The following is a 55,554-nucleotide window of genomic DNA, read 5'->3' as shown; positions in this document are numbered from 1 at the left end:
ACCGATCACGGTCAGGCACAGGCCGAGGTAGACATGCGCCGAAGTCCAGCCCTTCAGGCTCCAGCGGCCCGGCGTGATCGCGCGCTTGCGCATGCCTAGCATGGTCAGCCACAGGATCAGCAGCGCACCGATCGTGCCGAGCGTGTAGCCCAGCCAGCTCGAACCGAAGTGCGTGCCCGGCAGCGGCACGAAGATGTAAAGCGCGATCAGCGCAATCGCCAGCACGGCCGAAAGCTTGCCCCAGAACAGGTTCCGGTGGGTCAGGAACCCTTCGTGCGTGGAAGTGCGCTGGCGGGTAGCGCCGGTACGCTTGCGTGGTGCAACGGATGCCATCGGCTCAGACCCCCTCGTTCTCGAGCCGCGCGACGGTCAGGAACTCGTCGGGCGATACGCGGATGGCAGCGCCGGTCGGGCAGGCGCGGACGCAGCTCGGGCCGCCTTCGATCCCGGCACACATGTCGCACTTGATCGCCTTCTTGCGGTCGAGCAGCTCGTCGACCGCCGGGTCGCCGGTGTACTTCGTGTTCTTCTTCGACCACTTGTAGGGCGGCTCGCCCGGCCCCGGCCCGGACCCGAAGAACAGCCAAGACAGCAGCGACGGCTTCTTCGGCGGCACCTTGTCCATGCGGATCACGCCATAGGGGCAGTTGCGCTGGCAGTTGCCGCAGCCGATGCAGGTATCGTTGATGAAAACTTCGCCATCGGGGCCGCGATGAATCGCATTGGGCGGGCAATCGGCCATGCAGTGCGGGTGCTCGCAGTGGCGGCACGATGTCGGCACGTGGAGGTGCGCGAAGCTCTTGCCGGCCTCGCGGTCCAGCCGCGAGAGGCCGTCATGGCTGTCAGCGCAGGCCTTCTCGCAGTTGTCGCAGCCGACGCAGAGGCGTTCGTCGATCAGCAGGACGTCCGTCGCCTCGCCCAGGCCCTGAGACACGAGGAACTTGGCCTGCTCCGAATAGAGATCGACCACGCCCGAGAAGCTGTCCTTCTTCGATTCGATGAAGGCATTGGTCTTGCGGCGGACCTCCATGTCCTTGCGCGCGCGATCGAGCAGGGCGGGCTTGGCAGCCAGCACGCGGCCAAATGCCTCGCCATCGATTCTGATGACTTCACTCTTGATCGCGGCGCGGACAGTGGCCGTGCGCCGTCCACCATCGATCAGCGCCATTTCGCCGACGTAAGAACCTGCCGGCAGGTATGAAAGGAACACCGGCTTGCCGCCGACTTCCTTCTCCACCACCATCGAGCCGACGCGGATGACATAGATGTCCTTGTCCTCGTCGCCTTCCTTGATGATCGCATTGCCCGCGCGGACGGCCATGATCTTCGAGGTTTCGACGACTTCGGCAATATCGGCGCTGGTCAGTCCCGAACCGAACATCTGGAGGATCTGGCGTTCGGTCGAGATGCGCTCGATCGCGCGCTTGGCAGTCGGCACCTGGCTCTGCAGCTTGAGCGCCGCGTTGCGGCTGATCTCGACACAGATGGTGTCTTCGGCCGCCACGATCGTGGCACCACGCTTGCGGCCGGAAATCAGGCCCACTTCGCCAAAGATCGTGCCTGCCGGGATCGCCACGACCTTCGATGGGTCATTGGCATCGAGCCGGACGTGGACCGAGCCCGAGGCGATGGCGAAAAGCGAGGACCCGGGGTCGTTCTTCTCGAAGATCGTATCGCCCTTGGCGTAAGCGCGCGCGGCCGAGTCGAGCATGAATTCGCGCAGCTGCAGCGTGGTCATGCCATCAAGGATGGAAACGTTGGTCCGCAGGAATTCCAGCCAGTCGTTTACCGAGCGGTTGCCCGGCAGCCCTGCGAACTTGGCCTCGAGCAGCGGCTCGTCGGCGGGTTTCAGGCCGGTGTTGCCGTTGATGAACTCGACGACATCGTAGCCCTGGTTCATGCAGTGCTTGATCAGGGGGTAGCCTGCCAGCGCGCCGATCACGAAAATGCCGGGCGCAGTCGATTCGAACTGCGGCGACAGCGTCGGAAAGGCGAGCCTGTCGGCGCTGGCGAACTCGATCCCACAGCCTTCGACGAAGGCGCGCGGCGGGGCCGAGCCGATGCGGGCGATGATCCGGTCGCAACGGATGCGCTCCTCGCCATCGCGGGTGGACAGGGTGATCCAGCCGGGCTCGATCGACTTCGTCTCGGTCTCGTAGCGGATCGTCAGCTTGCCGGCCGCATCGTCCTCGACCAGGGCCTTGGCGTTGGGCTCCTTGGCGGTGGCGAAGCTTTCGCGGACGTTTGTCGATTTCGGGCTGCGGTTGAGCACGGTGACGACGTTGCCCTGCGCCGGATCTTCCACCAGACCGCGCGCGTTCTCGATCCCGGCATCGCCGGTGCCGACCACGACGATGTGCTGGTCGAGCACGGCGTAAGGATCGTCGAGCTGGTAGGTCACATGCGGCAGATCGCCACCCGGGCAGCGCATCAGGTTCGGGTTGCCCTGCGTGCCGATGGCAAGGACCACGGTCTCGGCCATGACCGTCTCGCCGTTGGTCAGCTCAATGGCATAGGGCGGTGCGAAGCGCTGGAGTTCGGTCGTCGTGGTCGATCCGTCTCGCGCTCTCGTCACGATCTTCTGGACCGAGCCGGGGATCGGCGCACCGGTTCCCTTGATGGACTTCACCTCGGCATTGTACTTCACGTTCACGCCGAGTTCGGCGGTGCGGCGGTTCCACTTGTCGAGGATGTCTTCCTTCTTGCCCGCATCGAACTCCTGATCCGACCGCAGGATCAGCTGCGACGGCGTGGCCATCACATGCTTGCCCTTCTGGTACTTGTAGATCGTGTCCGAAAGGTGATCGGTCTTTTCAAGCAGCACGTGGCTCATGCCGAGCTGCGCCGCACGGCCGGCAGCACTCATGCCCGCCGGGCCCGAGCCGATGATCGCAACCTTGAAAACCTCGCCCACCGGTATGCGTCCCCCGCATCGCGAACGGACGGCGCTGTTCCCGCACCTGCCTGTTCAAAAAACCGATTTGCGACCCCTGTCGGACGACATTAGCCGATGCGCCGCGCATTGCCACCCGCAATTTGCGCATCGGGCACGAGACGCGGCCTGTGCGCCGGTGACGCTTGCAAGCAACCCTCCCGGCACGATATGCGCCTCATGACTCGGACGCCAAGGATGGTGCCCGACAGGAGTGAGCGATGACCGACCCCCAGCCCGCCAGTGACCCGCGCGAGCCTGCACCGCGTGATCCGGCGCAAGGGACGTCGCGCATGGGCCGCTATGCCCTGATCGCTGCAGGACTGATCGCGCTGGGCGCTGGCGGTGTTGCCATGCTCCGCGGCCCGGATACGCCGCCGCCTCCGGCGGTGCCGCCGCCCGCCGAACCGAGCCAGCAGCCTTCGGTCGAGGACGTGATCGCCAAGCTCGAGGCGAAGCTGGCGGAGAAACCGGACGATGCCGAAGGCTGGCGCATGCTGGGCTGGTCCTATTTCCAGACCGAGCGCTATGCCGAAGCTGCCACCGCGCTGAAGAAGGCGACAAAGCTCGATCCTGATCATGCCGAAACCTGGTCGTTCCTTGGCGAGGCACTTGTGCTTGCCAGCAAGGAAGAGGGTCGGATGCCCCGTGACGCCAAGGCCGCGTTCGACAAGGCGATCAAGCTTGATCCCAAGGACGCCCGTGCCCGCTATTTCCAAGCAGTAGCGATGGACCTGTCCGGTCGGCACCGGCAGGCCATCAACGCCTGGTTTGACCTGCTCGAGGATACGCCTGCCGACGCTCCCTATGCCGAGGACATCCGCGAGGTGATCCGCAATGTCGGCGAGAAGCACAAGATCGATGTCGAGAAGCGCCTGGCCGAAGCAAAGTTTGCCGCACCCGCCAATGGCGTGATTACCGATGGCCCGCACAAGGCCGCTGCGGGCATTCCCGGCCCCACCAGCGAGCAGATGAAAGCCGCCGAGGGCATGCCCAAGGGTCAGCAGGAAGCAATGATTCGCGGCATGGTCGATGGGCTGGAGGCGAAACTTCAGGCCAACCCGGGCGATGTCGACCGCTGGATCATGCTGTTGCGCAGCCGCATGCAACTGGGCGAACCGCGCAAGGCGGCAGAGGCGTTGCAGAAGGGGCTGGCCGCCTTCCGCAACGACAGTGCCAGCTCACGAAAATTGCGCGAAGCTGCGTCAAGCCTTGGTGTAGCCGGCGCCTGATTCGCACCTGCAAACGGTTCGATTCGGTGCGAGCAAGCCAGCAGCATTAACCTTGCAACATCACTTCCCGGACCAGTGATTCATTCCGGGACACCGCGAAATCCGGGCTTTTGCGTGCCAGAACGAGTCAGTCCTGCGCCGAATTGAATCACTTTTCCGCGACTTGGCGGTTAACCCGCGCGAAACCGCTTCGTCGCTTTACAACAAATTAACCTTTCATGTTCATTCCTCCTATGGTTAATGGCGGGCAACCCGAATTGAAGGCGGGTTAATTGCCACAGGGACATGGCAATAGAGGGGCGGTTCAATGCGCGTACTGCTGATCGAGGACGAACCTACAACAGCCAAGGCGATCGAGCTCATGCTCACGACCGAGGGCTTCAACGTCTACTCAACCGATCTCGGGGAAGAAGGTCTCGATCTCGGCAAGCTGTATGATTACGACATCATCCTGCTCGACCTCAACCTGCCGGACATGCACGGCTATGACGTGCTCAAGAAGCTGCGCGTCGCCAAGGTGCAGACACCGGTCCTGATCCTGTCGGGCATTTCGGAGATGGACAGCAAGGTCCGCTCGTTCGGCTTCGGTGCCGACGACTACGTGACCAAGCCCTTCCACCGCGAAGAACTGATCGCCCGCATCCACGCGGTCGTGCGCCGCTCCAAGGGGCATTCGCAATCGGTCATCCGCACCGGCAAGCTATCGGTCAATCTCGATGCCAAGACGGTCGAGGTCGATGGCGCCCGCGTGCACCTGACCGGCAAGGAATACGCGATGCTCGAGCTGCTTTCGCTGCGCAAGGGCACCACGCTGACCAAGGAAATGTTCCTCAACCACCTTTATGGTGGGATGGACGAACCCGAACTCAAGATCATCGACGTGTTCATCTGCAAGCTGCGCAAGAAGCTGGCCCATGCCTGCGGTGGCGAGAACTACATCGAAACCGTCTGGGGCCGCGGCTACGTGCTGCGCGATCCTGACGACATGAGCGCCATCGAAGCAGCCTGACCGCGCGCCTGCCATAGCCATCCCTGAAACGGCCCGCCGGAAACGGCGGGCCGTTTTGCATTCAATGCCTGCACTTGCGGGCAAGCAGCGGAACCGCCGCGCGCCTCACCCGCTCCCTAATGCGAAATGCAAAAAGGACGAGCATGACATGGCGAAGGCACTGAAAGCAGGCGACAAGGTTTCGTGGAAGAGCCACGGCGGCGAAGCCCATGGCAAGGTGGTGCGCAAGCTGGAAAAGCCCACCTCCATCAAAGGCCACAAGGTCGCCGCCTCGAAGGACAATCCGGAGTTTCTGGTCGAAACCAAGGGGGGCAAGCGCGCGGCGCACAAGCCGGGGGCGCTCAGCCGCGACTGAGGCCGAGGGACCGGCCGTCAGCCGACGCGGTTGAAGTACGTCGTTTCCATCTCGGGCATGCTCTTGTCAGCCCAGACAATCGTCTCGGTCATCGACTTGCCATCCTTGGCAATCGTGTAGACCCGTGTGGCGACCTGCCTGCCATTCTTGCCCAGTGTCATGACCAGCGTGTTCGGCGCCGGCTGACGCAGCGTCGCGACATCGTAGATCGGGATGTTGCCAGAGATCGGTACCGCCACGCCATCGAGCTTCGCGGTTGAGCTTGCAGTCATCTGGCTGCCGTCGGGCGAGACGATTTCGACCCGCGTGGTCCATTGCTGATCGGGCGAGACATCAAACGCGATCGTGACGCTGCGGGGCCGCTCGTTGGCGGGAATGCGCGCGGTGTCGAGCGACCACTTGCCGACGAGCGGCGAGGCAGCGGCAGCGGACGAATATGCAGCCGGTGCCTGTGCGGCTTGTTGCGAGCCGGGGGAAGCCAGCATGAGACCGGCGGCAAGGGGTATGAGAGTGAGCATGGCGATCTTTCCTTTCGGCCAGAGACGCACCGCATCTGCGGGCTGTTCATCAGCGTCTTCCGGGACGCCGGATACGGATAGATCAGTTTTTCTGGACCAATTTTCCTGTCCCGCCACCAGCCGCGCCAGTTCGCGACTGCTGCCGATCCCGGTCTTGCGCCGGGCATCGCGCAAGCGTTCGTTGATCGAGGCCTCGCTGCGGTCAAGTGCCGTCGCGATCGACTTTATCGTGTGCCCTGCGGTGAGCAGGCGGAGGACTTCCAACTCCTTGTCGGTCAGTTCGGCGATCGCAGGGCAGCCATGATCGGTGGCGGACATGGCCTTTGCTCACCACAGCAGTCGCGCACCGTCCATCCAATTTTCTTGTACTTGGACGCAGGAAGCCGATGATATTGACCCCTGCGGGCCGCCCTGCCAAACGCCGCCGCCATGACAGCCTACAAACCCGGCGATCCGACGACGATCAACCGCCTCTATGGCCGCGCCAAGGGCAAGCCCTTGCGGCAAGGCCAGCAGGCGCTGGTCGACGAACTGCTGCCGCAGATCGCGATGCCTGCCGAAGGGCCGATCACTGCCGAAGCTTTGTTCGGCGAACCGCGCCCCTTGCACTTCGAAATCGGCTTTGGCGGGGGCGAGCACATGGCGTTCCGCGCCGACATGCTGCCCGACCATGGTTTCATCGGGGCAGAGCCCTTCTTGAACGGCGTGGCACAGGCCCTCACCCACGTGTCTGGCGACAACGGTGCGCATCCGCCCATTCCGAATGTGCGCATTCATCATGGCGATGCCCTGGAAGTGCTTCGCCGCATTCCGGACGGGTCACTCTCGTTCCTTTACCTTCTGCACCCCGATCCCTGGCCGAAGGCGCGCCACGCCAAGCGCCGGATGATGAATGACGGCCCGGTCGACATGTTTGCAACAAAGCTCAAACCCGGCGGCGAATTCCGCTTCGGCACGGACCATGCGGTCTACCTGCGCCATGCCCTGATGGTGATGCGCCGTCACAAGCATCAGTTCGAATGGCTGGCGCGCGAAGCAAAGGACTTTCAGGTCCGCCCCGGCGGCTGGCCAGAAACCCGTTATGAGCACAAGGCGCGGACGGTGTACGGCCATGAGGTGTGGTATTTCCGCTACCGGAAACGCAGCTAACGCTTCGTCGCAAAAAACTCTCCCTTTAAGGTAGAGTATAAATTCTTCTATTTTGGTAGAGATTGATCCGGGCTAGCTGATCCTCCCGGCCGACAACGGCAGGACAGGGGGACCGAATCGCATGGACTTTATCGCAGGCATCGACTTTGCCGCGTTGCTGCCATTCATTGCCGTTGGCTTCGCCGCGCAAATGGTCGACGGCGCGCTAGGCATGGCGTTCGGCGTGATTTCGAACACGCTGATGGTCGGCGTGCTTGGCATTCCCCCCGCCCTGGCTTCTCAGCGCGTGCACATTGTCGAATGCTTCACCACTGCCACCTCGGGCATCAGCCACCTCCTGCACGGAAACGTGGACAAGAAGCTGTTCTTCCGCCTGCTTCTGCCCGGGATGGCCGGTGGCATACTCGGGGCCTATGTCCTGTCATCGATCGATGCATCGCTGGTGAAGCCGTGGGTGCTCCTCTACCTTTCGGCGATCGGCATCTACCTGCTGGTGCGGGGCATTCTCTATCCGCCCAAGATCAAGGAAGCCGGATGGGTTGCACCACTTGGCCTGGTAGGCGGCTTCCTCGATGCTGCAGGCGGTGGCGGATGGGGTCCCGTCGTAACGTCCAACCTGCTGATCCAGGGCGCCGATCCGCGCAAAGTGGTCGGTACGGTCAATACCGTCGAATTCTTCCTGACGCTGACAGTGTCTGCCACGTTCATCTGGCACCTCGGCGTGGCCGATGTTGCTGGCGCGACGCTCGGGTTCCTCATCGGAGGTCTTGCAGCGGCACCGTTCGGCGCCTGGGCGGCCAAGCACATTCCGGCCAAGACGATGCTGATCATGGTTGGCACCGTCCTCACCCTCACCAGCCTCTACGGCGCGTACAAGGCCTTTTCCTGAGGCGTCGCGGGCTTTCTCAATTGATGTGAGGGCCCGCCCCTGCCTGAAGATCACTGCGCATTAACCATGATGTGCAATAAGACTCGGACGGGTCGAGTGCGACTCCGTGGCTGGAGGGCAGGTCTTCATGGCGAACTTGGGCGCAAGTGGCATAACCATTGCCGAGATGAGAGAGTTTGCCAGCTTCACCGCTGCTGAACAGCGCTATATCCGCCGCAGCCTCGACGTCGCGCGCGGTCGTCAGGAAACCGTTCGCCGCTGGGGCCGCACCGCCAACGAGGCCGCTTCGATCCAGGAGCAGGCGGATCTCTATCGCGAGTTGCCGCTGCTGCACCAGATGCTCCCTCATGTCGACGGGATCGATGCGCTCGAGCCTTTCATGGGCCCGCTAGTGCGGTTGACGGCCTTCGACCTGGCGCAAGACAGGATCACCGGCTTCTCGGCCTATCGCTTTCTCTATGAGCGACTGCTTGGCGCCGCTGCCCGTCCCTGGCTGCCGGGGGCGTTCTGCGGAGCGGCAGCCTTGCCGGTCATTCGACCGGACCGCCGTCGCGCTCTGCTGCAATCGATCAGCGAAGCCGCCGCAACGGCGCACGGCTGGTCGCTGCGCGAACCGGTATTCTACCCGGAATTCGTCGAAGCCGAAGCCGCCTAGGGCACCAGCACGGTATCGCGCGCAACGGCGTCCGTCTGGGGATAATCCAGGGTGTAGTGCAGGCCCCGGCTTTCATGCCTTGCCCGGGCCGAGCGGACGATAAGTTCCGCGCTTTGCAACAGGTTGCGCAACTCGATCAGGTCAGTCGTCACGCGGAAGTGGCCGTAGTAGTCGTTGACCTCACCACTCAGCATCTGGATGCGATGGGCCGCGCGTTCGAGCCGCTTGTTGGTCCGCACGATGCCGACATAGTTCCACATGAACCGGCGGATCTCGGTCCAGTTCTGCTTGATCACCACTTCCTCGTCAGAGTCGGTGACCCGGCTTTCATCCCATGCGCGCACTTCGGGAGGCGCGGCAAAGCTGTCCCTCTGGCGCAGGATATCGCGCGCAGCGGCATCGCCGAACACAAAGCATTCGAGCAGCGAGTTCGACGCGAGGCGATTTGCGCCGTGCAGGCCGCTTTCCGTACACTCGCCCGCAGCGTAGAGGCCGGGGAGATCCGTCCGTCCTGCAAGGTCGATGAGAATACCGCCGCAAGTGTAGTGCTGCGCCGGCACGACCGGGATGGGACTGGTGGTCATGTCGATGCCCAAGCCCATCAACTTGTCGTAGATATTGGGAAAGTGTTCGCGGACGAAATCGGCCGGCATGTGGCTGATATCGAGGTGGACATAATCGAGGCCGAATTTCTTGATCTCGGCATCGATCGCGCGGGCCACGACATCGCGGGGCGCAAGCTCGAGCCGTTCGGCGTCATAGAACTCCATGAAGCGCTTGCCGGTACGCGGGTTGATCAGGCGCCCGCCCTCGCCACGCACCGCCTCGGTTATGAGGAAGTTCTTGACCTCAAGGTTGTAGAGGCAAGTGGGATGAAACTGCATCATTTCCATGTTGGAAACGCGTGCCCCCGCGCGCCACGCCATGGCGATGCCATCGCCGGTGGCTCCGCGTGGAGCCGTGCTGAACTGGTAGACGCGGCCCGCTCCGCCAGTGGCCAGGATCGTCGCGCTGGCCGTGTGCGCCTCGACCTTGCCGCTGGCTTCATCAAGCGCATAGACGCCCCAAACCCTGCCGGAGCCTGAATAACGGGCGGCTTCGTGCCGCCCGGTTATCAGGTCGATGCAGGTCCGCCCCGGCAGCAGCGTGATGTTTGCATGCGCCCGCGCGGCATCGAGCAAGGCCTTCTGCACGGCGGCGCCAGTGGCGTCATCCACATGGACGATGCGGCGATGGGAATGTCCTCCCTCGCGGGTCAGGTGCAAGGCGCCTTGTGCCGCGTTGAAAGGCACACCGAGTTCCACAAGGCGCCGGATAGCAGCAGGCGCATTCTCCACGACGAACTCGACCGTCTCGCGACGGTTGAGACCGGCCCCTGCGATCATCGTGTCGCGAATGTGATCCTCGAAGGTATCGCCTTCATCGAGAACCGCTGCGATGCCGCCCTGCGCCCAGTTCGTTGACCCGCCGTCCAGTGGACCTTTCGCCAGCACCAGCACGCGGCAAGTCTCGGCGAGGACCAGGGCGGCCGTCAATCCTGCCGCACCTGAACCGACCACCAGCACATCGTGAATGGTCTGGCCTGGCACACCGTCGTTTGCTGCTGCGTCGCCGCTCAAGCGGATAACTCCCAATCTTGCCTTTGGTCTTGCCGTAACGGTTCATGTCACCATGCGAAAGTGCGCCTAGCGCTGGATCCGGCCAAGTGTAACCAGCTTTTAATACCATTAACCACCTTGGCCACTTGCTTCGCAGGTGCAGCATGATAGGTATTTATGCGTAAAACCCTCACACAGATTGACCGCTCATGCTTGAGACCAGGCTCCTTTGCATGCTCAATCGCCATCGCCCCAAACGCTCTGCCGTGGAATGGAACGGCCGGACGTTCGTCGGCACTTGCCGGAACTGCAATGCACCGATCCGCCGACTGGAGCGCGGTGGTTGGCGCGCCGTCAAGAATGGCGCAGCAACCTAGCCCCGGCGCTTCAGCGCATCAGGCAGTTTCTTTTGGCATGCTGGTCAAGCTGACGAACACGTCCTCCAGATCCGCTTCCCGCGTCGAAACGTCGACGATCGCATACCCCTGCCCCTGCACAAGAGACATGACTTCGCCGGCGGTCGTGCGATCCTTGTCGTAACTGATCTCGACCTGACGCTCGCCAGACAGGTGGCTCTTGAGGAACGCGGGATGTTGCGGCGCAGCATCGAGCTCACGATCCAGCGTAAGCAGGACAATCTTTTCCCGCGCCATGTCAACAAGCTCGCGCGTCGGCTTGTTGGCGATCAGCTTGCCGTGATTGATGATCGCAATGCGATCGCAAAGCTCTTCGGCTTCCTCGAGATAATGGGTTGTCAGCACAACTGTCACGCCATCGCGATTGAGTTCGCCGACCAGTTCCCACAGCTGCCGCCGGAGTTCGACGTCGACGCCTGCTGTAGGCTCATCAAGCACCAGCACCGGCGGCGCGTGCACCATTGCCTTGGCGATCAGCAGGCGACGCTTCATGCCGCCTGACAGCGAGCGGGCATAGGCATCGGCCTTGTCGGCGAGATGCACCGCGCGCAGCAGCTCCATCGTGCGCCGCATCGTCTTCGGCACGCCATAGAGGCCGGCCTGGTTGTCGAGCACTTCGGCCGGCGTGAAGAACGGGTCAAACACGATTTCCTGCGGCACGATCCCGATCGAAGCCTTGGCATTGCGCACATCGTGATCGATGTCATGTCCCCAGATCTCGACGCTGCCCGAGGTCTTCATGACCAGCCCGGCCAGCGTGTTGATCAGTGTCGACTTGCCCGCACCGTTTGGCCCGAGGAGACCGAAAATCTGCCCTTGCGGCACATCGAAGCTGACGCCATCAAGTGCCAGCTTGCCCGGCGCCTTGCCCGTCGGCGCATAGCGCTTGACCAGATCGCGAATTCGGATTGCGGGAGGATTTTCGTTGGTGCTTGCCATGGCCGCTGCCTGCACCAGTGCCAGCGAAAACGCAATTGTCTGAAGCCCGCCGATTTGCTAGCCGCAGCGCATGATTCAGGCACCCGAAACCGTCTACACCGATCATCATCGCGTAAAGTGCGACGGCGCGTCCGACATCCGTGGCGGCGCTGCCCTTGGCCATCCGCGCGTCTGGCTCGAAATTGACGAGAAGGGCTATGTCGAATGCGGATATTGCGACAGGCGCTTCGTGCTGAAGGACGGCCCAGCGGACAACGCTGCGGCCGCTTAAGCCTCTTCGCTCTATGGCCTTTGTGCCTTGAGCGCCTATATCGGTCAACATGACCGATCTCGACACCCGCTCGCTGCTCTATCGCTCTGGCCACCTTTCGCCCGAGGAGGCGCAAAACCTCACCGCCAAAGCGCTGAAATCCTGCGATGATGGCGAACTCTATCTCCAGTTCATCGCCAGCGAGAGCTTTGGTTTCGATGATGGCCGCCTGAAGACGGCGGACTATTCGCGCGATGCCGGCTTCGGTTTGCGCGGCGTCTCCGGCGAGATGACCGGCTTCGCCCACGCCAACGAGATTTCCGCCGCCGCTATCGCCCGCGCAGGCGAAACGCTGAAACTGCTCGATCCGGCCAAGGGCCAGGCTGCCCCGCCACCGCGCAACAACAACCGCCACCTCTATACCGAAGCCTCGCCGCTCGATGCCGTGCCGTTCGAAGCCAAGGTCAAGCTGCTCGAAACCATCGATGCCGCCGCGCGCGCGCGCGATCCCCGCGTCGCGCAGGTTTCAGCGTCACTTTCCGGTTCGTGGTCGGTAGTCGAAATCGTCCGTGCCGACGGCTTTGTCGCCCACGACGTGCGGCCACTCGTCCGCCTCAACGTCTCGATCGTGGCCGAGCAGAACGGGCGACGCGAGACCGGATCCTTCGGCATAGGTGGACGCCGCCTCTACGACGACCTGTTCTCGCCCGATACGTGGAACCGTGCGATCGACGAGGCGCTGAACCAAGCGCTGGTCAATCTCGAATCGGTGGCCGCGCCTGCCGGCGAAATGACCGTGCTGCTCGGCCCAGGCTGGCCGGGCGTGCTGCTGCACGAAGCGGTCGGCCATGGTCTCGAAGGCGATTTCAACCGCAAGGGCACGAGCGCTTTCTCCGGTCGGATCGGTGAGCGCGTGGCCGCGCCCGGCGTCACCGTGATCGACGACGGCACGCTGCTCGGCGTCAATGGCCAGGGCCGTCGCGGTTCGCTTTCGATCGATGACGAGGGCACGCCGACGCAGGAGAACATCCTGATCGAGGACGGCATCCTCAAGGGCTATATCCAGGACCGCCTCAATGCCCGTCTGATGGGCGTGGCCCCCACCGGCAACGGCCGGCGCGAAAGCTTCGCCCATGCGCCGATGCCGCGCATGACCAACACCTTCATGCGCGGCGGCAACGATGATCCCGCCGAACTGCTCTCCCGCGTGAAGAACGGCATCTTCGCCAAGTCCTTCGGTGGCGGGCAGGTCGATATCACCAGCGGCAAGTTCGTGTTCTCCTGCACCGAGGCCTACCGCATCGAGAACGGCAAGCTTGGCGCGCCGATCAAGGGCGCTACGCTGATCGGCGATGGGCCGACCTGCCTCACCAAGGTGACTGGCATCGGCAACGATCTTGCGCTCGATGAAGGCGTCGGCGTCTGCGGCAAGGGCGGGCAGAGCGTTCCGGCAGGCGTCGGGCAGCCGACCTTGCTGGTCGAAGGCCTCACCGTGGGCGGCACGGCCTGATCGAAGGATTGCTGGCGCTGCGGCGTTATGTGGTCAGCGCGGGTTAAGCCGTTTCGCGCTAACGGTCAGGGACCGAATCGAAAGGGAAGTGCCAGATGATCAAGACCGCCAGCAAATTCGCTGCGGCACTGGCCGCCGGATCGCTGCTTCTTGCCGGAGCCGCTGCCGACGCCAAGCCGCGTCTCACCCCGGAACAGGAACTCGCCAAGACGCTTGAAGGGCGCGTGGCGGGCAAGCCGCAGGACTGCCTGTATCTGCCGCGCGTCGTCAATACGCGCATTTATGACAAGACAGCCATCGTCTACGACACTGGCAGCACCATCTGGGTGAACCGTCCCGATTCTGGCGCAAGCTCGCTGTCCGACAACGACATCATGGTCACGACACCGTTCGGAGCGCAGCTGTGCAGTGTCGATATCGTGCGCATGGTCGATCGCAATGTCGGCTTCTGGCGCGGATCGGTCGGTCTCGGCAAGTTCGTGCCCTACACCAAGGTGAAGGCCGAAAAGGCCAGCTGACCGCTTTGAATTGGCAGGGCTGAAGCGCTAAAGGCGGAGCATGACGCTCCGCCTCGCCACCTCTGCCGATGCTCCCGCCCTTGCCGACCTTGGCCGCCGCGCCTTCATCGCCAAGTTCGGCAACCTTTACACCACCGAGAACCTTTCCCGCTTTCTTGAGGAATCCCACTCAGAAGCGACCGTTTTGACGCAACTCGCGGATCCGGAGATGAAGATCGCCGTGATCGAGGAAGAGGGCGTGCTGGCCAGCTTCTGCAAGATCGTGCGGAAAAGTTCGCTCCCCCAAAAGACTCAGGCGAGCTTCCCGATGGAGCTCAAGCAGCTCTACACCGACCCTGACCTGATCGGGCGCGGCCATGGCGCGCGACTGATGGACTGGGCACTGGCCGAAGCGCGGGCGTGGGGCGCCGACGAGATGCAGCTTTCGGTCTATGCCCACAACCCCGATGCGCAGCGTTTCTACCGGCGCTATGGACTCGACAAGGTGGCAGACATCGAATTCTGGGTGGGTGAGCACTGCGATCCCGAATTCATGTTTGCAGGCCCACTTTAGACGCCTTCCGAACCGGCGCCTTAGTCCCTATAGAGGGCGCATGTCCTCGATCCGTCCATGGCGCGATATCGCGCGTCGCAAGAGCCGCCAGATCATGGTCGGCAGCGTCCCCGTTGGCGGTGATGCCCCGATCACCGTTCAGACGATGACCAATACGCTGACGTCCGACGCTGTGGCGACGATCAACCAGATCCGCCGCTGCGAGGATGCGGGTGCCGATATCATCCGCGTTTCCTGCCCCGACGTCGAGAGCACCGCGGCGCTGCGCCAGATCACCAAGGCGGCGCGCATCCCGGTCGTTGCCGACATCCACTTCCATTACAAGCGCGCGCTGGAAGCCGCCGATGCCGGCGCGGCTTGCCTGCGCATCAACCCGGGCAACATCGGCTCGTCCGAGCGCGTGGCCGAAGTGGTCCGCGCGGCCAAGGCCAATGGCTGCGCGATCCGCATCGGCGTCAACGCCGGAAGCCTCGAGAAGGACCTGCTCGAGAAGTATGGCGAGCCTTGTCCCGAGGCCCTCGTCGAAAGCGCGCTCGATCATATCAAGCTGCTGCAGGACCACGACTTCCACGAATACAAGGTGGCGGTAAAGGCCTCCGACGTGTTCCTCGCGGTCGCCGCCTACATGGGCCTTGCCGAAGCGGTCGATTGCCCACTGCACCTTGGCATCACCGAGGCCGGCGGTCTGATCGGCGGCACCGTCAAGTCCTCGATCGGCATCGGCAACCTGCTCTGGGCCGGCATCGGCGATACCTTGCGCGTCTCGCTTTCGGCCGAACCGGAAGAGGAAGTCCGCGTCGGCTTCGAGATTCTCAAGAGCCTCGGCCTGCGCACGCGCGGTGTCCGCGTGGTCTCCTGCCCTTCGTGCGCGCGTCAGGGCTTTGACGTGATCCGCACTGTGGAGGCGCTTGAAAGCCGTCTTTCCCACATCAAGACGCCGATCTCGCTGTCGGTGCTGGGCTGCGTCGTCAATGGCCCGGGCGAGGCACGCGAGACCGACATCGGCCTCACCGGTGGCGGCAACGGCAAGCACATGGTCTACCTCTCGGGCGTGACCGACCACACCGTGCAGTCCGAAGAGATGCTCGACCATATCGTCTCGCTGGTCGAGAAGAAGGCCGCCGAGATCGAAGCGGCGACGACCGACGCCGGCAACGTCACCGAGGCAGCGGAGTAACCTGTCAGCGTCCTGCCGTGGGCTTGTAGATATCGATGTAGTCGGTGAGCCCGTCGCACCAATCAAAGGTGCGCAGGCGCCAGTAGGGGCGATTCTGCGTCACGGCAAAGCGCCAGTCTTCGCGGGTCGCCTCGCACTTTCGGCCAGCATCCGGTGTGTCAGTGATGCGGATCGTGCCTGAAAAGACGAAGTAATCCGCGCCGATCTCGGTCACTTGGCCATCCAGCCAGAGGCGACCGGGACCACTGGATGCAGCCTGACTGGCGGTCAACCGGATCACCCCATTTTCGTCCCGCGCATTGGCCGTGCCGCGCGTATTCCAGTCGATCCACTGCAAGGTCACGCCGGCATTGCGCAGCAACTGATCCGCCGCCGTTCGGTCGAGTATCCGGGTAACAGGTTCGGAAGATGACGGAGCAGAAGTCTCCGGCGTAGGCAGCGAACTCTCCGGCCTCGCGCCATCCGTCGAACAGCCAGCAAGTGCCAGAAGCACGGGGGCAGAGGCAAGCGTGGTGCGGATCATGGCGTTCATGCCTTTCGTAATCCGGCGAAGCTGGCAAGGTTCCTTGCGAAGCGCTAGGCGAAGGCCATGACCATCTCGATCCGCCCCGCCACCCCTGCCGACACACCCCTGATCGCCGCACTCATCCGCGCTCTCGCCGAATACGAAAAGCTGGCGCACGAGGTCCGTTTCGACGAGGCGGTACTGGCAGCCAAGCTCTTCGGACCGCGCCCCTATGCTGAAGTCGTCATCGGCGAACTCGACGGCAAGCCACAGGGGTTTGCCCTGTTCTTTCACAATTTTTCGACTTTCGAGGGCAAGCCGGGGATCTACCTCGAAGACCTGTTCGTGCAGCCCGAAGCCCGCGGCTCCGGCCTCGGCAAGGCGCTGCTGTCACACCTCGCCGCGCTGGCGGTGGAGCGGGACTGCGCGCGCTTGGAATGGTCAGTGCTCGATTGGAACGAGCCTGCGATCGGTTTCTACAAGTCGCTCGGCGCGAAGTTCATGGACGAATGGACGGTCATGCGCGTCGACGGCACGGCCCTGAGCCAGCTTGGAAGCCAGTTTGCGGCGCAGCTTGGCGCAGGTGCTGGAAATCCGGTCGCAAATGCATAGAATGCTCGCCGTTCACGCTTGATAAGGCGAAAGCGTGGTACGGGACCGGACATGACAGACAAAGTCGACAGGCGAACGGTACTGGCAGGCGCTGCGGCAAGCGCCGTCGCTGCCGTGTTCCCGCCGCGCGTGGCGGCAGCAACGTACTACCCCAACCAGCAGCACCGCGAAGTCCTGCGCATTGCCGCCGAGCAAGTGGAAAAGCACCGCGCGTCGCTGTGGCGCACCGACATCGTCGGCATTGCCGACTTCGCGATGCCCTCGTCCTTGCCCCGCTTCCACTTCGCCAATCTCGAACGCGGCGAGGTCAGGTCTTTCCTCGTCGCGCACGGCCGCGGTTCGGACCCTGAACACGATGGCTTCCTGAAGACCTTTTCCAACGAGGTCGGCAGCCTCGCCACCTCGCGCGGCGCTTACGTCACTTGGGAATGGTACAAGGGCAAGTACGGAACCTCGATCCGCCTGGGCGGGCTGGAACCGGACAACTCCAACGTGCTTGACCGCGCGATCGTGTTGCATTCCGCGTGGTACGCCAATCCCTCAATGCTGGAAAAATGGGGTAAGCTCGGTCGCTCTGACGGCTGCTTTGCCATGAGCGAATCGGACTTCAACGAAGCCCTGTGGCACCTTTCCGGCGGACGCCTGCTCTACGCCGACAGGTTGGGTCTCGGCTGAACACCGGTTTGAGGGCGAGGGACGCGCCGTCCCTTCGTCCTGCTCGTCAGGTGCCAGCCAAAACACCTTTCGCACTTGTAAGGATGCAGAACGAGCCCGCTCACCGCCGCCGCCGCATCGGCGTCCTGCTTGGTGCAGAACCGCTGCTTGCGCCGACAGATGCTGAGCCTCGTCCTCACAACAAGAGCATCAAAGAGGATTGTCCAGCTTGATGACTTCCTCGTTGCTCTTGCGCTGCGTGGTGTGCTGCTGGCGCGGCTGGGCGAAGCTCGCCAGCACCGGCGCATCGCGGCTATAGATGTCCGGGAATGAACGCAGCATCCCGGTCACGTCGCGCGCCACCGTGAAATAGGTGAGATAGACCGGGAAGGTCTTGGTCATCGGCACCTTGGTGTAGACCTTCGAGGTATGCGCGGCGACGGCATCGTCAGGCGTCATGCTTGCGCCCAGGATTGCCATCGTCATCGCCAGCTCCGTCGCCCGCTCTACGCGCACGCAACCATGGCTTAGCGCACGAGCGGTGAGATTGAAGAGGTTGCGGTTGGGCGTGTCGTGCAGGAAGATGGCATGCTCGTTCGGCATGTCGAGCTTCATGCGCCCAAGCGAATTGTTGTCGCCCGGCTGCTGGACGACATAGATCGTGCCATCAGCCGCCTTGGTGACCTTGTAACCTTCGCGCTCGGCTTGCTTCGGGTTGCCGACCAGACGTGCGCCCAGCCCTTCGCCGACGACAATCGACTGCGGCACGGTCCACGTCGGGTTGAAGATCACGCCCTCGACCGTCTCGGCCAGCTGCGGGGTCGCGGTCTTGCCGGGCTTGCCGACGATGACCTTGTAGGTGCTGATGATCTTGTTCTTGACGGTCAGCCGCAGCATCTGCTCGGGCACGTTGGTCAAGAGGTACTGCGAGCCGAGATCGCGGGCGAGCCAGCGCCAGCGGTCCATGTTGGCCCGAATCAGCGCGGCCTGCTTCTGGGTCTGCGCCTTGGGCAACGCGGCCTTGAGCGCAGCGTAATCCGGCACGGTCGGCAGTAGCGCCATGAGCGCGCCCTTCACGTCATGCTTCTCGAGGGCTTCGGCGAGGATCAGCGAAGTCGGGTTGGTATCCTGATCGGGGTCCACCGCGAACCACTGCACCCGCGCTGTCATCGGCGTGCGCCCGTCGCGCAAATCCTCTGCCAGCCAGGTGAACAGCTTGGTCGCGGTCTCATCCAGTTCCTGGCCCTCGCCCTTTACGATAGCGGCTGACAGGACTTCCGGCTGATAATCCTTCGGGAACAAGCCTTCGGCACCGACGCCCTTGATGGTTGCCAGCAGCGCCTGCGCATCGGACTGCGTCCAGTGCGGCGCGGCAACCGGTGCAGACGGAGCCACGGGCGCGACCGGAGCCGCCACGGTTGGTGCCACCACCGGGGGCTTGGCTTGCTTGGTAAGGTCGATCGGCCCGGAAGTCGGGGCTGTCTGCGCAACGAGCGGCTGGGCCGCGAACGTCAGCGCCACCAGAGCCACGCCAAACTTGCCCGAGGTACCGATTCCGAATTTCGCAAGCTTCACGTTCCGCACTTCCCTGTTCAATTACGTCGTCCCGGGCGGCCGCACCATTGCCAGTGTCCTGCCCCAAGCCCACCAGACTATCAAGCACGGCGCTATCGAAGATTGCGCCTGACTGGAGCCTGAATCGCGCCGGTTGGCCAGAACATCGTTTCAAACCGCAACCAGTTTGCCTATGGCCTGCCGATGAACGATCATCGCCCGCTCTTGCTCCCGGTTCTTGCCTCGATGCTTGGGCTCGCGTTGTTCTCGGTGATGGACGGCGTGATGAAGGCCGCGTCGCTGGCGATCGGTGCCTACGCTGCGATGTGCTGGCGCGGCCTTGCCGGATCAGCACTGATGTTCCCTTTGTGGCTTTGGCGCGGGCAGGGATGGCCCGCCTGGCCGGCCCTCAAGGTGCACCTCCTGCGCGGTTCGGTCGCCTCGGTGATGGCGACGCTGTTCTTCTATGGGATCGTCAGGCTTCCGCTTGCCGAGGGCATTGCCCTGTCCTTCATTGCGCCACTGATCGCGCTCTATCTCGCAGCGATAATGCTCGGAGAAACGGTCAGACCGGCAGCCATCGGCGGCTCGGTGCTGGCGCTTGCAGGCGTTGTCGTCATTGCTGGCGGCAAGTTCGATGGTCCCGCCGATGCCGAAGCGGTCAAGGGCCTCGTCGCCACGCTGGTCTCGGCAGTGCTCTACGCTTGGAACCTTGTCCTGCAGCGTCAGCAGGCGCTCCTCGCCAAGCCCGAGGAGGTGGCCTTCTTCCAGGCCCTCGTCCAGTTCGGATTTCTCGGCATTGGCGCATGGTGGTTTGCGCCATTCCCGACCGGCGCGGTCTGGTGGCTGCTTGTTGTGTCGGCGATCCTGTCTGCTGCATCGATCATGCTGTTGAGCTGGGCTTATGGCCGTGCGGAAGCGCAGGTGCTGGTGCCGTTGGAATATACCGCGTTCATCTGGGCAGCGATCGTCGGATGGATCGCCTTCGCCGAGCCGGTGACGGTACCCATGCTGGCCGGAGTGACGCTGATCGTCGCAGGTTGCCTCTATGCCACCAGAAAGGCCTCGCCGGACGTGATCGCTCAGAAGTGAACCCCTCGCAATGAGGATCGTTTTTGCAATTGCAAATCAATAAGCGTTCTACCACGACGAATCGCTCTGCACCTGCACAAATTGCGCCCCTCCCGCCCTTGACGCGCCCGCGCTTTGCGCGCATCGCCCTCTCGCTTTCAGGCCGTAACTTGCCGCGCCGCCACGGGCCTTTGGTCCAAGAGCGATTCCCCGCGTGGCACCGTACAGCAACGGCCGCGACAGGAGGGAAGACGCAAAGCCATGACCCAGGTCGGACAGGATACGCTCGGCACCCGCAGCACGATGAACGTGGGCGGCAAGGACTACGCCTATTACTCGCTCAAGAAGGCTTCCGAGAAGTTCGGCGACATCTCACGCCTGCCCTTCTCGATGAAGGTCCTTCTCGAAAACCTCCTGCGCTTCGAGGACGGCGGCTTCACCGTCTCGTCTGACGACGTCAAGGCGATCGTCGACTGGCAGAAGAGCCCCACCGAATCCAACAACGAGATCCAGTACCGCCCCGCGCGCGTGCTGCTGCAGGACTTCACCGGCGTGCCCTGCGTGGTCGACCTCGCCGCGATGCGCGACGCCATCGCCACGCTCGGCGGCGACACCAGCAAGATCAACCCGCTGGTCCCGGTGAACCTCGTGATCGATCACTCGGTCATGGTTGACGAGTTTGGCCACCCCAAGGCCTTCGAAGAGAACATGGAGATCGAATACCAGCGCAACATGGAGCGCTACGATTTCCTCAAGTGGGGTTCGAAGAGCCTCAACAACTTCTACGCCGTGCCCCCCGGCACCGGCATCTGCCACCAGGTCAACCTCGAGAACATCGCCCAGGCCGTGTGGACCTCGACCGACCAGAACGGCGTCACGGTTGCCTACCCCGACACGTGCGTCGGCACCGACAGCCACACCACTATGGTCAACGGCCTTGGTGTGCTGGGCTGGGGCGTTGGCGGCATCGAAGCCGAAGCGGCAATGCTCGGCCAGCCGGTCTCGATGCTCATCCCCGAAGTCGTCGGCTTCAAGTTCACGGGCGAGCTCAAGGAAGGCGTCACCGCCACCGACCTCGTGCTGACCTGCACCAACATGCTGCGCAAGCATGGCGTGGTCGGCCGCTTCGTCGAATACTACGGCCCCGGTCTTGCCGCGCTCAGCCTCGCTGACCGTGCAACGCTCGCCAACATGGCTCCGGAATATGGTGCCACCTGCGGCTTCTTCGGCATCGACGAGAAGACCCTCGACTACATGCGCCTGACCGGCCGTGAAGAAGCACAGATCGCGCTCGTCGAGGCCTATGCCAAGGAGCAGGGCTTCTGGATCGACCCGGCGGTCGAGCCGATCTTCTCCTCGACGCTGGAGCTTGACCTCGGCACCGTCGTGCCCTCGCTCGCCGGCCCGAAGCGCCCGCAGGACCGCGTCTCGCTTCCCGAAGTCGATGACGTGTTCAATGCGGACATGGCGAACACCTACAAGAAGACCCCGGCCCGCGTGCCCGTCGAAGGCAAGGACTTCGACATCGGCGACGGTGACGTGACCATTGCCGCGATCACCTCGTGCACCAACACCTCGAACCCGGGCGTGCTGGTGGCCGCTGGCCTCGTCGCCAAGAAGGCCAACGAACTCGGCCTCAAGCCCAAGCCCTGGGTCAAGACCTCGCTCGCCCCGGGTTCGCAGGTCGTCACCGACTACCTCAACAAGGCTGGCCTGCAGGAGCACCTCGATGCGGTTGGCTTCAACCTCGTCGGCTATGGCTGCACCACCTGCATCGGCAACTCGGGTCCGCTCGCCGAACCGATCAGCAAGGCGATCAACGACAACGGCCTCGTCGCCGCCGCCGTGATCTCGGGCAACCGCAACTTCGAAGGCCGCGTCTCGCCTGACGTGCGCGCCAACTTCCTCGCCTCGCCGCCGCTGGTCGTCGCCTATGCGCTCAAGGGCACCGTGGTCGAAGACTTCACCACCACCCCGATCGGCAAGGGCAAGAACGGCCAGGACGTCTACCTCAAGGACATCTGGCCCTCGAACAGCGAAGTTGCCACCACCATGGCCGGCTGCATGGACCGCGCCATGTTCCAGGCCCGCTATGCCGACGTCTACAAGGGCGACGCGCACTGGCAGGCGATCAACGTCACCGGTTCGGAAACCTACTCGTGGCACGCCGGGTCGACCTATGTCGCCAACCCGCCGTACTTCGAAGGCATGTCGATGACGCCGGCTCCGGTCAGCGACATCATCGAAGCCAAGCCGCTGCTGATCCTCGGCGATTCGATCACCACCGACCACATCTCGCCGGCCGGTTCGATCAAGGCTGACAGCCCCGCCGGCCAGTGGCTGATGGAGCACCAGGTCTCGAAGGCGGACTTCAACTCCTACGGCGCGCGCCGTGGCCACCACGAAGTGATGATGCGCGGCACCTTCGCCAACATCCGCATCAAGAACGAGATGGTCCCCGGCGTCGAAGGCGGCTTCTCGCGCTACGGCGACGAGGTCGGCTCGGTCTACGACGTGGCCATGAAGCACAAGGCCGATGGCGTGCCGACCGTGGTCATCGCCGGCAAGGAATACGGCACTGGCTCCAGCCGCGACTGGGCGGCCAAGGGCACCAACCTCCTCGGCGTTCGCGCCGTGATCGTCGAAAGCTTCGAGCGCATCCACCGCTCGAACCTCGTCGGCATGGGCGTGCTGCCGCTGCAGTTCAAGGAAGGCCAGAACCGCACCTCGCTGGCGCTGTCTGGCGACGACACCTTCACGATCAAGGGTGTTGCCAACCTGCAGCCGCGTCAGGACGTGGAAGTCGAAGTCACGCGCAAGGACGGCACCAAGCTGACCTTCACCGCGCTGTGCCGCATCGATACCGCCAACGAAGTCGAATACTTCATGAACGGTGGCATCCTGCACTACGTGCTGCGCAAGCTCGCTTCGTAAGAGGCGGCTTCAGGCCAGACAGAAAGGGCGCGAGGACTTCGGTCCCCGCGCCCTTTTCTTTTGCGAGGTCACTGCGGACCAATGCCCACCCCCGACCCCTCCCGCCTGCGGGAGGGGAGTAGCAGTACGGTTTACGCTCGCTGGTCCCCCTCCCGCAGGCGGGAGGGGTTAGGGGTGGGCCCCAGCGCTACCTGAGAGGCGAGAACTACACCCCCGGCACTCCGGGTCCCGCGCAATGCGCATCGTGCGCAGGGACGGCTTGAGGCCGTCCAGAACGTGCAACTGACCCCACTGCGGATCCCCCAGCGTCGAAACGCCTTCCAGCAGCACCCGCATCGCTGCCATTGCGCCAAAGGCACCGACCATCCCGACCATCGCCCCGAGCACGCCAAGGTCCGCGCACGTGTCGCAATCCTCGGCATCGAAAGCATCGCCCACGAAGCAGCGATAACACGCATGATCTTCACGGTGCCCGGCAAAGTTCGCCACCTGCCCCTGGAACCGCCCCAGCGCCGCACTGGTCAGAGGCACGCCCGCCTTGACACAGGCATCCGAGACGGCAAGCCGCGTGGCGAAGTTGTCGCAGCCATCGAGCACGACATCCGCCCCGGCGATCAGGCTCGCAGCGTTGTCGCGTTTGATGCGCAGGACGTGCGCCGAAACTTCCAGCGCAGGATCGAAAGCCTGCACCCACGCTGCGGCAGCCTCGGCCTTGGCCTTGCCGATGTCGGCTTGGGCATAGACAGTCTGCCGCTGCAGGTTGCTTGCCTCGACGACATCGTCATCGACGAGCGTCAGCCGACCGATTCCGGCCCCGGCGAGGTACTGCAAGGCAGGCGAGCCGATGCCGCCCATGCCGATCAGCACGACGTGGCTCTGCGCCAGTTTAGCCTGCCCCATCGCGCCGACTTCGGGCAGGACGATGTGGCGGGCGAAACGGTCTAGGCGGTCTGGCGTCATGCGACGCAGTTAGGGGCTGCGGGGCGGAAGAGAAAGAGAGTTCACGCAGAGACGCAGAGAAGAAGTGGAGGCGCAGAGTGGTTAGGCGGGGCCGACAGGCCCCTTTTGTCCATCGAATATCACGTCAGAGGCCGGGGGAGAGATTCTCGCGCGGCTTTGCCGCAAAGACAAAGTCTCTCCGCGTCTCGATTTCTTCTCCGCGCCTCTGCGTGAACCCGGTCAGTCCTCCAGCTGCCGCAGCAGCGTGCGCACGTCGCCGTCCATGTCGGCATCGCGAGTGCGCAGTTCCTCGATCAGGCGCACGGCGTGGATCACGGTCGAGTGATCGCGCCCGCCGAACTTGCGGCCGATTTCGGGGTAGGAGCGCGGCGTCAGCACCTTGGCAAGATACATCGCAACCTGGCGCGGACGCACCACGGCGCGGGCGCGGCGCTTCGACGCCATTTCGGTGCGGTCGACGCGGTAGAACTGGCAGACGGTGCGCTGGATCTCGTCGATGGTGATGCGACGGCGGTTGGCCGACAGAATGTCGGTCAGTTGCTCTTCGGCCAGCTGCAACGACACCGGCTGCCCGGTCAGCTGGGCATAGGCGATCAGCTTGTTGAGGCCGCCGACAAGCTCGCGCACGTTGCGGTTGATCGTGCGGGCAAGGAACTCGATCACATCGGCCGGCACTTGCGTGTTGCCGAAGCGGCCGAGGCGATGCTCGAGAATCTTGCGGCGCAACTCGATGTCTGCCGGCTGGATGTCGGCGACAAGGCCCATCGATAGGCGCGACAGCAGGCGCTGCTCGACGCCGTCCAGCGCCTGCGGAGCGCGGTCTGCGGCGACGACAAGGCGCTTGCCCGCGCTCATCAGCGCGTCGATCGTGTGGAGGAATTCCTCCTGCGTGCTGGCCTTGCCGATGATGAACTGGATGTCGTCCACCAGCAGCATGTCAAAGCCGCGCAGGCGGGCCTTGAACTCGATCATCTCGTTCGAGCGCATTGCCTGGACGAATTCGATCATGAACCGCTCTGCCGAGCAGTAGAAGATGCGCGCGCCCGGCTTGTTGGCGGCAAAGGCGTGGCCGATCGCGTGGAGCAGGTGGGTCTTGCCCTGCCCCGTCGAGCCCTTGAGGTAGAGCGGCGAGAACTGCGGGGTTTCCAATGCGGCCATGCGCTGCGCGGCGTTGACTGCCAGCACATTGGCCGAACCCGAAACGAACTCGGCGAAAGTCAGCGAAGGATCGAGGCCGGACAGCGCCGAATCGAGCATCGCCGGTGCGGCGTGAACCGGAGCGCGCGGGGCGATTGGCGCTTCGCCACCGACGCGCAGCTCGGGCATCGAGCGGCGGCGCGGGTGGACGGTGATGCGCACCTGGCGCACTTCCGACCGCGCGATCTTCCAGGCAAGGCTGAGGCGATCGGCGAACCGATCGGCCACCCAGTTCGCCGAGAATTCGGTCGGCAGGAACAGATCGAGCGTGCCGGTTTCCTTGCAGAATGAGCCGAGCTGGATCGGCTTGATCCACTGGGCATGGAGTTGCGGCCCAAGGTCCTTCTTCAGACCCTGGCTGATGTCGGCCCAGTCTGCTGCCAGATCCAGCGCTTCCTGGTCCTCGATCATTGTGCTGTCACGTCCCTTCTTGCCCGTCATGCTACGCTCGCCTTCGCCCTTGGCAGTGGTCGCCATGGCGCTGACCGCGCTTCCCCCTGCGAAATCGTCTACTTTCACGCTTCGCTGCCTCGACTGAATTGGCCCGCGCGCATCCCCGGCACGCAGGCACAAAATGCCCCTGCTCTGCCGCACAAGGCGCAGCAGACCCTGTTCGATAAAATTTCAAGTGACACCAAGTGGCAGTGATTCCCGCCCCCGGTCCGCATTGTCTATTGGGGTTCGCCCCCTTCGCGCAAGCGGGCACAGAGCAAAAAAACTGAAATAAATGCCCTTGACTCGCCCTAACCCGCAGAGATGCATCAAATGCCTGAAAACTAAGGCTTTTTACTTATGCAGTCGCACGTGGTCATGCGAATCGCGTAGATTCCGTGACTTGTTGCGACTGCACAATGTAACAATGCGGAAGACTGCAGATCAGTAGGCAATACAAATGAAAATGGCCGGCGAAATCATCGCCGACCATGTTCTTTATTTGTGCCGTTCTGGAAGAATACCCGCCGCTTCGAGCAGCGAATCATCCCACCAAAGTCAGAGCGCGGCGACGCGCTTCGACAGGCGCGACATCTTGCGCGCAACGGTGTTCTTGTGGAGCACGCCACGGGCAACGCCACGTGCCAGCTCGGGCTGGGCTTCCTTCAGCGCCGCCGCAGCAGCCGTCTTGTCGCCGCCGGCCAGTGCGGTCTCGACCTTCTTCACGAAGGTGCGGATGCGCGAAAGGCGGTTGCCGTTGATTTCGGCGCGACGTTCATTGCGACGGATACGCTTGCGGGCTTGCGGCGTGTTGGCCATGGTCTTCCTGTTTCTCGTGCCTTGGCGGGCGCCAGGAGCGACCGCGTGAATCTCATACAGTGGCGGGAAGTCCCGCCGGAAAGCGCGCCCCTTAACTGTGGACGCCCGAATCGTCAACAGATTCGGCGCAGCTCCACCCTCAGGCCATCACGCGGCTTCGGGATCGGCCAGGCCTGCCATTGCGGCGCGGCACCGGCAGACATCCGCACCTCGAATCGGGTGAGGATGTGATTGGCCAGAAGCTTGATCTGCATATAGGCGAAATGCAGCCCAAGGCACATGTGCGCACCGCCGCCGAACGGCACCCAGGCATACTTGTGCCGCGCTGCCACCTTGTCCGCGGTGAAGCGCATCGGATCGAAGATCTCGGGCTGCTCCCAGTGCGCCGGATCGGCATGCACCGCCGCCGGACTGATTCCGATCGGCGTGCCGGCCGGAATGTCATAGCCACCAAATCGGAAGTCCCGCAGCGCGCGGCGCGGCATGTTCGGCACCGGTGGCATGAAGCGCAGCGCTTCCTTGAATGCCATCTCCGTAAGCTCCATCCGCCCGAGGTCTTCATAGGCAAGCGGCAGACCGTCCCCGCCGGTCAGCGCGCGCGCCTCGGCCCGCAGGCGGTCCTGCCAGCCGGGGTTCTTGGCGAGCTGCCAGAACAGCACCGTTGCCGAAGAAGTAATCGTGTCGTGCGCCGCCATCATCAGGAAGATCATGTGATCGACCACCACGTCCTCGGGCAGCAACGAGCCATCGTCTCGAGTCGCGAGCGCGAACTGGCTGAACATGTCCTGCCCCGGATTGGCCCGCCGCTCACGCACCAGACGCCCGAAGTATTCGACCATCAGCCGCCGTCCGGCCACGCCCTTGCCCATCTTGGTGAACGGCAGCGGCTTGCGCACCACGCCGACCGAGGCCTGCACCATGTCGACGAAGGCCTTGTTCAGCCGGTCCGCCTCCGGCCCCAGCGGCAGGCCCAGGAAGCTTGACGCTGCCGTATCCAGCGTCAGCGCCTTGATCGCGTCGTAAAAGCGCATCGAACCGCCCCACTGCTCCAGCGCAGAGGCAATTCCGGCATTCAGCACCCCGCAATAGGCCCGCATCGGCTCGGGCTTGAACGCGATCGACAGGGCCCGGCGGTCCAACCGGTGCGCCTCGAAGTCCATCAGCATCAGCCCGCGCGGGAACAGCAGGTTCAGCACCGGCCCCCAGCCCTGCTCGTTCGAAAACAGCTTGTCGCGATCGAACAGCACCAGTTCGTTGGCATCTGCACCGATCAGGTTGACCCCGCGTCGGCCGAAGCTGCGCGTGCGGAACACCGGGCCGTAAGTATCGACCATGCGCTTCTGGAAGCCCAGCGGATCGGCCAGCTGCATCAGCGTGGTGCCCAAGACCGGCCAGCCGTCTTCGCCGGGAATATGGTCAAGCTTGTGATCGCCGCCCAGCCGCACCCAGTGCGGATTGGCGCGTTCGGTATGCAGGTTAGCAGCAGCCTCGGGTGCGATGCTGGCCATGGTGTCTCCCGGCGTTCTGGTTTAACCGGTCAATTAACACGCCTGTCAGCAGCGGCCAAGAGCCTTATTCGATCCAGCCCGCCAGTTCGCGCCGAGTCATGGTCTCCAGCAGGTCCATGCCCGTTTGCCCGGCGTTGAGACATTCGAGTGCAGCGAAGTGGGTGCCGCCTGCCGCCTCGAAATCCTCCTTGCCGCGGATCGCCAGCTCCTCGAGAGTCTCCAGGCAGTCCGCCGAAAAGCCCGGCGCTGCGATCACCACGCGTTTCGTGCCCTTCTCGGCCTCGACGGCAAGAACTGCATCGGTTGCAGGCTCGAGCCACTTGGCCCGGCCGAAGCGCGATTGGAACGTCGTCACCAACCGCAGGCTGGGATGGCTCTGGGCAAAGCGTTCGGCCAGCAGGCGCGAGGTCTTCTGGCAGTGGCAGTGGTAGGGATCGCCCAAGTAAAGCGTCCGCTCCGGCATGCCGTGATAGCTCAGCAGCAGCAGTTCAGGCACAAAATCCAGCGTGGCCATCTGCCGCGTCATGTCGGCGTGAAGCGCACCGATATAGGCCGGATCGTCGTGATAGGGCGGCAGCGTGCGCAGCGCTGGCAGGCGGCGACGCGCCTTGATCCAGTCCGCAACGGCATCAAGCGCCGAAGCCGTCGTTGCGCCCGAATAGTGCGGATAGAGCGGGGCCACCAGAATGCGCTCGCACCCCGCCGCCATCAGCGCATCGAGTTCCTTGGCCATCGAGGGCGACTGGTAGCGCATCGCATGGCGCACGATCGCCGCGTCGCCCAGCCGCTCCTGCAAGGCGCGGGCCTGCGCCTTGGTGATCGCCGCCAACGGCGATCCATCCTCGCTCCACACCTGCGAATAGGCGTGGGCCGACTTCTTCGGCCGGGTGTTGAGGATGATGCCGCGCAGGATCGGCTGCCAGATCAGCCTGGGGATTTCCACCACGCGCGGATCGGACAGGAACTCCTTGAGGTAGCGCTTGACCGAATCGACATCGGGCGCGTCGGGCGTGCCGAGGTTGACGACAAGCACGCCGACCTTGCCGGTAAGCACATTGGGGTGATCGGCAGGACGTTCCATTGCAATCCTTGGGAAGAGGCTCACAGGCCTTCGGAAATCAGCGGCAGGCGGCGGAAGCGCACGCCCGTGGCGGAGAACAGGGCATTGGCGATGGCAGGGGCCACCGCGACCATGCCCAGCTCGCCGGGGTCGAACGGGTCTTCGTTGCTGTCGGCAAAGGCAATATCAACCTTGGGGCAATCGGCAAGCAGGGGTAGCCCCAATTGCGAGAGTCTGCCTGCCGAAGGCCGCCCCTTGGCATAGCCGCTCGCCCCGCCCACCGCGTGGGCCAGGCCGAACATCAGCCCGCCCTCGATCTGCTGGCGGGCAAGGCTCATGTTGACGATGCGTCCGATGTCGACATATGCGCTCAGGCGATCCACCCGCACCACGCCCGCCTCGCTGCGCGCCGTGGCGACGACTGCGATCAGGCCTTTGCGCACCACGCCGCCACCCGTCGCCAGTTCCATCTGATGGCAGGCGATGCCTTGCCCCGAAGCCTCTATCCCCCCGCCCCACTGCGCCAGCCGTCCAGCGCCCTGCAGGCAGGCGACAAGGCGCGGCTCGCCCTCAAGCATCCCGACACGGAACGACAGCGGCTCCTTGCCCGCCGCATGGGCCAGCTCGTCAACGAAGCTCTCAGTGAAGAACGCGGTGTAACCATGCGCCTGCCCGCGGAAGCGGGCCGTCGGCTGCCGCAGCGCGAGCGGCACATGCTCCACGGCCTTTTCCGGAATCCGATAGAGCGGCATCGCCCCTTCGCACGCCATCGGATCGACCCGATCCTGCAGCTCGAGCGCTTGGCTCACCCCCCAGCCATCGAGCAACCTTGCCCCCGATTCGATAGCTGTGGCTGGCACCGCCAGCCGCGTCCGCCAGCCCAGCACTCGCGTCTTGTCCGGACTCAACGCTCCGTCCAGCTGCGCCGAAACCGGCGTGCGCGCAATGCCCGCCAATGCTTCCTGCCAGCGCGAGTACGTCAGTTGCACCGGTTTGCCGATGACCTTGCAGATCGCCGCCACTTCCGCCGCGATGCGCACGTCGAGCCGCGCATCGAAACTGCCGCCAGCGTGCATCGGATAGACGATCACGTCCCGGCGCGAGAGCCCCGCCGCGCGCGCCGCCGCGCGCCGTGCCCGTTCCGGGGCCTGCGTCGCGATCCACAGCTCAAGCAATCCGTGCCGCATCCGCGCCGTGGCGCTGGCGGTCTCCAGCGGCGCGTGGAACGCCGGTTCGACATCGTAGCGCGCGGTCAATGAAGGCTTGGCCAGCAACGCGTCCGGATCACCTTCTGCAAGGAGCCGCTGCGGCTCTCCCTTGGTCAGCGCCTTGTCGAGCGCAACCAGCACCTTCTCGGCATCGGCCACCGGCCCATCGGCCTTGAAGCGCGGCTCCATGGCCCGCACCGCCTTGTCGGCGCTGAACCAGTCGGTCGCAACCGCTGCCAGCCAGCGCTTGGCGTGGACCACGCTCACCAGACCCCGCACCGTCGCCGCCGCCTGCTTGTCATAGCTCGACAGCACGCTCGCCCCTTGCGGCCCATGCGCGATCGCGGCGTAGACCATGCCGGGCAAGCGAACGTCGCCGGCAAAGGTGAAGCTGCCATCGACCTTGGCGGGCAGATCGAGCCGGGGATGGCTGGGCGGCGATCCTTCCGGAAACTGTCCGGGCTTCTCGCGCGGTGGCTCGGCACGCAGCACCGGCACCGCGGGCGGATCATAGTCCACCGCTGCATCGAGCAGTTCGGCAAACGACAGGCGCTGCTTGCCGTGGGTGACGAAGCTGTCCTTCGTCTCGCACTCCTCCCAGCCCACGCCCCACATGTCCGCCGCCGCCTGCGCCATCATCGCCCGCAGCGCCGCCCCCGCCTCACGCAAGGGCGTCTCGAAGGCCGCCAGCGCCGTACCATCCGCCGTCACCATGAGCGGGCCGCGTTCGGCATGAAGCCGCGCCAGCATCCCATCGGCGTCCTCTCCCACCGAGGCAAAGGCCGGCATCCACAGCGGCGCCCACTTGGCTGAAAGGACCGGATCGGCATAGGCCGGGCTGATTGGCGCGGCTTCCACCGCCACCTTGCGCCAGTCCGCGCCCGCTTCGTCAGCGACGATCTGCGCAACCAGCGTGGTGATGCCCTGCCCCATCTCGCAGAACGGGACGGCAACCGTCAGGATGCAGTCCTTCCCACCCTTGACGCGGCCCACCTTGAGGAAAGCATCGACGACATGCTCGCCCTTGCCCGCCGCGAGCGGCACCGGATGGCGCCGCGGGATCAGCGGGAAAGCAATGAGCAGCGCGCCGCCCACCCCCGCTCCCACCAGCATCCCTCGCCGCGTCAGGCGCATCCGCGTCAGCGCTTCCCGTCAAGCCAGGCGAGCACGCCCCGCGCGATCGAAAGGAACGCCTCGGCCTGCGGGCTGTCGCCTGCTGCAGGCGGGTTGCCCGCATCGCTCTCGCGCCGGATCACCATGTCCAATGGCACGCGGCCAAGGAACGGCAGACCCATCGTCTTCGCGGCCGCTTCTGCCCCGCCAACGCCGAACGGATCGCTCTCCTCGCCGCAATGCGGGCAGATATAGCCCGCCATGTTTTCGACCATGCCGATCACCGGCACCTTGCCCTGTTCGAACAGGCCGATGGCGCGGGTCGCATCCATCAACGCCAGGTCCTGCGGCGTGGAGACGATCACCGCGCCCGCCGGCTTGTGCTTCGACAGCATGGTCAGTTGCACGTCGCCGGTCCCCGGCGGCAGGTCGACGACGATGATCTCCGTATCGCCCCAATGCGCATCGATCAGCTGGCCCAGCGCATTGCCGGCCATGGGGCCCCGCCACGCAATCGCCTGCCCCGGCTGCACTAGATGCCCCATCGACAGCATCGGCACCCCATAAGGCGATTGGATCGGATGGATCTTGCTGTCCTCGGCCTCCGGCTTGCGACCTTCCGTGAGCAGCAGGCGCGGCTGCGACGGGCCATAGATGTCGGCATCGACCAGACCGACCTTGCGTCCCAGCCGGTGCATGGCGACCGCCAGATTGGCCGACAGCGTCGATTTGCCGACGCCGCCCTTGCCCGATCCCACCGCGATGATCACGCGCGACTTGCGCTCGGCGGTCATGCCGAGGCGCAGATCCGCCACTCCGGCCTTCCGCGCCGCATCGCGCACGGCCATCTCCAGCTTGTCGCGATCGAGCCGCTCCAGCCCGCCGACTTCAAGCATGACGGTTGCCGTCTCGCCCGCCACTTTCACCGTCTGCAGGCGGTCCCCTGCCACTTCCCCAAGCGCATTGCGCAGTGCCTGTTCGTCGATGCTCACGCCATTTCCCGTGTTCCGCTCCATCCCGGAGCTGTCCGTTCGGCCCTAGCAGATGAATTTTCGGGAATGGACACTGTTTTTCGCATCAAGGGTTCCTATAACCAAGGGATGACAGACTTGGGCGGAATGATCGCACGCTTTGGCCGGGAGACGGGCCTTTTCATGACAGGCAAGAAAAGCCCCTGGGGTTCGGGCGGCGGCAACGACGCGCCGACATCCTCCGGTGACGCTCCTGAAACGACACCACCGCCAGCAGCGCCAGGTGCCGAAGGCCCTCGAAACCCGTGGCTCCCGCCGCAATCAGGCGATGGCCCCAAGGATAGCGGACGGCGTGGCCCGAACATCGAGGACATCTTCCGCAACCGCAAGGGCGGCGGCAATGGCGGCGGTGGTGGCCGTGGTCCCAACATTCCGCGCCTGCCCCAGCGCCCCGATGGCAAGTCATGGGCGCCGGTCGTGATCGGCCTCGTCGTCCTGGCATGGCTCGGCACCTCGATGGTCCACCTCATCGCCCCGCAGGAAAAGGGCGTGGTCACCACCTTCGGCTCCTATTCGCGCACCTTGGACAGCGGCACCGCTGTCACGCTCCCCTGGCCGATCCAGACGGTCAAGGTCGAGGACGTGACCTCGATCCGCCGCGAATCGATCCCCGAGGGCGATGGCGAGAAGCTGATGCTCACCGCCGACCAGAACCTGGTCGACCTCACCTACCTCGTCCGCTGGAACATCAAGGACCTCAAGCTCTACATGTTCCAGCTCGCCGACCCTGATCAGACCGTGCGCGAAGTGGCCGAAGCCGCGATGCGCCAGTCCATCGCCGAGGTAAACCTCAACGACGTGATGGGCTCGGGCCGCGCCCAGATCGAACAGAACGTGCGCGAACGCATGCAGCGCGTACTCGATGCCTATCGCTCGGGCGTCGTCATCCAGGGCGTCGACATCAAGAAGACCGATCCGCCGGCCAAGGTCGTCGATGCCTTCAAGGAAGTGCTCGCCGCCCAGCAGGATGCGCAGAGCGAAATCAACCGGGCGCAGGCCTGGGCGCAGCAGCTCACCGCCCGCGCCGGTGGTGAAGCCACCGCGTTCGACAAGGTCTACGAGCAGTACAAGCTCGCCCCGGAAGTCACTCGCCGCCGCATGTACTACGAAACCATGGAGCGTGTGCTCAGCCAAACCGACAAGGTGATCCTCGAATCGCCCAACACCCAGGCCTACCTGCCGCTGCCTGAAATGAAGCGCAGTCAGAAGCCACAGGAAGGGGGCCAGTAAGATGAACGCGATCCAGACCTTCTGGGCCGAACGCAAGGCCGTGGTCATTGCCGCGGGCGTTGCCCTGCTTGCCGCGGCCAGCTGCCTCACCGTGGTCGATGAAAAGACCCAGGCAGTGATCATCCGCCTCGGCCAGCCCAACCGTGTCGTCAACCGGTTCGAACCCAAGACCGATTTCGGCCAGACCGGTGCGGGCATCGTCCTGCGCATTCCGTTCATGGAAAAGGTTGTCAACGTCGACAAGCGGATCCTCGATCTCGACATGGAGCGCCAGCAGGTTCTTTCGGCCGACCAGCGCCGCCTTGAGGTTGACGCCTTCGCGCGTTTCCGGATCATCGATCCGGTGCGCATGGTGCAGACGGCCGGGACGACCGAGCGGGTCGCCGAACAGCTCCAGCCGATCCTCAACTCGGCGCTGCGTCAGGAACTCGGCAAGCGCACGTTCGGCTCGCTGCTGACGGCAGACCGTGGCCGCGCAATGGAACAGATCCGTGAGGGGCTCGACCGCGAGGCGCGTGAATATGGCGCGCAGGTAATCGACGTGCGGATCAAGCGGGCAGACCTTCCTGAAGGCACGCCACTCGAATCGGCCTTCACCCGCATGGCCACCGCGCGCCAGCAGGAAGCCGCCACGATCCGCGCGCAGGGCCAGAAGCAGGCGCAGATCATCCGCGCTACCGCCGAGGCAACCGCTGCCAAGACCTATGCCGAAGCCTTCAACAAGGACCCGGCATTCTACGATTTCTACCGTGCAATGCAGAGCTACGATGCAACCTTTGCGCAGAAGGGATCGAGCACCTCGATCGTGCTTTCGCCCGACAACGAGTACCTAAAGCAGTTCAAGGGCAAGTAACCCCTAAGCTGAACGGTACGGAACATCGTCATTCAAAGTCCGTTCATCGCAAGGCGCGTGAATCGGCTTTGGCACAAGTCAGCCGCGCCGCCCCCGGCGCATGATAGACAAAGAGGACCAGGCCACGTGCGATACGCTTATGGTGTGACTTCGGCGCTGCTGCTTGCAGGCAGCGCACTGACCCTGGTGACAGGCTTCCCGGCAGGCGCGCAGGTTGCGCAGAATGACCAGTCGGAAATGCGCAGCGTCGTCCCCCGCGCCGGCGCGCCCTCCAGCTTCGCCGACCTTACGCAGCAACTCCAGCCGGCAGTGGTGAACATCTCCACCCGCCAGCGCGTGAAGGTGCAGAACAACAATCCCTTCGCCGGAACGCCGTTTGGCGATCTGTTCGGCGGCGGCCAGGGCAATGGACCGCAAACGCGCGAGGCGCAGTCGCTGGGCTCGGGCTTCATCATCTCGGCCGATGGCTATGTCGTCACCAACAACCACGTGATCACCGCCGACGGGCAGGGCGAGGTCGAATCGATCACCGTCACCACGCCCGATGGCACCGAATACCCGGCCAAGCTGGTCGGCAAGGATGCGGCATCGGACCTTGCCGTGCTCAAGATCAGCCGTCCGACGCCCTTCCCCTTCGTGAAGTTCGGCGATTCGCGCAAGGCGCGCGTGGGTGACTGGGTCATCGCCATCGGCAACCCCTTCGGCCTCGGCGGCACGGTCACGCAGGGCATCATCTCGGCGGTCTATCGCAACACCGGTTCGGGCTCGGCCTATGACCGCTACCTGCAGACCGACGCCTCGATCAACCGGGGCAACTCGGGCGGCCCGATGTTCGACATGGCCGGCAACGTGATCGGCATCAACAACGCGATCTTCTCGCCCACCGGCGGTTCGGTCGGCATCGGCTTTGCCATTCCGGCAGAGATTGCCGCCCCCATTGTCGACAAGCTGCGCGCCGGCCAGGCGATCGATCGCGGCTACCTCGGCGTGCGCATCCAGCCGCTCTCGGAAGACCTCGCCGCTTCGCTCGGGCTCCCGAAGAACCGTGGCGAATTCATTCAGGCCGTCGAACCCGGACAGGCCGCGGCCAAGGCGGGCATGCAGGCCGGTGACGTGGTGGTGAAGGTCGATGGCAAGGACGTCACGCCTGACCAGACCCTGTCGTTCATCGTTGCCAACACCACGCCGGGCAAGCGCATCCCGATCGAACTGCTCCGCAACGGCCAGCGCCTGACGATCCAGACCGTGGTCGGCAAGCGCCCGACCGAGGAAGAGCTCGCCCAGCAGAGCTTCGACCCCGACGCGCAGGAAGATGGCGGCTTCGGCGGCAAGCAGCAGCAGCAGAGTGGAAGCGTCCTGCAATCCTCGCTCGGAATTGCAGCCATTCCGCTCACCCCGCAGATCGCGCGTCAGCTCGGCGCGGGTGAAGATGCCAAGGGCGTGGTGATCACCGCTGTCGATGCTTCGTCCGATGCCGGCGCCAAGGGCCTGCAGCGGGGCGACATCGTGCTCTCGGCAAACTACGTCAACGTAGCCTCGATTGCGGATCTCGAACGCATCGTTCGCCAGGCTAAGACCGAAGGCCGCGAAGCCGTGCTTCTGCGCATCCAGCGCCGCGGCGCACCAGCACAATACGTGCCCATTCGCGTCCGCTGATCGGAGTCTCGACCCATGAGCAAAGAGCCGCTCCAGCGATGGGGCGGCTCTTTCTGTAACTCCATCGCTCAGGCCCTGCCGGTCTGCGCGACAAGATGCGAAGGATCGATGCCCTCGCGCTTCCATGCCTGTTGCCAGCGCCGCCCGGTCGGCGTTTCGAACAGGATCTCCGGGCGCCCCTGCGCCGCGTACCAGCCATGATGCCGCATCTCGCCCTCCAGCTGCCCGGCCCCCCAACCAGCGTAACCCAAGGCCACCAGATAGCGGCTCGGCCCGCGCCCTTCGGCAATTGCACGCAGCACGTCCATCGATGCGGACAGGTCGCACAGCGAATTGACCGTCACGCTGCCCTCGCCGCCCCAGTCATTAGAATGCAGCACGAAACCGCGCGCCGTTTCTACCGGCCCGCCGTTGAGGATGGGCACGTCCGGCGCGACACCGGGATCGATGCCGACGTCTTCCAGCAGCCCATGCAACGTGATCCCGTCGCGCACATGGCCGATGCCGATGCCCAGCGCGCCGTGCTCGTCGTGCACGCACATCGCCACCACGGCATGATCGAATCGGGCATCGCCCATGCCCGGCATGGCCAGCAGCAGGCGCCCGGAAAGATATTCGGCTTCACTCATCCCTGAGGACATAGGGACGGGACCTGGCGATTGCGAGTGCGGTCATCGCCTCAGATCCTCACGCCGCCGCCTTGACCTTCCGGTCCTCCGCCGCTTCGAGCAGGCGCTTCTCGACGGTCTTCATCCGGCTCTCGCTGTCGATCTTCTCGCCCAGCACGTCGGTCACGTAGAACGTGTCCACAGCCCGCTCGCCATAGGTGGCGATGTGCGCCGAATGGACCACCAGCCGCGCCTCGAACAGCGCACGCGCCAACTGGTTGAGCAGCGCCGGACGATCGCGCGCGCCCACCTCGATCACGGTGAAGCGGTTCGAGGCCTTGTTGTCGAAGATGACGATCGGGCGCACGTCGAATGCATCGGCACGCGGGCGCGCCAGCGGGCGAGCCGCCAGCTGCGGCACCAGCTTCACCCGGTTGGCCAAGGCATCGGCAATCGCGTTCTTGAGGCGCGCGATCTGGCTTGCCTCGTTGAGCGGACGGCCGAGCGGGTCCTGCACCAGGAAGTTGTCGACCGCTGTGCCATTGCGGGCGGTGTGGATGCGCGCGTCGATGATGTTGCCGCCGGCAAGATGGATGCCCCCAGCGATGCGATAGAACAGGCCGGGGTGGTCCGCCGCCAGCACGGTGACCAGCGTCGCCCCACGTGCCGGATACCAGTGCGCCTCGACCGAAAGGGGCTCGCCCAGCGCGGTGTCCATCTGCTGGAGATTGAGCGCGATGATGTCCTCGGGCTCGGCAATCCAGTAGGCATCGCCCAATTGCTTGCCGACCGTGCCGATCAGCGCGTCGCGCTCGCGCAGGATCGTGGCGACGGCCTTCTTCTTGGCGGCAATGCGTTCGGCGCGGCCATGGGTCTTGTGGCCAAGGCGCAGCATTTCCTCGGCCGAGACGAACAGATCGCCCAGCAGCTGCCGCTTCCACGAATTCCACACGCCCGGCCCCACTGCGCGAATGTCGACCACGGTCAGGATCAGCAGCAGGCGCAAGCGCTCCTGGCTCTGCACCGTGTTCACGAAATCGGCGATGGTCTTGTAGTCGGCAAGGTCGCGCTTGAAGGCGGTGGCGCTCATCAACAGGTGCCAGCGCACCAGCCACGCCACGGCCTCGGTCTCGGCAGCGGACAGGCCCAGACGCGGGCACAGCTTCATCGCCACTTCCGCGCCGAGTACCGAATGGTCACCCTGCCGGCCCTTGGCGATATCGTGCAGCAGCGTCGCGACATAGAGCACGCGGCGCGAGGCAACCTTGCTGACCACTTCGCTGGCCAGCGGGTGATCGTCCTTGACCTCGCCCTTCTCGATGCGCGCCAGCAGGCCGATCGCGCGGATGGTATGTTCGTCCACCGTGTAGTGGTGATACATGTCGAACTGCATCTGCGCGACGACGCGGCCGAAATCGGGCACGAAACGGCCGAACACGCCGGCCTCGTTCATCCAGCGCAGCACCGTCTCGGGATCGTTGCGGCTGGTCAGCGTGTCCATGAACAGCGCATTGGCACGAGGGTCCTTGCGCAGGGCAGCGTCGATCAGGCCTGAATCGCGCCGCGCGATGCGCATCGTCTCGGGGTGGATCTCGACCTGTTCGGCCGCCGCGCACGAGAACAGTTCGAGCAGGCGGACAGGGTCGTCCTGAAAGGTGGTGTCCGATGGCGCGGCGAGCTTGCCCGCATCGATCACGAACGGCCCGACCTTCTTTTTCCGCCGCCCGCGCAAGGCCGCGAGGAAGCCGCGCTTCTCCTTGGCGAACTGGCCGTCAAGCTGCGCGAGGAACACCCCGGTCAGCGAGCCGACCTGCTTGGCCTGCAAAAAGAAGTACTGCATGAACCGCTCGACCGCGCTCTTGCCGGGGCGGTCGGCAAAATTCATGCGGGTGGCGACTTCGCGCTGCAGGTCGAAGGTCAGCCGGTCTTCGGCGCGCCTGGTGATGGTGTGCAAATGGCAGCGCACCGCCCAGAAAAAGTTCTCGGCGCGGCGGAAGGCGCGGTATTCCTCCGCGGTCAGCAGGCCGACATCGACCAGTTCGGAAGGGTCGCGCACCTTGTGGATGTACTTGCCGATCCAGTAGAGCGTGTGCAGATCGCGCAGGCCGCCCTTGCCCTCCTTCACATTGGGTTCGACGACATAGCGGCTGTCGCCCAGCCGCTTGTGCCGGTCGTTACGCTCCTGCAGCTTCTCGGCGACGAACTGCTTTTCGGTGCCGTTGACGACTTCCGCCCAGAACCGGGCCGAAGCGCTGTCGAACAGGTCGCGATCGCCCCAGACATAGCGCCCTTCGAGCAGGGCGGTGCGGATGGTCAGGTCGCTCTTGGCCATGCGCACGACCTCGTCGAGCGAGCGGCTGGAATGGCCGACCTTGAGGCCAAGGTCCCACAGGAAATAGAGCAGCGCCTCGATCACCTGCTCGCACCACGATGTCGGCTTGATCGGGGTAACGAAGGCGATGTCGACGTCGGAATGCGGCGCCATTTCGCCGCGACCGTAGCCGCCCACCGCGATCACCGCGATACGCTCGCCCATCGAGCGATTGCTCGCGCGATAGATGCGCCCGACGACATGGTCGTAGATGATGCGGACCAGCTGATCGACAAGGAATGCCTGCGCCTGCGCGCTCTCGGTGCCAGACGAAGGCTTGGTTTCCAGCCGGCGCGCAATCTCGGCGCGGCCGTCTTCAAGCGCGGTGCGCAACAGGTCCACCACCACCTGCCGCGATTTCTCGCCCTTTTCGGCGAACGCCGCCGCGATGGCATCGGCAAGCTGGCGACGGTCGATGATGGCGCGCTGGTTGGCAATCCGGGGAAGCATCATGCCCCACCCTTATCGCGGGCGTGCCAGATGCGTAAGCGGTTAATGGGGCATTTGCGGGAAGGGTGGCGGTGGCCGCCTCAGATCACCATGACCGGATACTGGCGGATGCACTGATCTGCAGAGACGAGCGTCATGCCTGACACCAGCGCATGGGCGACCAGCAAGCGATCAAGCGGATCGCGGTGCAGGTCGGGCAGGTCCTTGACCTTCGTCCAGGCAGACGCGGGCAGGTCTGCAAGTTCGAAGCCCACCAGCTCCTGCAATTGGTCGATCGGCTCTTCCAGAGGAATGCGCCGCAGATGCTGCAGGTGCGCCAGTTCGTAGGCGTTGACCGCGCTCAGGACGATGTCGTTGTCCGGGTTTGCCAGCGCATTGTGCTGCTCTGCAGTCAGGCGCTGGTCCCCCAGCACCATCCACACAAGGATGTGCGTGTCTATCAGCAGCTTCACGCGTCGGCTCAGCCGAACTTGCGCTTGGTGCGTTCGTCAAACTCCGCGCCTGTCATCGGCGGCGGAATGTCGAAGGCAGACGCGGGCTGGTCCTTGTACTTGTCGGCGAGGCAGCCAAAGGCCGAAAGCCGTTTCGCCGCACGAGCCTCGCGCGCAAGTTGGAGCGCTTCGGGCGTGGGCACCAAGGTAGCAAAGGGCACGCCCGCCTTGTTCACCACAACTTCTTCGCCCCGTGCCGCAGCGGCAAGAAGCTCTGACAAGCGGGTCTTGGCTTCACCGATGTTGACGTGGATGGCCATAGGCAGAGGATGCCTTGGCCAAGGGGGTTGGTCAAGGTGGGCTAGAAGCGCTTGCCCATGGTTACGACGTCCTGCAATTCATAGCCGAGCGAATTGTAGAACCCGCGTGCCGAAGCGTTGTCACCGCGTACCATCAACTGGATCTTGGGACTGCCAAGCGCCTTGAGCCAGTTTTCGGCCGCAGTCATGAGTGCGTGCCCGATGCCTTGCCCGCGGCAGCCCGGCGCGGTGGCGAGGTAATAGACCCAGCCGCGATGGCCGTCGAAGCCGACCATCACGCTGCCTTCCAATGCTGCCGCAATTTCAGCCAGCAGGATCGTCGACGTCGGTGTGGCCAGGGCAAGGTCGAAATCGCCGCGCGGATCGTTCCAGGGGCGTGTCAGTCCGGCAGCCTCCCACAGCGCGACCGTGGCTTCACGGTCCGCCACCGTGGCTGCGCGGATGCTTACTCCCACTCGATCGTGCCCGGCGGCTTGCTGGTATAGTCGTAGACGACCCGGTTGATGCCCTTGACCTCGTTGACGATGCGGGTCGCCACGCGGGACAGGAAACCGGCGTCGAACGGGTAGATGTCGGCGGTCATGCCGTCGGTGCTTGTCACCGCGCGCAGGGCGCAGACGCTGTCGTAGGTGCGGTGATCGCCCATCACGCCCACGGTCTTGACCGGGAGCAGCACGGCAAACGCCTGCCAGATCGCGTCATAGAGCCCGGCGTTGCGGATTTCCTCGAGGTAAATCGCGTCAGCCTTGCGGAGGATGTCGCAGCGCTCACGCGTCACTTCGCCGGGGATGCGGATGGCAAGGCCGGGGCCGGGGAAGGGGTGACGGCCCACGAAGATCTCGGGCAGGCCAAGTTCACGGCCCAATGCGCGGACCTCGTCCTTGAACAGCTCGCGAAGCGGCTCGACCAGCTTCATGTTCATGCGCTCGGGCAGGCCGCCGACGTTGTGGTGGCTCTTGATCGTCACCGAAGGTCCGCCGGTGAAGCTGACCGATTCGATCACGTCCGGGTAGAGCGTGCCCTGGGCGAGGAAGTCGGCGCCGCCGACCTGCTTGGCCTCTGCCTCGAACACGTCGATGAAGGTCTTGCCGATGAACTTGCGCTTGGCTTCAGGGTCGGTCACGCCGGCAAGGCCGCCGAGGAACAGGGCCGAGACGTCCTTGTGAACCAGCGGGATGTTGTAGTGATTGCGGAACAGGCTGACGACCTGCTCGGCCTCGCCCATGCGCATCAGGCCGTGGTCGACGAACACGCAAGTCAGCTGGTCGCCGATGGCCTCATGGATCAGCACCGCGGCGACCGCGGAATCGACGCCGCCGGAAAGCCCGCAGATCACGCGGCTGCTACCCACCTGCTCGCGGATTTCGGCGATCTTGGTCTTGCGGAACTCGGCCATGGTCCAGTCGCCGGTGCAGCCGCAGACGTGGCGCACGAAGTTGGCGATCAGCTTGCCACCGTCGGGCGTGTGGACCACCTCGGGGTGGAACTGGGTGCCGTAGTACTTCTTCTCGTCATTGGCGATGACGGCAAACGGTGCGCCGTCCGACACGGCAACGATGCGGAAGCCCGGGGCGAACTGGGTGACCTTGTCGCCATGGCTCATCCACACCTGGTGGCGTTCGCCTTCCTTCCACAGGCCGTCGAACAGCACGCAGGGTTCGGTCACGGTCAGGAACGCGCGGCCGAACTCCCCCGAATCGCCCGGTTCCACCTTGCCGCCCAGCTGGTGGCTCATGACTTGCTGGCCATAGCAGATGCCAAGGATCGGCAGGCCGGAGTCGAACAGCACTTGCGGCGCGCGCGGAGAGCCATCGGCGGGCACGCTGGCGGGCGATCCCGACAGGATAATGCCTTTGGGCTTCAGACGGTGGAACGCGGCCTCGGCCTGCGTGAACGGCGCGATCTCGGAATAGACCCCGGCCTCGCGCACGCGACGGGCGATAAGCTGCGTTACCTGGCTGCCGAAGTCGACGATCAGGATCGATTCTGAAGGCTGGATGCTCATGCGTGGCCGATAGTGTGAAGGGCCTTTTCTGTCCAGATGCGCGGCAAAATGTGACAGTTGCGTTACATGCAACTGCAAGTGCCCTGTTCGCACTTGCAGCATACGCATATCGGCGTATTTGCACCCTCAGTTCCGATGCTTCCAGCCCACCCTGCCGGATGAACACGAACTGGGAGGATGTCCTGCAAGGTGATCTCAACAGGAGGAACACCATGCGCGCCATTACGGCTTTTGCATTCCCGATCATCCTCGCTGCTGGCCTCAGCAGCCTGATGTGGACTGCCACGCTCGCTTGAGCAGGCAAGGAAATGCGATAAACGACAAAAGCGGCTGCCCCGGCGGGGCAGCCGTTTTGTTTATCTGGCGCACCTTGTGCCACTCTTCCGACAGATCGATCGCCGCGCTAGGCTCCGGGGATGACAATCACCCGCTTTGCCCCCAGTCCCAACGGACCGCTCCATCTAGGGCATGCGTTTTCCGCAATCGTCGCCCACGACCGGGCCATGCGCGACGGGGGTGAGTTCCTTTTGCGCATCGAAGACATCGACGGTGCCCGCTCACGCCCGGAACTTGCCGCCGAGTTCCGCCAGGACCTCGACTGGTTGCGGCTGAGTTACCGGGAAGTTGCCCCCCAGTCCTCGAGAGTTGGAGATTATCGCACCGCTGCCAACGAGCTGCGCGCGATGGGCATTCTTTACCCGTGTACCTGCACCCGCGCCGAAGTTGCCGCCGCCGCCGTGGCCCATGGGCCCGATGGTCCGCTCTATCCCGGCACCTGCCTGCGCCGGGGGCCCACGCCTGGCCCGCAAGTAGCTTGGCGGCTGGACATGGAGCAGGCGACACTGCTGGCGGGTGAACTCGAATGGACCGACGAGCGTCACGGCACGCAGATCGCCACGCCCGAGATGTTCGGCGACGTGATCCTGTGGCGCAAGGATGCGCCGGCCAGCTACCACCTTGCCGCAACGCTTGATGATGCCACCGATGGCGTGACGCATGTGACACGCGGCATGGACCTGTTTCGCGCCACGCACATCCACCGCCTGCTCCAGCATCTGCTCGGGCTGCCGGTGCCGGTGTGGCATCATCATCCCGTGCTGGTGGAGGCCGACGGGCGCAAGCTGGCCAAGCGCCGCGATGCACCCGCGCTGTCCGACCGCAGGCGAGCGGGCGAAGACGGGCGCGCAGTCGCCGCAGAGGTGCGCGCTACCCTATTTGACACTGGTATTTCGCTGTCCGACGCCATAGATCAGTGCCCATGAACTACGTTTTGATCCCGCTGATCATAATCTTCGTCGCGCTGACGGTCGTCTCGCTCGTGCGCGGGATCATCGCTTTCCTGAACAGCACAAAGGAAGACCTGAACCGCGATCCCGTTTCCGGCGCGACAGCGAACCAGTTGTTGCAGAACAAGATGATGTTCAACCGCATCAAGTTCCAGGGCCTTGCCGTGCTGGCCGTTGCGATCCTGCTCGCGTTCTCGCGCTGAGGCGCGGTTCTTTCCAGCATGGTCAAGCTCAACAAAATCTACACGCGCACCGGCGATGACGGCACGACGGGCCTCGTCGACGGTTCGCGCCGGGCCAAGCACGATGCCCGCATGCAGGCCATTGGCGAGGTGGACGAGGCCAACAGCCTGATCGGCCTCGCGGCGGTGGTCGCTTCGGACACAACGATGCGCAACCTCCAGCGCATCCAGAACGACCTGTTCGATCTGGGCGCGGATCTCGCCACACCGGGCGAGGATTTCACGCCTTCGGAGATGGTCCTGCGCGTGATGGCTACCCAGGTCGCGTGGCTTGAAGCCGCCATCGATGCCCTGAATGAAGACCTGCCCCCGCTGACCAGCTTCATTCTGCCCGGCGGCTCCGAAGCTGCCGCGCGCATCCACGTGGCCCGCGCCACGGTGCGCCGGGCAGAGCGCAGCGCAGTGGCGCTGGCCGATGCCGAGCCGGTGAACCCGCAGGCACTGGCCTATCTCAACCGGCTTTCGGATTACCTGTTCGTGCTGGCCCGCGCGACCAACGCGGGCAGCGATCCGCTTTGGGTGCCCGGCGCCTCGCGCTGAACCGAAACGCGCCTCGCGCTAGGAGCAGGTGGACTCAGGGGTTTGCGCTCGCTAACCGCCATCCCGCATCTTTTCGGAGCGGGACATCCACATGATCAAGACGGTTGCAGTGATCGGTGCGGGCCAGATGGGTTCAGGCATCGCCCAGGTTTCGGCGCAGGCGGGGCTGAAGGTCCTGCTCGGCGACGTGTCGATCGATCTGGCGGACAAGGCCAGGGACAAGATCGCCAAGGGCCTTTCCAAGCTGGTCGAGAAGGGCAAGGTTGATGCCGCGCTTGCCGCCGCTACGGTTGCCAACCTGCACACCTTCTCTGATCACGCTGCCCTTGCCGAAGCCGATCTGGTGATCGAAGCGGCGACCGAGCGCGAGGACATCAAGCACAAGATCTTCGAATCCGCCGGCAAGCATCTTGCCCCCCATGCGATTATGGCATCGAATACCTCGTCGATCCCGATCACGCGCATGGCCGTGTCGTCGCCCGATCCGGAACGCTTCATCGGCATCCACTTCTTCAATCCGGTGCCGCTGATGAAGCTGGTCGAGGTCATTCCCGGCCTTGCCACTTCGGTTTCGACGATTGAAGCCGTGCGCGATTACGTGGCGAACATCGGCAAGGAAATCGTGCTCTCGCAGGATGAGCCCGGCTTCATCGTCAACCGCATTTTCGTGCCCTTCATCAACGAGGCCGCTTTCGTGCTCGGCAGCGGCACGGGTTCGATCGTCGACATCGACAAGGGCGTGAAGCTCGGCCTCAACCACCCGATGGGCCCGCTCGAACTGGCCGATTTCATCGGGCTCGACACGCTGCTCGAGATCATGAAGATCTACCTCGCCTCCACCGGTGACCCGAAGTACCGCCCGGCCCCGCTGCTGCAGAAGTACGTCGAGGCCGGCTGGCTCGGCCGCAAGAGCGGGCGCGGGTTCTACGACTATTCCGGCGAAGTGCCGGTCCCGACCCGCTGACACGCAGGAACGGCTGCACGATCAGGGCGTAGTCTCCGGCAAAGGAGCTACGCCCATGATCGACGACAAGACACCCGCGCCCGAAGCCGTGAACACCGAGCAGGAAGACGGCGATACGCAGGCGCAGACCGTTGCCGACGAGGCACTGGCCCGCGCCACCAGCGTGCTGGGCGAACAGGACCTGGGCGACAAGGTCGGCGGGTCCGGTCTCGACGATGCCGACATGCCCGACCTCGTCGATCACATGAAGCAGATGGTCAGCTCGGGCCAGATCGACATGAGTGCCTATCGCGGCGAGCGCAACGACGATGATGAAGCCGGAATCTACGGCGATGGCGTCCCCGAAGACGACGACACTCCACGCGGAGCCTGATGGCCCGGTCAGGGCACGAGTTGGTCCTGCCCTGCCTCCATTGCGTCGGCAGGCGCGTCCGGGTTGACCTGGTCGGCCTTCATCTGGTCAACCGAGACACCTTCGGGAAGCTGGCGAAGTTCGACCATCTTTCCGTCCCGTTCGATCTCGCCGATCAGCCGCCCTTTTCCGTCGGAGGCATCGCCTTCCGCGGCCCACTTTTCGAATGCGGACTGTTCGGGGAGCGCTGCGGCAGCTTCGGCTGCAGCGCCCTCGGGCTCCAACGGAACGGCCGACCTGTTGTTCATGCCACTGGCAATCAGGGCACCGACAACCAGCACGCTACCGCTCAGCAGCAGCACGGCGAAGCGATATGTCGATCTGGCATCGGACATCGGCTAACTCCGGCGAATGACCTGGCGTGATTACGCAGTGAAGCGTTAAGATTCGCACAACTTTCGCACACCGGGCCGATCGCCACCCTCTCCATGGAAACGCCCAGACCCATGACCACGATTGCCCTGCTCGTCCTGTCCAATCTGTTCATGACCATCGCCTGGTACTGGCACATTCAGGGCGGCCCGGCAGCCGTGGCGCAGCGCCCGCTGTTGCTGGTGATCCTGATCAGCTGGGGCATTGCCTTGCTGGAATACTGCCTCGCCGTGCCGGCCAATCGCATCGGCGCGCTCAACGGGTGGAGCGCCGGTCAGCTCAAGATCACGCAAGAGGCGATTGCGCTGATCGTCTTCGGCGTGTTCATGGTGGTCTTTCTGAAAGAGCCGCTGCACTGGCGGCACTTCGCCGCATTTGTCTGCATCATGGCCGCGGTGGCGTTCCTCTTCACCGGCAAATAGCGGCTATTCCGGGTCCTTGGCCCAGGGATCGACGTGCGCCGACTTCGCCGGCTCGTGCGGCTCGCGCTCGCTGGGCGCGGGCACCAGTGACCACGTCAGCAACAGGATCGAAGCCGCCCACCACAGCGCCCTCCAGCGGCTGGCAAAAATGGTCGTGAGGCGCGGTCCGAACATGGAACGAGCTTGGCACAGGCCGGTTATCCAGTGGTTACCACTGAGAGAAAATCCTGAGCCAAAGACCTGAGAGCCGACGCTGAGTCCCTTTCCTGATCGGAAAGATACGGAGACGCGCACGCTTGGCGGTTGGGCCAGATCCGGACAATGTCCCACGCCTCCCTGCTTCTCGCCGCTGCCTTCGCCTCACTGGCGCTCGCCGCTTCATCGCCCTCTCCTGCCGCGCCCGCCGATGCCCGGCTGCACCGGTTCGAGATCTGCTCGCCCGGTCCGCGCGTCACTTGCGTTGTCGACGGGGATACCTTCTGGCTGGAGGGCACCAAGATCCGCATCGCCGATATCAACACGCCGGAAACCTCGCAGCCGTCATGCGCTGCGGAAGCCAGGCTTGGCCTGCAGGCGACACGCCGGCTGGTCGAACTGCTGAATGCCGGGCCGTTCAACCTTGAAGTGCAAGGGCGCGATACCGACCGCTATGGCCGCGCGCTGCGGGTCGTCACGCGCAACGGGCGCAGCCTTGGCGCGATTCTGGAAGCCGAAGGCCTGGCCGAACACTGGAAGGGCCGGCGCAGCAGTTGGTGCAGGGCCTGAACCAAGCTACAGCATGGCCCCTGCAACGACTGGGGGAGCATGCAATGGTGTTCAGAACCTATCTCATCGTGGCGTGGCTGGCGCTGGCGATCTTCACCGCAGTCGTCATGGCAAACCACGGCTCGGGGCTGTTTCCGATCTTCTTTGCCGACATTGCCGCCGCGGGATGGCCTGGCCAGTTCAATGCCGATTTCGCCACGATGCTGGCCCTGTCGGCACTGTGGTGCAGCTGGCGCGGCAACTGGTCAGTCATGGCAATCGCCCACGCCCTGCTCGCCTTCGTGGGAGGCGGCATCGTGCTGATGGCAACATTGCTGATCCTGCATGTGCGGCACAATGGCGATATGCGGCAGGTCCTTCTGGGTGACCGGGCGCGCTGATCGGCCGCGCATGACCGAAGGCTTCAGGCGGCGCGGAGGCCTGTCAGCGCCTTTGCACCGCGATCCTGGGCCGAAAGCCCGTCGAACACGGCATCGACGATGCGCGCCAGCTTGTCCTCGTTCAGGCGTTCCATGAACGTCGTCATGGTGTTCAGCGCGCAATAGGGCGAGCACATCTGGTTGACGAGGCTGATCGTCTCATCGACTTCCAGCCCGGCAAAGTGCCCGTCGCTCATCGCCTCGCCGATGATTTCGCCGAGGTAATGATCGGCAAGGTCGATGTAGCTGCGGATCTGTTCGAAGTTCTCGTTGCCGACCTCGATGTAGGTCTGCAGCTTGGCCGGGTCGGCCTCCCATTTCTTGCGCATCACGATGAAGCGGCGGGCGAAGAATTCGTACATCTTCCGGCGTGGGGGCAGGTCGCTTGCCAGCACGTCTTCCATGATGTCGACCATCGGCTTGAACCAGTGGTCGGCAATCGCCTCCATCAGGTCATCGCGACCCTCGAAGTAGCGTGAAAGATTGGCCTGGCTGATACCGGCGCGGGCGGCCAGCTCCGACAGGTTCAGCCCGGCCCCGCCGCGCTCCTCGACCATGGCTTGCGCCAATTCGACAAGCCGGGCGCGCATGGCGTCTTGCTCTGCTGCGGATTGAGCCATGTTTCCCTGTGCGTCCTGAGTCTTGGGCCTCTTGCGCATTGTAGGGAGGCGCAGCGGCCTAGACAATGGGCGCGCATACGAAGGCTCTTTTGCCGGCCTCCGCATAAACGGCCTTCAAAGCGCAACACCGATGGGCTAGGTCGCCCTCAACCGGTTGCACCCGTTACGATAAGGTCGCTTTCCCGATGCATCAGCCCGTGCGTTTTTTCCTGCCCTTGGCCCTGTCCGGACTTCTCGGCGCCTGTGCCGCGCCGATGGCCGGTGGCGGAGCCTCGGGGCCGGTCGAGGTCGGCATCGTCGGGATCAACGACTTTCACGGCAGTCTCGAACCGCCGCGCCAGGCAGTGAATGTCAGCGATGGCAATGGCGGCGTCACGCCGGTGCCGGCCGGCGGCGCGGCGTGGCTGGCGTCTGCGGTCGATTCGATCCGCGCGAAGCACCCACAGTCGATGACGGTTTCGGCCGGGGACATGATCTCTGCCTCGCAGCTGGCGTCGTCGCTCTATCTCGATGAACCGGCCATCGGCGTGATGAACCGCATCGGCGTGGACTTCAACGCGGTTGGAAATCACGAGTTCGACAACGGCCAGCAGGAGTTGTTGCGCAAGCAGAACGGTGGGTGCGAGAAGTTCACCGCGAAGGAGCCTTGCGCGCTTGAGAAGTTCACCGGGGCGACGTTCAAGTACCTCGCGGCAAGCACGAAGCGCGCCGATGGCTCGACGCTGTTCCCGGCGACGGGCCTCAAGACCTTCGGCTCAGGCAAGCGTGCGGTGACCGTTGGTGTGATCGGGCTGACGCTGAAAGGCACGCCCAATCTGGTAAACCCCACTGGCATCCAGGGGCTGACCTTCGAGGACGAGGCCGACACCATCAACGCCGCTGTCCCTGCGCTGAAGGCGCAAGGGGCGGACGCCATCGTCGTGCTGATCCACGAGGGCGGGCGGACAAAGGGCGATCCCGATCCGCAGGGGTGTAACGACTTTGCCGGAGACATCCGCCCGATCCTCGACCGGCTGGACACGCGCGTGGACGTGGTCGTTTCGGGCCACACGCATTGGTCCTATGTCTGCGACTACGGCCAGCTCAACCCGGCCAAGCCGTTCCTGCTGACCAGCGCGGGCGTCTATGGCGAACTGGTGACCGACATCACGCTGCAGATCGATCCGGTGGCGGGGCGGGTAGTCTCGAAGCGGGCCGAGAACGTGATTGTGCAGTCGGTGCCCTATACCTCCACACGCGGGCCGCTCGGCAACACGCCCCTGTTCCCGCAGTTCCAGCCGCGCGCCGATATCGCCGCCTATGTAGCGAAGTACGTCGAGGCATCGAAGGAATATACCCAGCGCCCGATCGGCAAGATCGACCGCGCAGCACCCAAGAACGAAGGCGCGGAAGGTGGCGCGGGCGGCCCCTTGGGCAACCTCATCGCCGATGCGCAACTCGGCGCGACGCGCGACAAGGGCGCGCAGATCGCCTTCATGAACCCCTTCGGCATCCGCGCTCCGCTGGTCCCGGCGGCGGACGGCACGCTGACCTTCGGCGACATCTACTTGTGCCAGCCCTTCGGCAACAACGTGGTGACCGAGAGCATGACCGGCGCTGAGATCAAGGCGGTGCTGGAAGAGGGGCTGGACGACACCGGCCCCAAGCAGACCCTCGCCCCCTCAGCAGGGTTCGTATTCCGCTACGACCCGGCGCGGCCCTCGGGGAACCGCATCGTGACGATCACGCTCGACGGCAAGCCGCTGGACATGGCGAAGACCTACCGCGTGACGGTGAACGGCTTCCTCGGCCTCGGCGGCGATGGCTTTTCAGGCTTTGTCGGCAAGCCCGATACGGTCACGGGCCCGACCGACATCGACGCGCTGGAAAGCTGGATCAAGGCCGTGCCGGTGCGCGCCGTGCCGCAGGAGGTGCGGGCTGGGGTGGTGAAGTAGCGCCGCCCCCAACCCACCCAGTCACCCCGGCGCAGGCCGGGGCCCACGACCTGTCAACGTTGCGAAACCTCGCGGTCAGCAAGGCCGGACCTAACCGCAATGGACCCCGGCCTGCGCCGGGGTGACGGTTGGGGAGTGGCGAAAGAGAGATGCAGTCGAATAACCTGTTCCTCATTGACGCTCGACGTCTGTCTTCCGTCATCCTGAACTTGTTTCAGGATCCAGTTTGCCGATTGCACCGCCGCTCGAGCCCAAAGATGGACTCGGAAACAAGTTCAGGGTGACGGAAGACGGCTGCTTCTGGATGACCAAATGATGTTATCGTCGCGAACGGAAGAGTCGGCGCTGCGCTTCGCTGATTGCGCTTTCATCCCAATCGATCTCGCGCCGAGAAGGTGGCAGGTAATCACGGCGCGCAGGATCATCGTATATCAGGGTCGCGTGAATGCCTTGTGCCTCACTTTTCAAAATTGGACGTTCCCATACACGGGCCAGAATAACATCAGCGACTTCCTCACTCGTTCGCAGGATGACATCTTCAATCACGTCAATCTCCTCGCCGTTAGGAAACAGCGTTGCAAACTCCTCGTCCGTAGCTTGGAAGACGCTAAATGTGGCATTCATCGCACCATCGATGATCAAGATATTTTTCACAGGTCAGGTCAGGCCACGCCATTGCAATGCACGTTCTCGACAGTGTCAGATTTGGGATTGTAGCGCACGTTGATTACCCCGCAGCCGCCGTCAAAGACCTGAGGCAAATCTGAGATAGATTTTACCCAGCTGCGGCTCCCGCTTTTCCCGAAGACCAGCGTGCCCACCACTATTTTTCCGTCCCGAGTATAAAACCGGTCATACTTTGAGATTGGTTCGGCCCCCTGGGGCAGGACCAATTGTTCTTCAATCCTGTTCATCAACTTGTCGTGCGGATCAGCATCGCGGTCCGTGCATGCCGAGAGTATGAAGGAAATGAAGAGGAGAATGGTCAACTTCATCGGCACTTCTACCCCCGCTTCGGCCACCAAGGCACAAACCCCGAAGTCCGCTCGACGTATTCCCGATACCCCGGCCGGCGTTCTTCCATGCCCTTTTCGAGCAGCGGTTTGCCCGACCACTTGGTCAGCGTGAACGTCAGGAACACCGGGCCGATCACGCTCGCCAGCGCCACCCACAGACCTGCTTCGGCGGTGGCGAGCCAGATGCCCCACCAGACGCAGGCGTCGCCGAAATAGTTGGGGTGGCGGGTGTAGCGCCACAGGCCGGTCTGGAGCACCTTGCCATTGTTGGCGGGATCGGCGCGGAAGGCTTTCAGCTGCGCGTCGCCCACCGCCTCGAACGTGATGCCGACCAGCCACAGCGCGGCTCCGGCCATGGCCAGTGGGCCGATCGGCGCGGGCGCTCCGCTGGCGAGCACGCCGAGCTGGGCGGGCAGGCAGGTGATGAACAGCAGCAGCGCCTGGGGCAGGAAAACGAACTTCAGCGCTGCCGAGGCAAAGCGCCCCTGCGCCTTGGCCTTGCCCAGCATCTTCGCATAGCGCGGGTCTTCGCCGTGACCCTGCCAGCGGGTGTAGAGATGCCACGCCAGCCGCGCCGCCCAGATCACCGCCATGGCCGCAATCAGGCTCGCCCGCGCGCCGGGGCCTCCCTTGATATGCAGCCACGAAGCCAGCGCCAGCACGCCCATGCCGCCACCCCACACCGCGTCGATGAAGCTGACATCGCCGATCCGTACTGCCACCCGCCACAGCAGGCCCATGCCGATCACGAGGATCGCGGCATTGATCAGCAGGGCGGGGACGAGCGTATCAGGCATCGAGGTTCTCCGGCGGTTCGGTCAGCCCGCGGCCGGGGTGCTTCGGCGTGACCTTGCGGTAGACTTCGAAGATCTTGCGCATGTCGGCTTCATAATCGCCAGATGGCCAGATGGCCGGGCCGAGGCCACCGGTCTTCGTCCCGTAGTCCATCATGCCGACGACCATCGGCACCTTGGCCTTCAGCGCGATATGGTAGAACCCGCTGCGCCATTGGCCGACCGCGCTGCGTGTGCCTTCGGGCGCGATGGTCAGCATGAAGCGGTCCCGCCGCGCGAATTCGGCAACCATCGCATCGACCACGTTCTTGCGCGCCGACCGGTCGATCGAAACGCCGCCCATGTCGCGCATGAAACCGCCCAGCGGCCAGCGGAACAGGCTGTCCTTGGCCATGAAGTGCGGCTTCAGGCCAAGATCTTCGGTCAGGCCGATGAAATAGAGAAAATCCCAGTTCGACGTGTGCGGCGCAGCGATGATCACGCAACGGCCATCCGCAGGCGGGGTGCCGTGCGCCTTCCAGCCGCGCATGCGATAGAACGTGACCAGTGCCTTGCGCACGATCCGCGATAGCAGGCTGGGCCTGCGGTCCTCGATTGCCCCGTCCATCCACTTCTCCCCGCTGCAAGATTAGCGCGGGAGCCGTGCCCTGTCTAACGTTCCCCGGCATCAGGCCAAGCGACCATCCGCGGCGTCGAGCGACGCAGGAACAGGCTGGGCAGTTTCACCAGCATCAGCGATTTGTGAATCCAGTAATCGGCCCAGCGCTCCTGCCATTTCGCCTTTTCCCGCCCCTGCGCATCGAGCCAGGCGGCATAGGGCATCCAGTGATCAGGCTCGTCCTTTTCGACCACCTCGAAGATGCGCTTCAATGCCTTGTCCGAGCGCACGTGGCTGTTGTGGAGCAGGATCTCGACCTGCCGCATGCCGCGCTGTTCGGTCAGCATGATGACCCGGCACAGCTTCTCGAACGCCTCGGGACTGGCGATCACGCCCTGCGTGTCCAGTTCGTCGATCGAGCAACCGAACACCTTGTGGATGAAGCGATCGATGTGGCCGCAGGTGGAATCGACGGCGAGCGGCATCGTCCCGCGCAGTTCGAACCAGCGCCGAAACATCACATAGTGCTTGCGCTCGTCCGCGCGATGCTTCTCGATTGCGGCGATGAAGCCGGCATCATCCGGACATCGCGCCCGCACCGCATCCAGCACACGGTCAAGCGAAGTATATCCGCGATGTTCGTTGTAGATGTAGATCGACGCGAGGACGTCAAGAAAACGGGCGCGAAACAGGGATAGGGCGCGCATCATTGCAACATCATGACATGCATTCGCAGCAGGGCAAGTCTTTCCCGCACAACGGCAAATCGCACTTGCAGTATGCAAGCGACCTGACCACTCCTCGGCAATCACGATTTGTTACAGGTGGGGCATGGGGTATTTGAGCGGCGTTACTGCTTCGGGTCTGGCGCTGGCAGCGGCGCTTTGTGTTTCCTCGCCAGCCGCAGCCGAGCGGCCGATTGCTGATTTTGCCCGACTGCCTGCAATTGCCGGGCCGGAGCTTTCTCCCAACGGCAAGCAGATCATTGCGCGGGCCGCGCAGAATGGCGCGCAGAAGATCGTCATCTTCAACACCGATCGTTCAGGCGAAAGCACGGTCATCGATGCCGACAAGGGCGATCTCAACTGGTATCGCTGGGTCAACAACGACTGGCTTATCGCCAACGTCGGCAATGTTGCGCTGGACACCGGGTTCTATGTTACCCGGATCGTGGCGTTCCGGGCCGATGGATCGAAGATGCACTATGTCCAGCAGAAGGAAGTCGGCCAGCACGCCGGCGACGTGATCTGGCAGGCCAACGACGGTTCCACGCGCATCCTTCTGGCATCGCAGAAGTCCGTCTATGCAAGCGACCCCGATTTCTGGCCGGAAGTCTCGCTGGTCGACGTGGCGACGAACAAGTTCGACAAGGTCGTCTGGCCGAAGGAAGGCGTGATGTCCTGGTATGCCGATGGCAGCGGCGCTGTCCGCGTCGGCATAGGCGATGAAAATGGTGGCCGCGATCACCGCCTGCTCTATCGCGATCGTGCGCAGGACGGCTTCCGGGTGGTGGCAAGGACCGGCGAAGGCAAGAACGACCTGCCCGTGCCGGTGCTGTTCCTTGCCGAACCGGGCAAGGCCGCGGCCTTCAGCGACAAGAACGGGCGCACGGCGCTCTACATGCTCGACCTGGCCACGATGCAGACCGGTGCCATGCTCTACGAAGCGCCCGAGCATGATCTGGATTCGCTGATCGCCGATCCGACGGAAACGCAAATTCGCGGCGTCCGCTATACCGACACGCGCCGCCGCACAGTGTGGTTCGATCCCAAGATGCAGCAGGTCCAGGCGGGGCTTGAACAGGCCTTTGCGGGCAAGCAGGTGCAGATCGTTTCGCAAAGTGCCGACGAGCAGACATTCGTCATCCGCGAGAGCAGTCCTTCGGCGCCGGGGAGCTATTACACCCTGTCGCTCGGCACAGGAAAGCTGGCCATGCTGGGGATGGAGAACCCTGCCATCGGCAACAAGCCCCTCGCCGCGGTCAAGACCATCAGCTACACCGCGCGCGACGGGATGAAGCTCAACGCAGTTCTTACCCTTCCTTCGGGCGGAACCTCGAAGAACCTGCCGCTGATCGTCCTGCCGCACGGTGGCCCGCGCGCCCGCGATTATGAACACTGGGACTTCTGGACCCAGTTCCTCGCCGACCGCGGCTATGCCGTCCTCCAGCCGAACTATCGCGGCTCGACCGGTTTCGGCGCTGCCTATACTGCCGCTGGCGACGGCGAATGGGGCCTCAAGATGCAGGACGACGTCGACGATGCCCGCGCCTGGGCGGTGACGACAGGTCTGGCCGATGGCAAGCGCGTCTGCATCGCAGGCGGCTCCTATGGCGGCTATGTTGCCATGCGCGCGGCAGAACGAAATCCCGACCTCTATCGTTGCGCCATCAGCTTTGCCGGCGTCTCCGACCTGCCTGCGATCCTCAAGTTCGACAGCCAGTTCGTCGGCGGCCTGGGCAACCTCGACTATTGGAAAAGCCGCGCACCCGATCTTCGCGCCGTGTCGCCCATCAACAATGCCGAGCGGACCGGCATCCCGATCCTCGTGATCCACGGCAAGAAGGACCTGAGGGTGCCGCTCGCGCAGTCGAAGGACTATGTCGAAAAGCTCAAGAAGGCAGGCAAGCCGGTCGAATTCTACATCCAGCCCGAAGGCGACCACCACTTCAGCCGCGAGGAGGACCGATTGAGCTTCCTTGGCCAGATGGAAGCCTTCCTCGACAAGCACAACCCGGCAAACTGATAGCAAGGTTGTGCTTTGCGCTTGCGCCGGGGGCCTAGGCGGCGTGGACAAATTCCACAGCGCCACGGCTGGAGGCAAAAACCGCCAGTTCAAGGAGGCGAGGAAGCGCAATATCGGGAATATTGTGCGACGAGCCGACGCCG

General features: G+C 64.0%; 57 protein-coding genes (1 of these 57 only partly in view). 29 read left to right on the top strand and 28 right to left on the bottom strand.

The features are described 5' to 3' along the window. Both HGI46_RS17505 and HGI46_RS17500 read right to left on the bottom strand, forming a co-directional pair. A protein-coding gene (locus HGI46_RS17505) for a hypothetical protein (protein ID WP_118072963.1) crosses the window boundary here: on the bottom strand, window positions 1–333 show its 5' portion. Its footprint begins 564 nt before the window's first position; 333 of the gene's 897 nt are visible here — the first part of the coding sequence; it begins with the start codon at window positions 331–333; the stop codon falls past the left edge of the window. A 4-nt stretch (window positions 334–337) separates the two neighbouring features. Further along, entirely contained in the window at window positions 338–2,914 is a 2,577-nt protein-coding gene (locus HGI46_RS17500) for a cyclic nucleotide-binding domain-containing protein (RefSeq protein WP_168905280.1), read from the bottom strand. Window positions 2,915–3,153: 239 nt separating this feature from the next. Here HGI46_RS17500 and HGI46_RS17495 point away from each other — a divergent pair, with 239 nt between their 5' ends. From HGI46_RS17495 to HGI46_RS17485, 3 genes are all read left to right on the top strand, one after another. After that, window positions 3,154–4,164 carry a tetratricopeptide repeat protein gene (locus HGI46_RS17495; protein ID WP_168905279.1) on the top strand — a complete coding sequence of 337 codons (1,011 nt, stop codon included), beginning with the start codon at window positions 3,154–3,156 and terminating at the stop codon, window positions 4,162–4,164. A gap of 307 nt (window positions 4,165–4,471) precedes the next feature. Beyond that, a complete protein-coding gene (locus HGI46_RS17490) occupies window positions 4,472–5,173 on the top strand; it encodes a response regulator transcription factor (protein ID WP_011443965.1) in 702 nt (233 codons plus the stop codon). A gap of 148 nt (window positions 5,174–5,321) precedes the next feature. Next, a complete protein-coding gene (locus HGI46_RS17485; RefSeq protein ID WP_118074628.1) occupies window positions 5,322–5,528 on the top strand; it encodes a DUF2945 domain-containing protein in 207 nt (68 codons plus the stop codon). A gap of 17 nt (window positions 5,529–5,545) precedes the next feature. Here HGI46_RS17485 and HGI46_RS17480 read toward each other — a convergent pair whose 3' ends face one another. Next, complete coding sequence (locus HGI46_RS17480; protein ID WP_118072960.1) at window positions 5,546–6,364, bottom strand: helix-turn-helix transcriptional regulator; 819 nt, start codon at window positions 6,362–6,364, stop codon at window positions 5,546–5,548. 111 nt (window positions 6,365–6,475) lie between these two features. Between HGI46_RS17480 and HGI46_RS17475 the strand changes: the two genes are divergently transcribed. The 3 genes from HGI46_RS17475 (at window position 6,476) to HGI46_RS17465 (ending at window position 8,739) form a co-directional block, all read left to right on the top strand. Beyond that, window positions 6,476–7,195, top strand: coding sequence for a tRNA (guanine(46)-N(7))-methyltransferase TrmB (locus tag HGI46_RS17475; protein WP_118072959.1), 720 nt, complete (start codon window positions 6,476–6,478; stop codon window positions 7,193–7,195). A gap of 121 nt (window positions 7,196–7,316) precedes the next feature. After that, window positions 7,317–8,084, top strand: a complete 768-nt coding sequence (locus HGI46_RS17470; RefSeq protein ID WP_168905278.1) for a sulfite exporter TauE/SafE family protein — start codon at window positions 7,317–7,319, stop codon at window positions 8,082–8,084. 127 nt (window positions 8,085–8,211) lie between these two features. Next, the gene (locus HGI46_RS17465) at window positions 8,212–8,739 is read left to right on the top strand and encodes a hypothetical protein (protein ID WP_118072958.1); all 528 of its coding nucleotides are present in this window, start codon (window positions 8,212–8,214) and stop codon (window positions 8,737–8,739) included. Here HGI46_RS17465 and nadB read toward each other — a convergent pair. Then, entirely contained in the window at window positions 8,736–10,328 is a 1,593-nt protein-coding gene (nadB, locus tag HGI46_RS17460; RefSeq protein WP_168905348.1) for an L-aspartate oxidase, read from the bottom strand. The two genes, HGI46_RS17465 and nadB, sit on opposite strands and share 4 nt — an antisense overlap. A 242-nt stretch (window positions 10,329–10,570) precedes the next feature. Between nadB and HGI46_RS21935 the strand changes: the two genes are divergently transcribed. Beyond that, on the top strand, window positions 10,571–10,714 hold the full coding sequence (locus HGI46_RS21935) for a hypothetical protein (protein ID WP_162895939.1): 144 nt from the start codon (window positions 10,571–10,573) through the stop codon (window positions 10,712–10,714). An 18-nt stretch (window positions 10,715–10,732) separates the two neighbouring features. Here the strand turns inward: HGI46_RS21935 and HGI46_RS17455 are convergent, their stop codons facing one another. Continuing rightward, on the bottom strand, window positions 10,733–11,692 hold the full coding sequence (locus HGI46_RS17455) for an ABC transporter ATP-binding protein (RefSeq protein ID WP_168905277.1): 960 nt from the start codon (window positions 11,690–11,692) through the stop codon (window positions 10,733–10,735). A 70-nt stretch (window positions 11,693–11,762) separates the two neighbouring features. Between HGI46_RS17455 and HGI46_RS17450 the strand changes: the two genes are divergently transcribed. From HGI46_RS17450 to ispG, 5 genes are all read left to right on the top strand, one after another. Beyond that, a complete protein-coding gene (locus tag HGI46_RS17450) occupies window positions 11,763–11,963 on the top strand; it encodes a zinc-finger domain-containing protein (protein WP_118072956.1) in 201 nt (66 codons plus the stop codon). 49 nt (window positions 11,964–12,012) lie between these two features. Continuing rightward, the gene (tldD, locus tag HGI46_RS17445; protein ID WP_168905276.1) at window positions 12,013–13,452 is read left to right on the top strand and encodes a metalloprotease TldD; all 1,440 of its coding nucleotides are present in this window, start codon (window positions 12,013–12,015) and stop codon (window positions 13,450–13,452) included. Window positions 13,453–13,547: 95 nt separating this feature from the next. Next, the gene (locus tag HGI46_RS17440; RefSeq protein ID WP_118072954.1) at window positions 13,548–13,970 is read left to right on the top strand and encodes a hypothetical protein; all 423 of its coding nucleotides are present in this window, start codon (window positions 13,548–13,550) and stop codon (window positions 13,968–13,970) included. A gap of 40 nt (window positions 13,971–14,010) precedes the next feature. Further along, window positions 14,011–14,523 carry a GNAT family N-acetyltransferase gene (locus HGI46_RS17435; protein ID WP_168905275.1) on the top strand — a complete coding sequence of 171 codons (513 nt, stop codon included), beginning with the start codon at window positions 14,011–14,013 and terminating at the stop codon, window positions 14,521–14,523. A 40-nt stretch (window positions 14,524–14,563) separates the two neighbouring features. Continuing rightward, window positions 14,564–15,700: a flavodoxin-dependent (E)-4-hydroxy-3-methylbut-2-enyl-diphosphate synthase gene (ispG, locus tag HGI46_RS17430; protein WP_168905274.1), complete on the top strand. Its 1,137-nt coding sequence runs from the start codon at window positions 14,564–14,566 to the stop codon at window positions 15,698–15,700. 4 nt (window positions 15,701–15,704) lie between these two features. Here ispG and HGI46_RS17425 read toward each other — a convergent pair whose 3' ends face one another. Beyond that, window positions 15,705–16,232, bottom strand: a complete 528-nt coding sequence (locus tag HGI46_RS17425) for a hypothetical protein (RefSeq protein WP_240946858.1) — start codon at window positions 16,230–16,232, stop codon at window positions 15,705–15,707. A 57-nt stretch (window positions 16,233–16,289) separates the two neighbouring features. Here HGI46_RS17425 and HGI46_RS17420 point away from each other — a divergent pair, with 57 nt between their 5' ends. Continuing rightward, the gene (locus HGI46_RS17420) at window positions 16,290–16,817 is read left to right on the top strand and encodes a GNAT family N-acetyltransferase (RefSeq protein WP_168905273.1); all 528 of its coding nucleotides are present in this window, start codon (window positions 16,290–16,292) and stop codon (window positions 16,815–16,817) included. Between the two features lie 51 nt (window positions 16,818–16,868). After that, a complete protein-coding gene (locus HGI46_RS17415; RefSeq protein ID WP_168905272.1) occupies window positions 16,869–17,492 on the top strand; it encodes a murein L,D-transpeptidase catalytic domain-containing protein in 624 nt (207 codons plus the stop codon). Window positions 17,493–17,681: 189 nt separating this feature from the next. Here HGI46_RS17415 and HGI46_RS17410 read toward each other — a convergent pair whose 3' ends face one another. After that, window positions 17,682–19,046, bottom strand: a complete 1,365-nt coding sequence (locus HGI46_RS17410; protein WP_346766766.1) for a L,D-transpeptidase family protein — start codon at window positions 19,044–19,046, stop codon at window positions 17,682–17,684. A gap of 183 nt (window positions 19,047–19,229) precedes the next feature. Here HGI46_RS17410 and HGI46_RS17405 point away from each other — a divergent pair, with 183 nt between their 5' ends. Together HGI46_RS17405 and acnA are read left to right on the top strand one after the other, a co-directional pair. Continuing rightward, the gene (locus HGI46_RS17405) at window positions 19,230–20,117 is read left to right on the top strand and encodes a DMT family transporter (protein WP_118072948.1); all 888 of its coding nucleotides are present in this window, start codon (window positions 19,230–19,232) and stop codon (window positions 20,115–20,117) included. A 240-nt stretch (window positions 20,118–20,357) separates the two neighbouring features. Then, window positions 20,358–23,030 carry an aconitate hydratase AcnA gene (gene acnA / locus HGI46_RS17400; protein ID WP_168905270.1) on the top strand — a complete coding sequence of 891 codons (2,673 nt, stop codon included), beginning with the start codon at window positions 20,358–20,360 and terminating at the stop codon, window positions 23,028–23,030. A gap of 168 nt (window positions 23,031–23,198) precedes the next feature. Here acnA and HGI46_RS17395 read toward each other — a convergent pair whose 3' ends face one another. The 7 genes from HGI46_RS17395 to HGI46_RS17365 all read right to left on the bottom strand — a co-directional run bounded on the left by HGI46_RS17395 (window position 23,199) and on the right by HGI46_RS17365 (window position 32,319). Further along, the gene (locus HGI46_RS17395; protein WP_168905269.1) at window positions 23,199–23,990 is read right to left on the bottom strand and encodes a HesA/MoeB/ThiF family protein; all 792 of its coding nucleotides are present in this window, start codon (window positions 23,988–23,990) and stop codon (window positions 23,199–23,201) included. Window positions 23,991–24,209: 219 nt separating this feature from the next. Next, the gene (dnaA, locus tag HGI46_RS17390) at window positions 24,210–25,598 is read right to left on the bottom strand and encodes a chromosomal replication initiator protein DnaA (protein WP_168905346.1); all 1,389 of its coding nucleotides are present in this window, start codon (window positions 25,596–25,598) and stop codon (window positions 24,210–24,212) included. A 579-nt stretch (window positions 25,599–26,177) separates the two neighbouring features. Beyond that, window positions 26,178–26,438, bottom strand: coding sequence for a 30S ribosomal protein S20 (gene rpsT, locus HGI46_RS17385; RefSeq protein ID WP_039333732.1), 261 nt, complete (start codon window positions 26,436–26,438; stop codon window positions 26,178–26,180). A gap of 113 nt (window positions 26,439–26,551) precedes the next feature. Further along, window positions 26,552–27,946, bottom strand: a complete 1,395-nt coding sequence (locus HGI46_RS17380; RefSeq protein ID WP_168905268.1) for a cytochrome P450 — start codon at window positions 27,944–27,946, stop codon at window positions 26,552–26,554. 64 nt (window positions 27,947–28,010) lie between these two features. Further along, a complete protein-coding gene (gene hemH / locus HGI46_RS17375; RefSeq protein WP_168905267.1) occupies window positions 28,011–29,027 on the bottom strand; it encodes a ferrochelatase in 1,017 nt (338 codons plus the stop codon). 20 nt (window positions 29,028–29,047) lie between these two features. Beyond that, window positions 29,048–31,348 carry a molybdopterin cofactor-binding domain-containing protein gene (locus tag HGI46_RS17370; RefSeq protein WP_168905266.1) on the bottom strand — a complete coding sequence of 767 codons (2,301 nt, stop codon included), beginning with the start codon at window positions 31,346–31,348 and terminating at the stop codon, window positions 29,048–29,050. A 5-nt stretch (window positions 31,349–31,353) separates the two neighbouring features. After that, a complete protein-coding gene (locus HGI46_RS17365; RefSeq protein ID WP_346766765.1) occupies window positions 31,354–32,319 on the bottom strand; it encodes an Mrp/NBP35 family ATP-binding protein in 966 nt (321 codons plus the stop codon). A gap of 162 nt (window positions 32,320–32,481) precedes the next feature. Here HGI46_RS17365 and hflK point away from each other — a divergent pair, with 162 nt between their 5' ends. The 3 genes from hflK (at window position 32,482) to HGI46_RS17350 (ending at window position 36,097) form a co-directional block, all read left to right on the top strand. Next, window positions 32,482–33,588 carry an FtsH protease activity modulator HflK gene (gene hflK / locus HGI46_RS17360; RefSeq protein WP_206065805.1) on the top strand — a complete coding sequence of 369 codons (1,107 nt, stop codon included), beginning with the start codon at window positions 32,482–32,484 and terminating at the stop codon, window positions 33,586–33,588. 1 nt (window position 33,589) lies between these two features. Next, entirely contained in the window at window positions 33,590–34,441 is an 852-nt protein-coding gene (locus tag HGI46_RS17355; RefSeq protein ID WP_168905264.1) for a protease modulator HflC, read from the top strand. A 126-nt stretch (window positions 34,442–34,567) separates the two neighbouring features. After that, window positions 34,568–36,097 (top strand): Do family serine endopeptidase, encoded by a 1,530-nt coding sequence (locus tag HGI46_RS17350; RefSeq protein ID WP_346766764.1) that lies wholly within the window; start codon window positions 34,568–34,570, stop codon window positions 36,095–36,097. Window positions 36,098–36,165: 68 nt separating this feature from the next. Here HGI46_RS17350 and HGI46_RS17345 read toward each other — a convergent pair whose 3' ends face one another. From HGI46_RS17345 to guaA, 6 genes are all read right to left on the bottom strand, one after another. Further along, window positions 36,166–36,726: a YqgE/AlgH family protein gene (locus HGI46_RS17345; protein ID WP_168905263.1), complete on the bottom strand. Its 561-nt coding sequence runs from the start codon at window positions 36,724–36,726 to the stop codon at window positions 36,166–36,168. A gap of 58 nt (window positions 36,727–36,784) precedes the next feature. Further along, window positions 36,785–39,529 (bottom strand): [protein-PII] uridylyltransferase, encoded by a 2,745-nt coding sequence (locus HGI46_RS17340; RefSeq protein WP_168905262.1) that lies wholly within the window; start codon window positions 39,527–39,529, stop codon window positions 36,785–36,787. Window positions 39,530–39,606: 77 nt separating this feature from the next. After that, a complete protein-coding gene (locus tag HGI46_RS17335) occupies window positions 39,607–39,978 on the bottom strand; it encodes a type II toxin-antitoxin system VapC family toxin (RefSeq protein WP_168905261.1) in 372 nt (123 codons plus the stop codon). Window positions 39,979–39,986: 8 nt separating this feature from the next. Continuing rightward, the gene (locus tag HGI46_RS17330; protein ID WP_168905260.1) at window positions 39,987–40,277 is read right to left on the bottom strand and encodes a type II toxin-antitoxin system prevent-host-death family antitoxin; all 291 of its coding nucleotides are present in this window, start codon (window positions 40,275–40,277) and stop codon (window positions 39,987–39,989) included. Window positions 40,278–40,318: 41 nt separating this feature from the next. Then, complete coding sequence (locus HGI46_RS17325) at window positions 40,319–40,732, bottom strand: GNAT family acetyltransferase (protein WP_168905259.1); 414 nt, start codon at window positions 40,730–40,732, stop codon at window positions 40,319–40,321. Continuing rightward, window positions 40,723–42,282 carry a glutamine-hydrolyzing GMP synthase gene (guaA, locus tag HGI46_RS17320; RefSeq protein ID WP_168905258.1) on the bottom strand — a complete coding sequence of 520 codons (1,560 nt, stop codon included), beginning with the start codon at window positions 42,280–42,282 and terminating at the stop codon, window positions 40,723–40,725. The genes HGI46_RS17325 and guaA overlap by 10 nt, the downstream gene beginning before the upstream one ends. Window positions 42,283–42,698: 416 nt before the next feature. Here guaA and gluQRS point away from each other — a divergent pair, with 416 nt between their 5' ends. From gluQRS to HGI46_RS17295, 5 genes are all read left to right on the top strand, one after another. Further along, window positions 42,699–43,544 (top strand): tRNA glutamyl-Q(34) synthetase GluQRS, encoded by an 846-nt coding sequence (gene gluQRS / locus HGI46_RS17315; protein WP_168905257.1) that lies wholly within the window; start codon window positions 42,699–42,701, stop codon window positions 43,542–43,544. Further along, entirely contained in the window at window positions 43,541–43,771 is a 231-nt protein-coding gene (locus HGI46_RS17310; protein ID WP_118072937.1) for an HIG1 domain-containing protein, read from the top strand. The genes gluQRS and HGI46_RS17310 overlap by 4 nt, the downstream gene beginning before the upstream one ends. A gap of 18 nt (window positions 43,772–43,789) precedes the next feature. Continuing rightward, a complete protein-coding gene (locus tag HGI46_RS17305; RefSeq protein WP_168905256.1) occupies window positions 43,790–44,350 on the top strand; it encodes a cob(I)yrinic acid a,c-diamide adenosyltransferase in 561 nt (186 codons plus the stop codon). Window positions 44,351–44,444: 94 nt separating this feature from the next. Beyond that, on the top strand, window positions 44,445–45,314 hold the full coding sequence (locus tag HGI46_RS17300) for a 3-hydroxyacyl-CoA dehydrogenase NAD-binding domain-containing protein (RefSeq protein WP_168905343.1): 870 nt from the start codon (window positions 44,445–44,447) through the stop codon (window positions 45,312–45,314). A gap of 55 nt (window positions 45,315–45,369) precedes the next feature. Further along, window positions 45,370–45,687 carry a hypothetical protein gene (locus tag HGI46_RS17295; RefSeq protein ID WP_118072935.1) on the top strand — a complete coding sequence of 106 codons (318 nt, stop codon included), beginning with the start codon at window positions 45,370–45,372 and terminating at the stop codon, window positions 45,685–45,687. Between the two features lie 8 nt (window positions 45,688–45,695). On the opposite strand, the gene HGI46_RS17290 is transcribed toward HGI46_RS17295, so the two are convergent. Beyond that, complete coding sequence (locus HGI46_RS17290) at window positions 45,696–46,061, bottom strand: hypothetical protein (RefSeq protein WP_168905255.1); 366 nt, start codon at window positions 46,059–46,061, stop codon at window positions 45,696–45,698. Window positions 46,062–46,172: 111 nt separating this feature from the next. On the opposite strand from HGI46_RS17290, the gene HGI46_RS17285 reads away from it, so the two are divergent. Next, a complete protein-coding gene (locus HGI46_RS17285) occupies window positions 46,173–46,520 on the top strand; it encodes a DMT family protein (protein WP_118074624.1) in 348 nt (115 codons plus the stop codon). Window positions 46,521–46,523: 3 nt separating this feature from the next. Here the strand turns inward: HGI46_RS17285 and HGI46_RS17280 are convergent, their stop codons facing one another. Next, window positions 46,524–46,694, bottom strand: coding sequence for a hypothetical protein (locus HGI46_RS17280; RefSeq protein WP_162895937.1), 171 nt, complete (start codon window positions 46,692–46,694; stop codon window positions 46,524–46,526). A gap of 147 nt (window positions 46,695–46,841) precedes the next feature. Between HGI46_RS17280 and HGI46_RS17275 the strand changes: the two genes are divergently transcribed. Both HGI46_RS17275 and HGI46_RS17270 read left to right on the top strand, forming a co-directional pair. Next, window positions 46,842–47,285 carry a thermonuclease family protein gene (locus tag HGI46_RS17275; protein ID WP_168905254.1) on the top strand — a complete coding sequence of 148 codons (444 nt, stop codon included), beginning with the start codon at window positions 46,842–46,844 and terminating at the stop codon, window positions 47,283–47,285. A gap of 44 nt (window positions 47,286–47,329) precedes the next feature. Further along, a complete protein-coding gene (locus tag HGI46_RS17270; protein ID WP_168905253.1) occupies window positions 47,330–47,665 on the top strand; it encodes a hypothetical protein in 336 nt (111 codons plus the stop codon). A 23-nt stretch (window positions 47,666–47,688) separates the two neighbouring features. Here the strand turns inward: HGI46_RS17270 and HGI46_RS17265 are convergent, their stop codons facing one another. After that, window positions 47,689–48,324: a TetR family transcriptional regulator gene (locus HGI46_RS17265; protein ID WP_168905252.1), complete on the bottom strand. Its 636-nt coding sequence runs from the start codon at window positions 48,322–48,324 to the stop codon at window positions 47,689–47,691. 185 nt (window positions 48,325–48,509) lie between these two features. On the opposite strand from HGI46_RS17265, the gene HGI46_RS17260 reads away from it, so the two are divergent. Beyond that, window positions 48,510–50,258 (top strand): bifunctional metallophosphatase/5'-nucleotidase, encoded by a 1,749-nt coding sequence (locus HGI46_RS17260; RefSeq protein WP_168905251.1) that lies wholly within the window; start codon window positions 48,510–48,512, stop codon window positions 50,256–50,258. A 318-nt stretch (window positions 50,259–50,576) separates the two neighbouring features. Here the strand turns inward: HGI46_RS17260 and HGI46_RS17255 are convergent, their stop codons facing one another. Genes HGI46_RS17255 through HGI46_RS17235 form a run of 5 tightly spaced genes read right to left on the bottom strand, consistent with a single transcriptional unit; the run spans window position 50,577 to window position 53,373 of the window. Further along, on the bottom strand, window positions 50,577–50,912 hold the full coding sequence (locus HGI46_RS17255; RefSeq protein ID WP_168905250.1) for a hypothetical protein: 336 nt from the start codon (window positions 50,910–50,912) through the stop codon (window positions 50,577–50,579). 8 nt (window positions 50,913–50,920) lie between these two features. Then, on the bottom strand, window positions 50,921–51,253 hold the full coding sequence (locus HGI46_RS17250; RefSeq protein WP_168905249.1) for a hypothetical protein: 333 nt from the start codon (window positions 51,251–51,253) through the stop codon (window positions 50,921–50,923). Window positions 51,254–51,261: 8 nt separating this feature from the next. After that, window positions 51,262–52,071, bottom strand: a complete 810-nt coding sequence (locus tag HGI46_RS17245) for a DUF1295 domain-containing protein (RefSeq protein ID WP_168905248.1) — start codon at window positions 52,069–52,071, stop codon at window positions 51,262–51,264. Continuing rightward, on the bottom strand, window positions 52,064–52,675 hold the full coding sequence (locus HGI46_RS17240) for a lysophospholipid acyltransferase family protein (protein ID WP_168905247.1): 612 nt from the start codon (window positions 52,673–52,675) through the stop codon (window positions 52,064–52,066). Before HGI46_RS17240 ends, HGI46_RS17245 begins: the two co-directional genes overlap by 8 nt. A 44-nt stretch (window positions 52,676–52,719) precedes the next feature. Beyond that, window positions 52,720–53,373, bottom strand: coding sequence for a ferritin-like domain-containing protein (locus tag HGI46_RS17235; RefSeq protein ID WP_240946857.1), 654 nt, complete (start codon window positions 53,371–53,373; stop codon window positions 52,720–52,722). A gap of 133 nt (window positions 53,374–53,506) precedes the next feature. On the opposite strand from HGI46_RS17235, the gene HGI46_RS17230 reads away from it, so the two are divergent. Continuing rightward, a complete protein-coding gene (locus HGI46_RS17230) occupies window positions 53,507–55,411 on the top strand; it encodes an alpha/beta fold hydrolase (protein WP_168905245.1) in 1,905 nt (634 codons plus the stop codon). Window positions 55,412–55,554 lie beyond the last annotated feature (143 nt).

It is taken from the genome of Novosphingobium sp. ERW19, from assembly GCF_012641315.1.
GTDB lineage: Bacteria > Pseudomonadota > Alphaproteobacteria > Sphingomonadales > Sphingomonadaceae > Novosphingobium.
Note: the sequence above shows the minus strand (reverse complement) of the source record. Positions and strands in the feature narration are given on the sequence as shown.

Excerpts from the sequence above, each read along its gene's own strand:
- HGI46_RS17495 (WP_168905279.1), top strand. The coding sequence starts at position 3,154 with ATGACCGACCCCCAGCCCGCCAGTGACCCGCGCGAGCCTGCACCGCGT.
- HGI46_RS17490 (WP_011443965.1), top strand. The coding sequence starts at position 4,472 with ATGCGCGTACTGCTGATCGAGGACGAACCTACAACAGCCAAGGCGATC.
- HGI46_RS17485 (WP_118074628.1), top strand. The coding sequence starts at position 5,322 with ATGGCGAAGGCACTGAAAGCAGGCGACAAGGTTTCGTGGAAGAGCCAC.
- HGI46_RS17480 (WP_118072960.1), bottom strand. The coding sequence starts at position 6,364 with ATGTCCGCCACCGATCATGGCTGCCCTGCGATCGCCGAACTGACCGAC.
- HGI46_RS17475 (WP_118072959.1), top strand. The coding sequence starts at position 6,476 with ATGACAGCCTACAAACCCGGCGATCCGACGACGATCAACCGCCTCTAT.
- HGI46_RS17470 (WP_168905278.1), top strand. The coding sequence starts at position 7,317 with ATGGACTTTATCGCAGGCATCGACTTTGCCGCGTTGCTGCCATTCATT.
- HGI46_RS17465 (WP_118072958.1), top strand. The coding sequence starts at position 8,212 with ATGGCGAACTTGGGCGCAAGTGGCATAACCATTGCCGAGATGAGAGAG.
- HGI46_RS21935 (WP_162895939.1), top strand. The coding sequence starts at position 10,571 with ATGCTCAATCGCCATCGCCCCAAACGCTCTGCCGTGGAATGGAACGGC.
- HGI46_RS17455 (WP_168905277.1), bottom strand. The coding sequence starts at position 11,692 with ATGGCAAGCACCAACGAAAATCCTCCCGCAATCCGAATTCGCGATCTG.
- HGI46_RS17450 (WP_118072956.1), top strand. The coding sequence starts at position 11,763 with ATGATTCAGGCACCCGAAACCGTCTACACCGATCATCATCGCGTAAAG.
- tldD (WP_168905276.1), top strand. The coding sequence starts at position 12,013 with ATGACCGATCTCGACACCCGCTCGCTGCTCTATCGCTCTGGCCACCTT.
- HGI46_RS17440 (WP_118072954.1), top strand. The coding sequence starts at position 13,548 with ATGATCAAGACCGCCAGCAAATTCGCTGCGGCACTGGCCGCCGGATCG.
- HGI46_RS17435 (WP_168905275.1), top strand. The coding sequence starts at position 14,011 with ATGACGCTCCGCCTCGCCACCTCTGCCGATGCTCCCGCCCTTGCCGAC.
- ispG (WP_168905274.1), top strand. The coding sequence starts at position 14,564 with ATGTCCTCGATCCGTCCATGGCGCGATATCGCGCGTCGCAAGAGCCGC.
- HGI46_RS17425 (WP_240946858.1), bottom strand. The coding sequence starts at position 16,232 with ATGAACGCCATGATCCGCACCACGCTTGCCTCTGCCCCCGTGCTTCTG.
- HGI46_RS17420 (WP_168905273.1), top strand. The coding sequence starts at position 16,290 with ATGACCATCTCGATCCGCCCCGCCACCCCTGCCGACACACCCCTGATC.
- HGI46_RS17415 (WP_168905272.1), top strand. The coding sequence starts at position 16,869 with ATGACAGACAAAGTCGACAGGCGAACGGTACTGGCAGGCGCTGCGGCA.
- HGI46_RS17405 (WP_118072948.1), top strand. The coding sequence starts at position 19,230 with ATGAACGATCATCGCCCGCTCTTGCTCCCGGTTCTTGCCTCGATGCTT.
- acnA (WP_168905270.1), top strand. The coding sequence starts at position 20,358 with ATGACCCAGGTCGGACAGGATACGCTCGGCACCCGCAGCACGATGAAC.
- HGI46_RS17395 (WP_168905269.1), bottom strand. The coding sequence starts at position 23,990 with ATGACGCCAGACCGCCTAGACCGTTTCGCCCGCCACATCGTCCTGCCC.
- dnaA (WP_168905346.1), bottom strand. The coding sequence starts at position 25,598 with ATGATCGAGGACCAGGAAGCGCTGGATCTGGCAGCAGACTGGGCCGAC.
- rpsT (WP_039333732.1), bottom strand. The coding sequence starts at position 26,438 with ATGGCCAACACGCCGCAAGCCCGCAAGCGTATCCGTCGCAATGAACGT.
- HGI46_RS17380 (WP_168905268.1), bottom strand. The coding sequence starts at position 27,946 with ATGGCCAGCATCGCACCCGAGGCTGCTGCTAACCTGCATACCGAACGC.
- hemH (WP_168905267.1), bottom strand. The coding sequence starts at position 29,027 with ATGGAACGTCCTGCCGATCACCCCAATGTGCTTACCGGCAAGGTCGGC.
- HGI46_RS17370 (WP_168905266.1), bottom strand. The coding sequence starts at position 31,348 with ATGCGCCTGACGCGGCGAGGGATGCTGGTGGGAGCGGGGGTGGGCGGC.
- hflK (WP_206065805.1), top strand. The coding sequence starts at position 32,482 with ATGACAGGCAAGAAAAGCCCCTGGGGTTCGGGCGGCGGCAACGACGCG.
- HGI46_RS17355 (WP_168905264.1), top strand. The coding sequence starts at position 33,590 with ATGAACGCGATCCAGACCTTCTGGGCCGAACGCAAGGCCGTGGTCATT.
- HGI46_RS17345 (WP_168905263.1), bottom strand. The coding sequence starts at position 36,726 with ATGAGTGAAGCCGAATATCTTTCCGGGCGCCTGCTGCTGGCCATGCCG.
- HGI46_RS17340 (WP_168905262.1), bottom strand. The coding sequence starts at position 39,529 with ATGATGCTTCCCCGGATTGCCAACCAGCGCGCCATCATCGACCGTCGC.
- HGI46_RS17330 (WP_168905260.1), bottom strand. The coding sequence starts at position 40,277 with ATGGCCATCCACGTCAACATCGGTGAAGCCAAGACCCGCTTGTCAGAG.
- guaA (WP_168905258.1), bottom strand. The coding sequence starts at position 42,282 with ATGAGCATCCAGCCTTCAGAATCGATCCTGATCGTCGACTTCGGCAGC.
- gluQRS (WP_168905257.1), top strand. The coding sequence starts at position 42,699 with ATGACAATCACCCGCTTTGCCCCCAGTCCCAACGGACCGCTCCATCTA.
- HGI46_RS17310 (WP_118072937.1), top strand. The coding sequence starts at position 43,541 with ATGAACTACGTTTTGATCCCGCTGATCATAATCTTCGTCGCGCTGACG.
- HGI46_RS17305 (WP_168905256.1), top strand. The coding sequence starts at position 43,790 with ATGGTCAAGCTCAACAAAATCTACACGCGCACCGGCGATGACGGCACG.
- HGI46_RS17295 (WP_118072935.1), top strand. The coding sequence starts at position 45,370 with ATGATCGACGACAAGACACCCGCGCCCGAAGCCGTGAACACCGAGCAG.
- HGI46_RS17290 (WP_168905255.1), bottom strand. The coding sequence starts at position 46,061 with ATGTCCGATGCCAGATCGACATATCGCTTCGCCGTGCTGCTGCTGAGC.
- HGI46_RS17285 (WP_118074624.1), top strand. The coding sequence starts at position 46,173 with ATGACCACGATTGCCCTGCTCGTCCTGTCCAATCTGTTCATGACCATC.
- HGI46_RS17280 (WP_162895937.1), bottom strand. The coding sequence starts at position 46,694 with ATGTTCGGACCGCGCCTCACGACCATTTTTGCCAGCCGCTGGAGGGCG.
- HGI46_RS17275 (WP_168905254.1), top strand. The coding sequence starts at position 46,842 with ATGTCCCACGCCTCCCTGCTTCTCGCCGCTGCCTTCGCCTCACTGGCG.
- HGI46_RS17270 (WP_168905253.1), top strand. The coding sequence starts at position 47,330 with ATGGTGTTCAGAACCTATCTCATCGTGGCGTGGCTGGCGCTGGCGATC.
- HGI46_RS17265 (WP_168905252.1), bottom strand. The coding sequence starts at position 48,324 with ATGGCTCAATCCGCAGCAGAGCAAGACGCCATGCGCGCCCGGCTTGTC.
- HGI46_RS17260 (WP_168905251.1), top strand. The coding sequence starts at position 48,510 with ATGCATCAGCCCGTGCGTTTTTTCCTGCCCTTGGCCCTGTCCGGACTT.
- HGI46_RS17250 (WP_168905249.1), bottom strand. The coding sequence starts at position 51,253 with ATGAAGTTGACCATTCTCCTCTTCATTTCCTTCATACTCTCGGCATGC.
- HGI46_RS17245 (WP_168905248.1), bottom strand. The coding sequence starts at position 52,071 with ATGCCTGATACGCTCGTCCCCGCCCTGCTGATCAATGCCGCGATCCTC.
- HGI46_RS17240 (WP_168905247.1), bottom strand. The coding sequence starts at position 52,675 with ATGGACGGGGCAATCGAGGACCGCAGGCCCAGCCTGCTATCGCGGATC.
- HGI46_RS17235 (WP_240946857.1), bottom strand. The coding sequence starts at position 53,373 with ATGCGCGCCCTATCCCTGTTTCGCGCCCGTTTTCTTGACGTCCTCGCG.